General features: G+C 63.8%; 45 protein-coding genes and 2 pseudogenes (2 of these 47 cut by a window edge). 21 read left to right on the forward strand and 26 right to left on the reverse strand.

The genetic code is table 11. The features are described from left to right. The 3 genes from A3AC_RS0110960 to A3AC_RS0110970 form a co-directional block, all read right to left on the reverse strand. Positions 1 to 293 carry the 5' portion of a glycosyltransferase family 2 protein gene (locus tag A3AC_RS0110960; RefSeq protein WP_025598868.1) on the reverse strand. It extends 553 nt beyond the left edge of the window, so only the first 293 of its 846 coding nucleotides appear in the window; its start codon is at positions 291 to 293; the stop codon falls past the left edge of the window. Positions 294 to 355: 62 nt separating this feature from the next. Beyond that, positions 356 to 1,291, reverse strand: coding sequence for a glycosyltransferase family 2 protein (locus A3AC_RS0110965; protein WP_025598869.1), 936 nt, complete (start codon positions 1,289 to 1,291; stop codon positions 356 to 358). A 16-nt stretch (positions 1,292 to 1,307) separates the two neighbouring features. Continuing rightward, positions 1,308 to 2,567, reverse strand: coding sequence for an O-antigen ligase family protein (locus A3AC_RS0110970; RefSeq protein ID WP_232231927.1), 1,260 nt, complete (start codon positions 2,565 to 2,567; stop codon positions 1,308 to 1,310). Between the two features lie 336 nt (positions 2,568 to 2,903). Here A3AC_RS0110970 and A3AC_RS0110975 point away from each other — a divergent pair, with 336 nt between their 5' ends. Beyond that, a complete protein-coding gene (locus A3AC_RS0110975; protein WP_232231928.1) occupies positions 2,904 to 4,109 on the forward strand; it encodes a glycosyltransferase family 9 protein in 1,206 nt (401 codons plus the stop codon). Between the two features lie 69 nt (positions 4,110 to 4,178). Here the strand turns inward: A3AC_RS0110975 and msbA are convergent, their stop codons facing one another. Beyond that, positions 4,179 to 5,972 carry a lipid A export permease/ATP-binding protein MsbA gene (msbA, locus tag A3AC_RS0110980; protein ID WP_025598872.1) on the reverse strand — a complete coding sequence of 598 codons (1,794 nt, stop codon included), beginning with the start codon at positions 5,970 to 5,972 and terminating at the stop codon, positions 4,179 to 4,181. A 305-nt stretch (positions 5,973 to 6,277) separates the two neighbouring features. On the opposite strand from msbA, the gene A3AC_RS0110985 reads away from it, so the two are divergent. After that, positions 6,278 to 7,048 carry a glycosyltransferase family 2 protein gene (locus A3AC_RS0110985; RefSeq protein WP_025598874.1) on the forward strand — a complete coding sequence of 257 codons (771 nt, stop codon included), beginning with the start codon at positions 6,278 to 6,280 and terminating at the stop codon, positions 7,046 to 7,048. A 15-nt stretch (positions 7,049 to 7,063) separates the two neighbouring features. On the opposite strand, the gene dnaE is transcribed toward A3AC_RS0110985, so the two are convergent. Then, positions 7,064 to 10,663, reverse strand: coding sequence for a DNA polymerase III subunit alpha (dnaE, locus tag A3AC_RS0110990; protein WP_025598876.1), 3,600 nt, complete (start codon positions 10,661 to 10,663; stop codon positions 7,064 to 7,066). A 489-nt stretch (positions 10,664 to 11,152) separates the two neighbouring features. On the opposite strand from dnaE, the gene A3AC_RS0110995 reads away from it, so the two are divergent. Both A3AC_RS0110995 and gluQRS read left to right on the forward strand, forming a co-directional pair. After that, entirely contained in the window at positions 11,153 to 12,016 is an 864-nt protein-coding gene (locus A3AC_RS0110995) for a sulfurtransferase (RefSeq protein ID WP_025598877.1), read from the forward strand. Between the two features lie 70 nt (positions 12,017 to 12,086). Continuing rightward, positions 12,087 to 12,986: a tRNA glutamyl-Q(34) synthetase GluQRS gene (gluQRS, locus tag A3AC_RS0111000; RefSeq protein ID WP_025598878.1), complete on the forward strand. Its 900-nt coding sequence runs from the start codon at positions 12,087 to 12,089 to the stop codon at positions 12,984 to 12,986. A gap of 151 nt (positions 12,987 to 13,137) precedes the next feature. Here the strand turns inward: gluQRS and A3AC_RS0111005 are convergent, their stop codons facing one another. From A3AC_RS0111005 to purT, 6 genes and pseudogenes are all read right to left on the reverse strand, one after another. Continuing rightward, on the reverse strand, positions 13,138 to 14,601 hold the full coding sequence (locus A3AC_RS0111005; RefSeq protein WP_025598879.1) for a DEAD/DEAH box helicase: 1,464 nt from the start codon (positions 14,599 to 14,601) through the stop codon (positions 13,138 to 13,140). Between the two features lie 384 nt (positions 14,602 to 14,985). After that, positions 14,986 to 16,421, reverse strand: a pseudogene (locus A3AC_RS29150) (aldehyde dehydrogenase family protein). Between the two features lie 62 nt (positions 16,422 to 16,483). Then, positions 16,484 to 18,133: an acetolactate synthase large subunit gene (locus tag A3AC_RS0111015; RefSeq protein WP_025598880.1), complete on the reverse strand. Its 1,650-nt coding sequence runs from the start codon at positions 18,131 to 18,133 to the stop codon at positions 16,484 to 16,486. A 238-nt stretch (positions 18,134 to 18,371) separates the two neighbouring features. Then, complete coding sequence (locus A3AC_RS0111020) at positions 18,372 to 18,728, reverse strand: MliC family protein (protein WP_025598881.1); 357 nt, start codon at positions 18,726 to 18,728, stop codon at positions 18,372 to 18,374. Between the two features lie 22 nt (positions 18,729 to 18,750). Continuing rightward, positions 18,751 to 18,948: a DUF6726 family protein gene (locus A3AC_RS0111025; protein WP_198017987.1), complete on the reverse strand. Its 198-nt coding sequence runs from the start codon at positions 18,946 to 18,948 to the stop codon at positions 18,751 to 18,753. A 196-nt stretch (positions 18,949 to 19,144) separates the two neighbouring features. Beyond that, on the reverse strand, positions 19,145 to 20,368 hold the full coding sequence (gene purT, locus A3AC_RS0111030) for a formate-dependent phosphoribosylglycinamide formyltransferase (RefSeq protein ID WP_025598883.1): 1,224 nt from the start codon (positions 20,366 to 20,368) through the stop codon (positions 19,145 to 19,147). Positions 20,369 to 20,510: 142 nt separating this feature from the next. Here purT and A3AC_RS0111035 point away from each other — a divergent pair, with 142 nt between their 5' ends. Further along, positions 20,511 to 21,059 (forward strand): META domain-containing protein, encoded by a 549-nt coding sequence (locus A3AC_RS0111035; protein WP_025598884.1) that lies wholly within the window; start codon positions 20,511 to 20,513, stop codon positions 21,057 to 21,059. A gap of 200 nt (positions 21,060 to 21,259) precedes the next feature. Then, entirely contained in the window at positions 21,260 to 24,916 is a 3,657-nt protein-coding gene (locus A3AC_RS0111040; protein ID WP_025598885.1) for a DNA translocase FtsK, read from the forward strand. 59 nt (positions 24,917 to 24,975) lie between these two features. On the opposite strand, the gene A3AC_RS0111045 is transcribed toward A3AC_RS0111040, so the two are convergent. Next, complete coding sequence (locus A3AC_RS0111045; protein WP_025598886.1) at positions 24,976 to 26,286, reverse strand: lactonase family protein; 1,311 nt, start codon at positions 26,284 to 26,286, stop codon at positions 24,976 to 24,978. Between the two features lie 268 nt (positions 26,287 to 26,554). Between A3AC_RS0111045 and A3AC_RS29915 the strand changes: the two genes are divergently transcribed. Beyond that, positions 26,555 to 26,707, forward strand: a complete 153-nt coding sequence (locus A3AC_RS29915) for a DUF3096 domain-containing protein (RefSeq protein WP_084515434.1) — start codon at positions 26,555 to 26,557, stop codon at positions 26,705 to 26,707. A gap of 262 nt (positions 26,708 to 26,969) precedes the next feature. Here the strand turns inward: A3AC_RS29915 and A3AC_RS0111055 are convergent, their stop codons facing one another. Then, entirely contained in the window at positions 26,970 to 27,215 is a 246-nt protein-coding gene (locus tag A3AC_RS0111055; RefSeq protein WP_025598887.1) for a hypothetical protein, read from the reverse strand. A 249-nt stretch (positions 27,216 to 27,464) separates the two neighbouring features. On the opposite strand from A3AC_RS0111055, the gene A3AC_RS0111060 reads away from it, so the two are divergent. Next, positions 27,465 to 29,345: a glycoside hydrolase family 15 protein gene (locus tag A3AC_RS0111060; protein WP_025598888.1), complete on the forward strand. Its 1,881-nt coding sequence runs from the start codon at positions 27,465 to 27,467 to the stop codon at positions 29,343 to 29,345. A 179-nt stretch (positions 29,346 to 29,524) separates the two neighbouring features. Beyond that, positions 29,525 to 30,802: a polyhydroxyalkanoate depolymerase gene (locus tag A3AC_RS0111065; RefSeq protein ID WP_025598889.1), complete on the forward strand. Its 1,278-nt coding sequence runs from the start codon at positions 29,525 to 29,527 to the stop codon at positions 30,800 to 30,802. Positions 30,803 to 30,944: 142 nt separating this feature from the next. Here the strand turns inward: A3AC_RS0111065 and A3AC_RS0111070 are convergent, their stop codons facing one another. Then, entirely contained in the window at positions 30,945 to 31,577 is a 633-nt protein-coding gene (locus A3AC_RS0111070) for a TetR/AcrR family transcriptional regulator (RefSeq protein WP_025598890.1), read from the reverse strand. Positions 31,578 to 31,811: 234 nt separating this feature from the next. Here A3AC_RS0111070 and rsxB point away from each other — a divergent pair, with 234 nt between their 5' ends. From rsxB to A3AC_RS0111085, 3 genes are all read left to right on the forward strand, one after another. Next, entirely contained in the window at positions 31,812 to 32,759 is a 948-nt protein-coding gene (gene rsxB, locus A3AC_RS0111075; protein WP_025598892.1) for an electron transport complex subunit RsxB, read from the forward strand. A gap of 25 nt (positions 32,760 to 32,784) precedes the next feature. Next, a complete protein-coding gene (nth, locus tag A3AC_RS0111080) occupies positions 32,785 to 33,429 on the forward strand; it encodes an endonuclease III (RefSeq protein WP_025598893.1) in 645 nt (214 codons plus the stop codon). 198 nt (positions 33,430 to 33,627) lie between these two features. Next, positions 33,628 to 34,062: a DUF1841 family protein gene (locus tag A3AC_RS0111085; protein ID WP_025598894.1), complete on the forward strand. Its 435-nt coding sequence runs from the start codon at positions 33,628 to 33,630 to the stop codon at positions 34,060 to 34,062. A gap of 138 nt (positions 34,063 to 34,200) precedes the next feature. On the opposite strand, the gene A3AC_RS0111090 is transcribed toward A3AC_RS0111085, so the two are convergent. Further along, positions 34,201 to 34,584, reverse strand: coding sequence for a c-type cytochrome (locus A3AC_RS0111090; RefSeq protein ID WP_025598895.1), 384 nt, complete (start codon positions 34,582 to 34,584; stop codon positions 34,201 to 34,203). 65 nt (positions 34,585 to 34,649) lie between these two features. Then, positions 34,650 to 35,018 (reverse strand): c-type cytochrome, encoded by a 369-nt coding sequence (locus A3AC_RS0111095; protein ID WP_013338619.1) that lies wholly within the window; start codon positions 35,016 to 35,018, stop codon positions 34,650 to 34,652. Positions 35,019 to 35,331: 313 nt separating this feature from the next. On the opposite strand from A3AC_RS0111095, the gene A3AC_RS0111100 reads away from it, so the two are divergent. The 5 genes from A3AC_RS0111100 (at position 35,332) to A3AC_RS0111125 (ending at position 40,776) form a co-directional block, all read left to right on the forward strand. Then, positions 35,332 to 36,174: an AAA family ATPase gene (locus A3AC_RS0111100; RefSeq protein ID WP_025598896.1), complete on the forward strand. Its 843-nt coding sequence runs from the start codon at positions 35,332 to 35,334 to the stop codon at positions 36,172 to 36,174. Between the two features lie 36 nt (positions 36,175 to 36,210). Beyond that, on the forward strand, positions 36,211 to 37,386 hold the full coding sequence (locus A3AC_RS0111105; protein ID WP_025598897.1) for a vWA domain-containing protein: 1,176 nt from the start codon (positions 36,211 to 36,213) through the stop codon (positions 37,384 to 37,386). Between the two features lie 40 nt (positions 37,387 to 37,426). Further along, positions 37,427 to 38,656 (forward strand): benzoate/H(+) symporter BenE family transporter, encoded by a 1,230-nt coding sequence (locus A3AC_RS0111110; RefSeq protein ID WP_025598898.1) that lies wholly within the window; start codon positions 37,427 to 37,429, stop codon positions 38,654 to 38,656. A gap of 198 nt (positions 38,657 to 38,854) precedes the next feature. Beyond that, the gene (gene tal / locus A3AC_RS0111115) at positions 38,855 to 39,808 is read left to right on the forward strand and encodes a transaldolase (protein ID WP_025598900.1); all 954 of its coding nucleotides are present in this window, start codon (positions 38,855 to 38,857) and stop codon (positions 39,806 to 39,808) included. Between the two features lie 551 nt (positions 39,809 to 40,359). After that, positions 40,360 to 40,776 carry a VOC family protein gene (locus tag A3AC_RS0111125; protein ID WP_025598901.1) on the forward strand — a complete coding sequence of 139 codons (417 nt, stop codon included), beginning with the start codon at positions 40,360 to 40,362 and terminating at the stop codon, positions 40,774 to 40,776. Between the two features lie 22 nt (positions 40,777 to 40,798). Here A3AC_RS0111125 and A3AC_RS0111130 read toward each other — a convergent pair whose 3' ends face one another. From A3AC_RS0111130 to A3AC_RS29155, 6 genes and pseudogenes are all read right to left on the reverse strand, one after another. After that, positions 40,799 to 41,998, reverse strand: coding sequence for an FUSC family protein (locus A3AC_RS0111130; RefSeq protein ID WP_025598902.1), 1,200 nt, complete (start codon positions 41,996 to 41,998; stop codon positions 40,799 to 40,801). Positions 41,999 to 42,123: 125 nt separating this feature from the next. Next, the gene (gene mctP / locus A3AC_RS0111135) at positions 42,124 to 43,674 is read right to left on the reverse strand and encodes a monocarboxylate uptake permease MctP (RefSeq protein ID WP_025598903.1); all 1,551 of its coding nucleotides are present in this window, start codon (positions 43,672 to 43,674) and stop codon (positions 42,124 to 42,126) included. Beyond that, a complete protein-coding gene (locus A3AC_RS0111140; protein ID WP_025598905.1) occupies positions 43,674 to 43,913 on the reverse strand; it encodes a DUF3311 domain-containing protein in 240 nt (79 codons plus the stop codon). Before A3AC_RS0111140 ends, mctP begins: the two co-directional genes overlap by 1 nt. 553 nt (positions 43,914 to 44,466) lie before the next feature. Continuing rightward, complete coding sequence (locus tag A3AC_RS0111145; protein ID WP_025598906.1) at positions 44,467 to 45,378, reverse strand: spermidine synthase; 912 nt, start codon at positions 45,376 to 45,378, stop codon at positions 44,467 to 44,469. After that, positions 45,375 to 45,848: a DNA-deoxyinosine glycosylase gene (locus A3AC_RS0111150; RefSeq protein ID WP_025598907.1), complete on the reverse strand. Its 474-nt coding sequence runs from the start codon at positions 45,846 to 45,848 to the stop codon at positions 45,375 to 45,377. Before A3AC_RS0111150 ends, A3AC_RS0111145 begins: the two co-directional genes overlap by 4 nt. 329 nt (positions 45,849 to 46,177) lie before the next feature. Further along, a pseudogene (locus tag A3AC_RS29155) lies at positions 46,178 to 46,858 on the reverse strand (chorismate--pyruvate lyase family protein); the annotation flags it as partial. 238 nt (positions 46,859 to 47,096) lie between these two features. Between A3AC_RS29155 and A3AC_RS0111160 the strand changes: the two are divergent. Beyond that, positions 47,097 to 47,603, forward strand: coding sequence for an OmpA family protein (locus A3AC_RS0111160; protein WP_025598910.1), 507 nt, complete (start codon positions 47,097 to 47,099; stop codon positions 47,601 to 47,603). A gap of 72 nt (positions 47,604 to 47,675) precedes the next feature. On the opposite strand, the gene A3AC_RS0111165 is transcribed toward A3AC_RS0111160, so the two are convergent. Next, the gene (locus tag A3AC_RS0111165) at positions 47,676 to 49,409 is read right to left on the reverse strand and encodes a hypothetical protein (protein WP_025598911.1); all 1,734 of its coding nucleotides are present in this window, start codon (positions 49,407 to 49,409) and stop codon (positions 47,676 to 47,678) included. A gap of 13 nt (positions 49,410 to 49,422) precedes the next feature. Next, a complete protein-coding gene (locus A3AC_RS0111170) occupies positions 49,423 to 51,297 on the reverse strand; it encodes a hypothetical protein (RefSeq protein ID WP_025598912.1) in 1,875 nt (624 codons plus the stop codon). A 285-nt stretch (positions 51,298 to 51,582) separates the two neighbouring features. Here A3AC_RS0111170 and A3AC_RS0111175 point away from each other — a divergent pair, with 285 nt between their 5' ends. Then, entirely contained in the window at positions 51,583 to 51,852 is a 270-nt protein-coding gene (locus A3AC_RS0111175) for a hypothetical protein (protein ID WP_025598913.1), read from the forward strand. Positions 51,853 to 52,044: 192 nt separating this feature from the next. Here A3AC_RS0111175 and htpG read toward each other — a convergent pair whose 3' ends face one another. Beyond that, positions 52,045 to 53,943: a molecular chaperone HtpG gene (htpG, locus tag A3AC_RS0111180; RefSeq protein ID WP_025598914.1), complete on the reverse strand. Its 1,899-nt coding sequence runs from the start codon at positions 53,941 to 53,943 to the stop codon at positions 52,045 to 52,047. 161 nt (positions 53,944 to 54,104) lie between these two features. Then, positions 54,105 to 55,565 carry an aminotransferase-like domain-containing protein gene (locus A3AC_RS0111185; RefSeq protein WP_025598915.1) on the reverse strand — a complete coding sequence of 487 codons (1,461 nt, stop codon included), beginning with the start codon at positions 55,563 to 55,565 and terminating at the stop codon, positions 54,105 to 54,107. Between the two features lie 364 nt (positions 55,566 to 55,929). Here A3AC_RS0111185 and A3AC_RS0111190 point away from each other — a divergent pair, with 364 nt between their 5' ends. Beyond that, positions 55,930 to 56,628 (forward strand): VOC family protein, encoded by a 699-nt coding sequence (locus A3AC_RS0111190; RefSeq protein WP_025598916.1) that lies wholly within the window; start codon positions 55,930 to 55,932, stop codon positions 56,626 to 56,628. A 75-nt stretch (positions 56,629 to 56,703) separates the two neighbouring features. After that, a protein-coding gene (locus A3AC_RS0111195; RefSeq protein ID WP_025598917.1) for an aminotransferase-like domain-containing protein crosses the window boundary here: on the forward strand, positions 56,704 to 57,671 show its 5' portion. The gene runs 229 nt beyond the window's last position; the window shows 968 of its 1,197 coding nt (coding positions 1–968); it begins with the start codon at positions 56,704 to 56,706; the stop codon falls past the right edge of the window.

Genomic DNA, 57,671 nt, shown 5'->3' on the forward strand with positions numbered 1-57,671 from the left:
TTCACCAGCGCGTCGTCCCAGCCGGGGCAGCAGTACATGTCGTCGTTCATATAGACGATGTAGTCGCGCGTGGCGCGCGCCGCCGCAATGTTCACCGCGTGGCAGATGCCGATGTTGCCCGGCGACGCCGTGTGCTCGATCCCCTCCTCGCGCACCCACGCCAAAGTGCCGTCCGAGCCGTCGTTGACGTGCACGATGATCTGATGCTCGTGCGTCGAATGACGCCGCAGGCTCTCGATCACGAGGCGCAGGTAAGGCAGGTTGTTCCAGGTCGGGATGATGATTGAAAACATCGAAAAGGAATTCCGTAATGATGGGCGCGCCCTGGGATCGGTTACGTCAGGCGTTTTACCGCTCAGTTGCGACCGGCCGTGTCTTCATGTGTTGCGTCGAACGGCTTCTGAAGCGTGAGCTTGGTCGGAAGATCGGGCTCCCAACTGCCGAGATCCTCCAATGGGTAGCGGCCAAGCGCGTAGAGCACGCGTTTTAAGCGGCTCTTGAGCGGCGCACGCGGGACATTCGGGAGCCCCGCGGAGGCCGCGCCGGCCGTCTGCCGAATATAGGCACGCGTAAAATCGCGCTGCGAAATACCCCATTTCATCAAAAATTCCCGGCTGCCGGCATTGCGCCGGATACGGCCAGTGGATTTGCAGCCGAAGTGATAGATACGGCTTGCGCCGACTGAGCGGAACACGCGGCAACCGACGAGCCACAGCTTCATCAGGAAGTCGTCGTCGCTGCTCATGCCCGGCCCGAACTCGATGCTGTAGCCGCCTACCGTGTGCCACAACTGACGACTGATGAGCATGGGCTGCAAGGCGACGCCGTCGCGATCGCCCGACTTCATGCCGGCGGCGTATTCGAGCAGACCCGCTTCATTGAAGTTCTCGGGCCCCGTGCCAAAGTCTGCCGCTGTCACGTTCGCGTTGCCGGTATCGGTCGGCTCGATCAGCGTAGAAGACAGATACGCCGACGAATGGCCGAGCGAGCGCAGGCTCGCCGCCAGAGCAATGTCCCAGCCTGGCGTGCAGAACATGTCGTCGTTGAGAAACAATATCCAGTCGCGGGTGGCAAGCCGCGCCACGTCATTCAGTGCGAGACAGACGCCGACGTTGCCCTTGCTCCACGTGTGGCGAATGCCTTGGGAGCGAACCCATTCAAGGGTGCCGTCGCTGCCCTCATTAACGTGCACGATGATTTCGTGGTCGAACGCGGAATGACGGCACAGGCTGTCGATACACAACTTCAGATACGGCAGGTTGTTCCAGCTCGGAATCAGAATACTGAACATGAGGTAATCGGGAATCTCATTGGATGGAATCGCGCGCTGAGCGAGCCGCACCGCCGTCGCAACTGCCGTACTTCCTGTCCGCATAAACGCAGCACGCGGCAAGGATGCCAACGACCGTGGCGTAAAACGATACTGTCATTTTCAGATCGAAGGTTTCGACGCTCAATCCGAAGATCAGGAAACACACGATAAACGTCAGCCCCATCAGCGCCGCACGCCTGGCAGGTTCGACCGGCGTGGTCAAGCGCCGCCACAAAATCGCGCCGGGCACAATGTAGATTGCCAGCACCGCGAGACCGCCGACAATCCCGTAGTCGGTCATGTAAGCGAACAACTGGTTGTGAACCTCACCTCGCCCCAACTGCGCGGCCGCTGGCGTGAGCAGGCCTGCATCCGCAAACGACTGCATGCTGTTGCGAAAGCCATCGCCACCCAGACCAAGTAACGGATGACTCCTGACAATGCGTATTGACGCCTCGTAAAGCTGCAGCCGGATGCCAAGCGGCGTGTCCTTGTTTCCGTGCGTGTACTTCACGAGATCTGAAGAGACATCGTCGACACGGTCCCGCACCATAGGCGAAACGCCATATACGCTTGCCAGCAGCACCGCGATTGCAAACGGAAACAGCACTTTCCACTTGCGCGATTTGGCGCGGCTGCGCAAATAAACCACCATGATCGCCACTATAGGAATTGCGACCCAGCCACCCCGCGAGCCGGTAATCATCGAAGCGGCCAGCCCCGCGAGAAAGCCGGCGACCTTGACCGCGCGCACGGGAAGCCCGTCTTTGCGCCACCAGTTCAGAGACAGTACAGATAGCGCGCCCATGGCGAGCGCGATGTCCCCGAAGTGGATCGGATTCAGGAAACTGCTGCTGAGCCGTCCAAAGCCCCAATCCCGCGGAACGATCAGCAGAATACCGAGTGACACCAGCGCGGCCAGCGCAAACGACAGGTCGCTCCATGCCAGCGTGCTCGGCGAGGTTCGGCGCAACACGAGGAACAGAGGCGCTGCGAAAAAGAAGCGAGAAGGTGAATCCAGCGTGCTGGTTACCAACGCGCCATGCCAGACACCTCCGATCAGCACCGCGGCAACCGGGCAGGCCGTGCTGATACAAAACACGGTATCGAAACGGTCCCACTGTAGCGGTCGCAGACCGGTCCAGGCTTCCGGCGCAATGAGCAAGCCCAGACAAATGACCGCTGCTGCAATCGATAATGCACTGCCTGCGCCGTGGATAAGCAGAGTGGCCGACGGGTATGTGAGCAGGAACAATGCGGGCAGCAAGTTCCTTGGATTGACGCTCAAGAAAGCGATTTTGGTGGGCGTCGACATATCTTATGAATTGAGCCGGCCGTCGCGGTAGTTGGCGCGCGACCCCGTATGATGGCCCGCCTATTGTACCGGCTTTGCGCCTCTATCCGATCAAACCGACGGCCCGGCGGCTCGCGCGCGATAACAATCGGCAACAATCGGCAACAATCGAACGTCATTGCCCCAGATGCAATGACCGCGGCGAGGTAGGTCAACCGGTGCCCTCGGCAGAGTGCTGTACCATACAGGCCCATATTCGGTCGCCGGCGCGGTCGCCGTGGTCACACGGTACTGGTTGTGCCTGCAACCGGCTCTCAGAACACTGCCTACAGCCGAGTAATGAATCGATTTATGTGCGGTCTCTACCGCATCGCACCTGCCAGCGTAAAAAGGGCCGTGCAGATTGCAGTCAATCGTTCCACGCAGATCCCTTACCCTGGCGTCGCACACGAACCCGAAGCGTTTCTGCGCAAGAATTCACGGGCAAAGATCGTCAAGAAATACCTGCACAAGCATCTGCTACTCAAATGGCGAGGGCAGAAGCGGATTGAACTTGGCAGTCTTCCTGCCGGGAAACGGTTGCTATGGATTTATACCGGCAAGCGCAACTTCGGCGATGCGACGATGGATATGTCAGGCCGCGCTCTTCTCAAAGGCCGCGGCTTCGAAGTCGACTTGTTCACGCTGCCAAATCTTCACAAGCTGTTCGAAGAAGACGATATTTTCCAGAATGTCTACTCCGACCTGCAGCAACTTCGCGGACGCGCTTACGATGCAATCGTCATGTCAGAGTTCAATCTGCCGTCCATCAAGCTTAAGGTGCAGCGTTTCCGGCACTTGCCGTACATTTGCCTGTTCCAGTATTTCTATGGACCGGACCGCAATCAGACCACGTTTAGCTATGCCGCGGTCAATCACGCGTTTTCGCTGGGCTATCCGGCTGCCAGCATCGTCGCGATGAGCAAGCCGTACCTGGCGACGAACGCTCAAACCCGCGAATCGGTGCGCGCGTTTCTGCCGGAAAGCCGGTTTCTGGCTCTCGCGGTCGGCGGGCTCGATGCAAACCGTACGTATGGGCGCTGGCGCGAGTTACTGCAGCTTATCGATCAGTCGGACGACCCGACAATGCCCAAGCATATCGTGCTGCTAGGCTCGGATAACGGCTTGGCCATGGCCGGGAATCTGTTGAAATCGGCCTTCGGCACGCTGAAAATCTATTCGTGCGTTGGTCGACTGACGCTGCTGCAGTCGCGCCAGATGGTGGCGAATGCAAGCCTCTTCGTGGGCGCGGACGGCGGCTTGATGCACGTTGCCCATTCGACACCAACGCCGAGCGTGTCGCTGTTTTCTGATCGCGAACCGCCCTACTTGCGCCTGACCCCGCAATGCAAGTCGATCGGCATTCAAAGCACCGGCGACGTCGATGAAATCGCGCCAGCGGCCATCATGAGCGCAATCAGAACGCAATTGTCAAACGCGCATGAAATGGTGGCGATCGCCTAGACGGCAATTCAGGAATGGACCTTCCGTCGTTCCTTTCCTTTGTCGTCTCGTCCGGTCAGGACCGCCCGTTCAGGCCGCGTTCTGCTGAAACTGAATCCGGTGCAGATGCGCATAAAGCCCGTTCTGCGCCAGCAGCTCGCGGTGGCTGCCGCTCTCGACGATATGTCCCGCCTCCATGACCAGGATGCGGTTCGCGCGCTCGATGGTGGACAGCCGGTGAGCGATGACTAGCGTCGTGCGGCCCTTCATCAGCGTTTCTAGCGCGGCTTGCACGTGGCGCTCGGATTCGGAATCCAGCGCGGACGTGGCTTCGTCGAGAATCAGGATGGGCGCGTCCTTGTAGATGGCCCGCGCAATGGCAAGGCGCTGGCGCTGGCCGCCGGACAGCATCATGCCGTTGTCGCCCACGAGCGTGTCGATGCCGTTGGGCATGGCGTCCACCGTGTCCCACAGGTTGGCCGCGCGCAGCGCCGCCTTGACCTTGTCGCGGTCGGCGGTCTGGCCGTAGGCGACGTTGTTGGCCACGGTGTCGTTGAAGAGCACGACGTCCTGGCTCACCATCGCGATCTGGCTGCGCAACGCATGCAGATCGTATTCAGGAAGCGCGACGCCGTCGACGAGGATCTCGCCGCCCGTCGGGTCGAAAAAGCGCGGCAGCAGGTTGACCAGAGTGGTCTTGCCGCTGCCCGACGGACCCGCGAGGGCCACCATTTCACCGGGCGCCACCTTGAACGACACCTGATCCAACGTGTGGCGGTTGTGCGTGGCATTGGTGCTGTACGTGAACGAGACGTTACGGAACTCGACTTCCCCGCGCGCGCGCTCGAGCGGCTTGCCGCCGCCCGCCGGCTCCGCCGGCTCGTCGATCAGGCCGAAGATCAGTTCGGCCGCCGTCATGCCCCGCTGCAGCGGCTGGTTGACGTCCATCAGATGCTTGAGCGGCGAAATGATGAGCAGCATCGACGTGACAAATGCGACAAAGCCGCCCACCGTGGTCTGATCCGACGACGACTGCACCACCGCAATCGTGATCACGACCGCGAGCGCGATCGACGCAAGGAACTGCGTCAACGGTTGAGCAAGACCGCCGGAGACGGTCATGCGCATTGCGTAGCCGCGCAGGCGCTTGCTCATCGACGAAAAACGGTCCATCTCGTACTTCTCGCCGTTATGGACCTTGACGACCTTGTAGCCGCCCACCGTCTCCTCGACGATATAGGACAGCTCGTTGGTCAGCAGCTGATGCTCGCGGTTCAGCCGCCGCAGCCGGCGATTGATCTTGCCGACCAGCCAGCCGATACCCGGCAGCAGCACCGCGACGATCAAGGTCAGCCGCCAGTTCAGATAGAACAGATAGCCGAGCAGAAAGATCACGGTGAGCGAGTCGCGCACCAGCGTGACCATCACGCTCAGCAGCACGTTGAGAATCTGGTTGACCTCGAAGACGATCGCGTTGATCACCGTGCTCGCGGTTTCGCGCTGGAAAAACGCGACGCTCGTGTGAATCATGCGGTCGAACATGCGCAGCCGCAGTTCGAGCAGAATCTTGTTGGAGACGTACGCGAGCAGATAGCCGGACGCGTATTGCGACACGCCGCGAATCAGCGCAAGGCCGATCACGGCGACCGGCACGAACCATTTGGCGTTGTCGCTTGCATGGGCGCCGAAACCCTTGTCCAGCAGCGGCTTGAGCAGCGCGGGGATTGCCGCGTCGGTGGCCGCGCTTGCAGCCATCGCGATAATGGCCCCGACGATCACCCACAGCAGCGGCTTGATGAACGGCCACAAGCGCCGGAAAACGACGGCGGGCGACGACCCCTCACCTGCACCGATGGGTTTGCTTAACGTTGGCTTCGCGCTCAAGGAATCCTCTGGGAATGCGGAACGATCTTCGCGGCGCCGACCGGCTGCCCGGGCGCGAAGATCGAAAACAAGCATTGTAAACGGTTGAGGTTGACGGTCGGCTGACGTTTTGGCTGCCGGGTACGGCATCCGCTGCGGCTACGGGGCGTGCGTGCGCTGTGGATCGTGCCGCATGGGCCGCCTGTGTATCCACGTGTGTATACTTGCGCGACCCGTCGCGCTTTAGCGCGATCCATTGCGGCGCCTCATCGCGCGATCCATTGCATTGTTCCACCTTTAGGCCATTCGCGATCAGCATTTCAGGTATGCAAGAAACCACCCTCGGCGTCGCCATCATCACTAAAAATGCGGCGGCGCGACTGGCCGAATGCCTGCAGTCCGTGGCCTTTGCCGACCAGATTGTTGTGATCGACGGCGGCAGCACCGACGGCACCGCCGACATAGCGCGCGCGCACGGCGCCCAGGTGATCCAGCAGACCGACTGGCCAGGCTTCGGCCCGCAAAAGAACCGCGCCGTGGACGCCCTCACCACCACGTGGGTCCTGTCGCTCGACGCCGATGAAATCGTCTCGCCCGAGCTTGCCGCCGCAATTCGCGCGGCGCTCGCGTCTCCGACTGCTGACGTCTATGCGGTGGACCGTCTGTCGAGTTTTTGTGGGCACTGGATCCATCACAGCGGCTGGTATCCCGACTGGATTCCGCGCCTGTTCAAACGTGGCGCCGCGCGTTTTTCCGACGACCTCGTTCACGAACGGCTCGTATTTGACACGCCCGCGCAACGCTTGACCGGCAAGCTGATGCACTACTCGTACGAGAACTTTGAGGCGGTGCTGCGCAAGCTCGACGCGTATTCGAGCGCCGGCGCGCTGCAGCGTCACGCGGCGGGCCAACGCGGCAGCTTCGGCAAGGCGCTTCTTCGCGGCGCCTGGGCGTTCGTGCGGACCTACCTGTTGCGGCGAGGTTTCCTGGACGGTCGCGCCGGCTTCATGATCGCGGTGTTCAATGCGGAAACGGTGTACTACCGGTTTCTGAAACTCGCGCGGCTCGCACAAGAGTCACGCTCGCAGCCGCGCTAAGCGCGACGGCCGCCCTCAATAGACAATTTCGATGGCGCTGCCGGCGAATTGGCCGCGCAGGTCGGCGAGCAGTTCGTCGGTCGGCTTCACGCGCCACGCGTCGCCAAGACGCATTTCGCCCTCGGCATTCTCGCTGCGGTACACGACCTGAACGGCGAGTCCGTTCGGAATCTGCATGGGTTGACGCTGACGGCCATTGTCGCCACCGTAGCCGCTCTGGCCACCGTTGCGGCCGTTGCCGTTGCTGCCATTGCCACCGCTGCCGCCGCGGGCCGAAGCCACAGGCGCCGGCGCTGATTGCGGCTCGTCCTTACCCGCGCTGTGAGCCTCGAGGACGCGCCGTAAAGCCAGCGCGTCCGCGTTGCCGTTCATCTTCACCTTCACGGCCTCGGCATAACGGCAGCGCGCGCGGCCGAGATCCATGACCGTATCCACGGTGAAGCGAATGCCGCCAGTGAACGCGTCGTTGCGCGCCTGGCCTTGCACGACTAGCAACTCGTCTTCCTTGAACAACTGCTTGTTCGCTTCGAACGTCTCGTTGAACACTGTCACTTCGCACTGGCCAGTGCCGTCGTCGAGTAGCGCGATCATCATCTTGCCGCGCTGGGTCATCTGCGTGCGCAGCGATGCCACGATGCCCGCGACCAGCTTGTCGCGCCCTTCTTTCAGCTCGCCGATCTTCTGGCGCACGAAGCGGCGCACTTCGTCCCTGTATGCGTCGAACAGGTGTCCCGACAGATAGAAGCCGAGCGCTGCCTTTTCTTCCTGCAGCTTCTTTTTTTCGGGCCACTCCGGCTCGTCGACCAGTTCGTGCCCTTGCGAGGGCGCGTCGCCCATGTCGAAGAGGCCCGCCTGCAATGCATTCGCGCTTGCCTGCTCGGCAGCTTCCATGGCAAGCGACACCGACGCGATGAGTTGCGCGCGGTTCTTATGCAGGCTGTCGAACGCGCCCGCGCGGATCAAGGCTTCGACCGTGCGGCGATTGACGACGCGGCGGTCGATCCGGTTGCAGAAGTCGAAGATGTCGATGAACGGGCCGTCTTCGCGCGCCCGCAGGATTTCTTCGATCGCATTCTGGCCGCTGCCCTTGATCGCACCGAGGCCGTAGCGGATGGTTTTCGAGCGCTTGCCGTCCGGCTCGGCGACCGGCTCAAAGCGATACGCCGACAGATTGATGTCCGGCGGCAGCACCGTCATCTTGTTGGCGATGCAGTCTTCGAACAGGATCTTGACCTTCTCGGTGTCGTCCATGGCGAGCGACATATTCGCCGCCATGAATTCCGCCGGATGGTGCGCCTTCAGCCACGCGGTGTAGTACGCGAGCAGCGCGTAGGCGGCCGCATGCGACTTGTTGAAGCCGTAGCCCGCGAACTTCTCCATCAGGTCGAAGATTTCGTCGGACTTCTCGCGCGTCAGACCGTTCTTCGCCGCACCTTCCGCGAAAAGCTCGCGATGCTGCGCCATTTCCTCGGGCTTTTTCTTGCCCATCGCCCGGCGCAGCAAGTCGGCGCCGCCCAGCGAATAGCCGCCGATGATCTGCGCCATCTGCATCACCTGCTCCTGGTAGACCATGATGCCGTAGGTCTCTTTCAGAACAGGTTCGACGCGCGGATCCGGATACTCGACCACCTCGCGGCCGTGCTTACGCGCGCAGAAGCTCGGAATCAGGTCCATCGGGCCAGGACGATACAACGCGACGAGCGCGATGATGTCCTCGAAGCGGTCGGGCTGCGCGTCCTTCAGCATGCCCTGCATGCCGCGGCTTTCCAGCTGGAACACCGCGACCGTATTCGCTTTCTTGAGGATTGAGAACGATGCCGGATCGTCGAGCGGCACTTGCGCGAGCGACCAGTCTTTCTTCGACGGATCGAGACGGCGGATATAGCGCTCGGCCCAGTCAAGAATGGTGAGCGTAGTGAGACCGAGAAAGTCGAACTTGACGAGGCCGACGGCTTCCACATCGTCCTTATCGTACTGGCTCACGACGCCGCTTTCGTCGCCCTGCGTGTACAGCGGGCAGAAATCGGTCAGCTTGCCGGGCGCGATCAGCACACCGCCCGCGTGCATGCCGACGTTACGCGTGATGCCCTCCACGCGCTGCGCGAGCTCGAGCAACTGGTGCACTTCGTCTTCGTTGTCGAAGCGCTCCTGCAGAAGCGGTTCTTCCTTCATCGCGTCGGCAATCGTGACGTGCTTGCCGGGCTTGAACGGAATCAGCTTTGCGATGCCGTCCGTGAACATGTAGCCAAGATCGAGCACGCGGCCAATATCACGCACCGCCGCCTTGGCCGCCATGGTGCCGAACGTTGCGATCTGCGAGACGGCGTCCGCGCCGTACTTCTCCTTCACGTACTGGATCACGCGGTCGCGGCCGTGCTGGCAGAAGTCGATGTCGAAGTCGGGCATCGACACCCGTTCCGGATTCAGAAAACGTTCGAACAGCAGGTTGTAGCGCAGCGGATCGAGGTCCGTCACGCCGAGCGCATACGCGACGAGCGAGCCCGCGCCCGAGCCCCGGCCGGGACCCACCGGCACGCCGTTGTTCTTCGCCCAGTTGATGAAGTCCGCAACGATCAGGAAGTAGCCCGGAAAGCCCATCTTGATGATGGTGCCGCACTCGAATTCGAGCCGCTGGTAATAGGTTTCCCGCTGAGCGGCGCGCTCCGCTTCGTCGGGATACAACTGCGCGAGACGGGTTTCCAGGCCCTCTTTCGACAGATGCACGAGGTAATCGTCGAGCGACATGCCGTCGGGCGTCGGAAAGAGCGGCAGTTTCGGCTTGCCGAGTTCCAGCGTGAGATTGCAGCGCTTGGCGATTTCCACCGAATTGGCGAGCGCCGACGGAATGTCCGCGAACAGCGCGACCATCTCGTCTTGCGTGCGGAAATACTGCTCAGGCGTAAAACGCTTCTGGCGCCGCGGATTCGCCAGAATGTCGCCTTCGGAAATACACACACGCGCTTCGTGCGCGGTGAAGTCGTCGGGCGTCATGAACTGCATGGGGTGCGTGGCGACCACCGGCAGTTTCAGCGACGCCGCGAGCGCGACCGCCTGCTGCACGTACTGCTCGCCGCCGGGCTGGCCGCAACGCTGCAACTCGATGTAAAAGCCGCCCGGAAACACCTTCGCCCAGTGCAGCGCGTTGCGCTTCGCCGCTTCCTGATTACCCGCGGCAAGCGCGAGGCCGACGTCGCCTTGCTGCGCGCCCGACAATGCAAGCAGGCCTTCACCGAGCCCGGACTCGAGCCAGCCGGCCTCGACTTCCGCGCGGCCGCGATACTGGTTCGTGAGCGAGGCCTTGCTCAGCAACTCGCACAGGTTCAAGTAACCGCGCCGGTCTTTCACCAGCAGCAACAGCCGCGAAGGTTTGTCGCGGTCGTCCGGATTGGTGATCCACACGTCACAGCCGGCAATGGGTTTGACCCCTTTGCCGCGGGCTTCCTTGTAGAAACGGACGAGGCCGAACGCGTTGCCGAGATCGGTAAGGGCGAGCGCACCTTGACCGTCTTTGGCGGCCGCCTTGACGACGTCGTCAAGACGCACGATGCCGTCGGCGATCGAAAATTCGGAGTGAAGGCGGAGATGGACGAAGCGGGGATCTGACATGGGCGACATTGTAACTCCACCCTTCAGCAGATTTCAGCGCAAAACCACCGGCTGGCCATCCGGGTTAGGACGCTGTAGCGCCTGGCCGCGTCGAGAGCGTTTTTTGCTGATTTCCTGGCCGCGTACGGAACCAATGCGCGCAAGTTCGCCCGACGTTTGCGCTAACGCAACTCATCAGCCATTTGGCTAGCTCAAGGAAATCGCCGGCTTGAGGGATAATAGGGGTTTCGCCCATTTCGACGTGGCTGCCGCACAGGGCAGTGAAGGCCATCGAGGGCATTCAGGGCAAAAGGCTCGGGCGTACCGGCGCTTTCTGGCTGCTTTGCGGCTGGTCCTCGCCGCTTTGCACCCGGTTGCCGCCTTCTTGCCGCCCGCTTGCCGCCCCGCTTGCCGCGCAGTTGCCGCCGAGTTGCCGCCTGCTTGCCGCCTCACTCCCCGGCCGCATTCGCGCCGCAACCGGGCCTGCCGCAGCCCGCCACTTATCACCGCTGGACACTCATGAGTATCGTCAATCTCGCCGCGTATCATTTCGTAACCATCGAAGACACCGCCGCCTGGCGGCCGCAGGTCACGGAGCGCTGCAATGCGCTCGGCCTGCGCGGCACCGTTCTGCTCGCGCCGGAAGGCATCAACCTGTTCGTCGCGGGCACGCGCGAGAACACGGACTCGTTTATCGACTACATCCGACACGACCCGCTGTTCGAAGGCAAATTCGCGAACCTGCAATTCAAGGAGAGCCTGTCGGAGAAGCAGCCGTTCACGCGCATGCTGGTCAAGCTCAAGCGTGAAATCATCACGATGAAAAAGCCGGCCATTCGTCCCGAACTGGGCCGCGCGCCGTTCGTCGACGCCCCCACGCTGAAAACTTGGCTCGACCGCGGTCACGACGACGAAGGCCGCCCGGTCGTCATGCTCGACACGCGCAACGCGTTCGAAGTGGACGTCGGCACGTTCGACAACGCGCTCGACTATCGCATCACGAAATTCAGCGAGTTTCCGGAAGTGATCGAAGAGAATCGCGCCGACCTCGAAGGCAAGACGGTCGTATCGTTCTGCACGGGCGGCATTCGCTGCGAGAAGGCCGCGATTCATATGAAAGACGTCGGCATCGAGCACGTGTATCAGCTCGAAGGCGGCATCCTCAAGTATTTCGAGGAAGTGGGCGGCGCGCATTATCACGGCGACTGCTTCGTGTTCGATTACCGCACCGCGCTCAATCCGCAGCTTCAGCCGACCTCGACCGTGCAGTGCTTCGGCTGCCGCGCGGTAGTAACGCCTGAAGAGCAGAAGTCGCCGATGTACGTGGCCGGCAAGACGTGCCCGCAATGCCATCCCGACAGCAAGGCAGCCTGCGCGGCCTGAGAGCAGCGGCGCTTTCGGGCCGGGCGCTGGTCGCGGCTCAACCGGAACTGAACCTCCAACGCATCGACTCATGAACTATCGCGGACGCTTCGCGCCTTCGCCTACCGGCCCGCTGCATTTCGGCTCGCTGGTGAGCGCGCTCGCAAGCTGGCTCGACGCGCGCGCGCATCGCGGCACATGGCTCGTTCGCGTCGAAGATATCGACGGCCCGCGCACGGTGCCGGGCGCCGCACAAGACATACTCGCCACGCTGGAGCGCTTCGGCATGCGCGCCGACGAGCCGCCTGTCTGGCAAGGCACGCGCACCGCGCGTTACCAGGAAGCGCTGGAACAGTTGAAGGCGGCCGGCTTCGTCTATCCGTGCGGCTGCACGCGCAAGGAAATTGCCGACTCGCTGCTGAATGCGCATGCGCGCAACACCACGCTCGCCTATCCGGGCACGTGCCGCAACGGCCTGCACGGCAAGCCCGCGCGCGCGTGGCGGCTACGCGTGCCGGACGGCGACGCGGCTGTCGTTACATTCGAAGATCGTTGGCAAGGCAGACAGACGCAGAATCTCGCCACGGAAGTAGGTGATTTCGTGCTCAGGCGCGCGGACGATCAGTGGGCGTATCAACTCGCGGTCGTGGTCGACGACGCGGATGCGGGCATCACGCACGTTGTGCGGGGCGCGGATCTGATGGATTCGACTGCGAGGCAGATCTACCTGCAGCAGTGTCTCGGCGTGCCGACGCCGCGTTACCTGCATGTGCCGGTGGTGACAAACGGGCACGGTGAAAAGCTCAGCAAGCAGACGGGCGCAGCGGCGCTCGATTGTCACGAGCCGCTGCAAGCGCTGAACGCGGCGGCACGGCACCTGGGATTGAACCTCGAGAATGTCGCCACAAGCGGCTCAGTGCCGAGCACGCTGGACGATTTTTATGCCGCAGCCATTGCGGCGTGGTCGAAGAAAATGCGCTTGAGCGTTTGATTCTTGTCTGGCGCTGCTTCAAGGCCCAAGCGCCTGAACGAGCATGCAGCGCTCAAAACTGCTTCACGCGCAATTCTGCCCACTCGGACAAACAGCGCCCGTCGACGAGCAAGCCAGAAGCAAGCCCGCAGCGACCCCGCAATAACCAGCTTTACGACGACGACTTCCGCGGCATGCCAAACCCGCCGAGCAACGCCGCGAGCGGCTGTTTCGACGACGGCTTCTGCGGCGCGGACCGTGCGGCCTCGGCCTCTTCCACCTTGCGAACCGAAGCAGGCGACGGCTCGTATGGCTTCAGGAAAAAATCGTCCACCGGCTGCGCGCGGTGATGATGCGGCCGGTCGTACGAACCCGACGGCGCGCCCGCACGACGGCGGGCGCCGCGCTCGTCGCGGCCCTCACCACGCTCGCGCCGCGGCGGGCGGTCTTCGTGATGATGACGCACGGGCGCGTCCACGGTCAGACGCTGCACTTCAAGCGGACGCTTGATCAGCTTCTCGATATCCGCCAGTTGCTTGCGCTCGTTCGGGCTGCACAGCGACAACGCGTCGCCGGAAGCGCCGGCACGACCGGTCCGGCCAATGCGGTGCACGTAGTCTTCGGCATTGAACGGCAGATCGAAGTTGATCACGGCCGGCAACTCGGCAATGTCGAGACCGCGCGCCGCGACGTCGGTGGCGACCAGCGCCTCGATCTCGCCGCGCTTGAACGCGTCGAGCGCCTGCATGCGCTCGTTTTGCGAGCGGTCGCCGTGAATCGCGGTCGCGACCACGCCGTCGCGCTCCAGACTGCGCGCGAGACGGCTTGCGCCGATCTTGCTGTTACAGAACACGATCACCTGCTTCAGGCTGCGCTCGCGGATCAACTGGACGACGGCGCCGGTCTTGTCGCCCTCGGCCACTTCATAGACGATCTGCGTGACATTGGTTGCCGTCGAGTTGCTGCGCGCCACTTCGATGGTTTGCGGATTGCGCAGGTATGTGGCGGCGAGCTTCTTGATTTCGCCAGAGAACGTGGCCGAAAACAGCAGCGTTTGACGCTCTTTCGGCAGCAGATTCAGAATGCGCTGCAAGTCCGGCAGGAAGCCCATGTCGAGCATCCGGTCCGCTTCGTCGAGCACGAGAATCTGCACCTGGCCCAGGTTGGCGGTTTTCTGTTGCACGTGATCGAGCAGGCGGCCCGGCGTGGCGATCAGAATCTCGACGCCGCGGCGCAACTGCTCCGACTGCGGGTTCATGTCCACGCCGCCGAACACCACGGCGCTGCGAAGCGCGGTGTGCTTCGCATACGACTGAACGTTCGCGGCGACCTGATCGGCCAGTTCGCGGGTCGGCGTAAGAATCAGCGCGCGCACCGGGTGGCGCGCGGGCGAAGCGCTCGTACTGGCCTGCGGCAACAGCCGCTGGATGATCGGCAGCGAAAAGCTCGCTGTCTTGCCGGTGCCGGTTTGCGCGGCGCCCATGACGTCGCGGCCTGCCAGCACGACAGGAATCGCCTGCGCCTGGATCGGCGTGGGCGTGGTGTAGCCCGATTCCTTGACGGCTTTCAGGATGTCGGGCGCGAGACCAAATTGATCAAAAGTCGCAGTACTGGGCGTGACGGCTGTGTCGGACATGGTGGCTTTCGCTAAAAATGCGTCGGCGCGTTGCGCTTGGCGCGTGCGCGCGGCAGCGGTCGGAACCGCAGAAGGCATCAGGATGAAGGCGGAGCCACGGCGTTCCGCACGGGACCCGTCACTATTGCGGGAAAAGATGCGGCCGGCTCCGGCCGGCGGAAAGTCCCGCCGGAAAGGCCGGTATTGTAGCACTTCAGCAAAAACACTCATGGCGCATGCGCCGGCTTTCTGCTTGCGCGGCAAAGCGCAGCAGGCGCTGTGCGCGCGCCGACAGTCCAGGCGGCCTGCATGCGCCAGCGCGACTTGCTGCGAGCGTAGTGAGCGCAAACGACAGGCGCGTGACAATCCGCTCGCCCCAATCGCCCCCAACGCCCCCATCGCGCGTCACCACGTCTCGCGCATCACCATCAGCCGCAGCTCGGTCATGTCCTCGATCGCGTAGCGCACGCCCTCGCGCCCAAGCCCCGAATCCTTTACGCCGCCGTACGGCATATTGTCGACGCGAAACGACGGCACGTCGTTGATCACCACGCCGCCGACTTCCAGCTCGTCCCACGCGCGATGCGCGTGCGCGAGCGAATCGGTGAACACGCCCGCCTGCAAGCCGAAGTCGCTATCGTTGACGGCCGCGAGCGCCGCGTCGAAATCGTCGAAACGCTCGAGAATGGCGACGGCCCGAACGCCTCCTTGCGATACAGGTCCGTGTCGCGCTGCACGCCTTCGAGCAGCGTGGCCTCGAACATCGCGCCCTCGACCTTGCCGCCCGCGACGATCTTCGCGCCTGCCTGCACCGCGCTCTCCATCCAGCCGGCGAGGCGTTTCGATTCCGACTCCGAGATCATCGGCCCGACGAAGGTCTTTTCGTCTTTCGGATCGCCCATCACCAGCGACTGGGTTTTGGCGATCAGCTTCTCGCGCAGCTCATCGTAAATGCCTGCATGCACCAGAATGCGCTGCACGCCGATACAGCTTTGCCCCGACTGATAGAACGCGCCGAACGCGAGCCGCTCGACCACATAGTCGAGCTTGCCGCCCTGATCGCCGTCGACGATCGCAGCCGCGTTGCCGCCCAGTTCCAGAATCACTTTCTTCTTGCCCGCTTTCTTCTTCAGATCCCAGCCCACGGCTGGGGAACCTGTAAACGAGAGCAGCCTGAAGCGCTCGTCGGTGGTGAAGAGATCCGCGCCGTCGCGATGCGCGGGGAGAATCGAGAACGCACCCTTCGGCAAATCCGTTTCCGCAAGAATCTCGCCCATGATCAGCGCGCCGACCGGCGTGCGGCTCGCCGGCTTGAGCACGAAGGGCACGCCCGCTGCGATCGCCGGCGCCACTTTGTGCGCGGTCAGGTTCAACGGAAAATTGAACGGCGAGATGAACGAGCACGGCCCGATCGGCACGCGCTTCACGTAGCCGTGGTAGCCCTTCGCGCGCGGCGAAATTTGCAGATTGACGATCTCGCCGTCGATACGCACGGCTTCCTCCGCGGCGACCTTGAACGTGTCGATCAGACGCGTGACTTCGCCTTTCGAGTCGTTGATCGGCTTGCCCGCCTCGATGCACAGCGCGAGCGCCAGTTCGTCGTAACGCTCGCGAAAGCGCTTCACGCAGTGTTCGAGCACCGCCTGACGCTTGAACGGGGGAAACGCACGCAGCGCGGGCAGCGCGTCCACCGCGAAGCCAATGGCCTTGTCGATGGCGGCGGCGTCGGCCATTGCGACGCGCGTCGCGACCTCGCCGCTGAACTTGTCGGTGACTTCGAGATCCGTGTTCGCCGCCACCGCTTCGTTCGCCAGGTAGTACGGGTAAGTCTTGTTCAGCATGACGCGTTCTCCTTCCGATAGATGACAGCGGCAGCGCGGGCTCTCAGGCGAGCCCGCGCCGTTCACAGTTGCGCGGAGAGCCGCTTGATCTCGCGGTTCAGCACGCGCTCGTTATCCGAATAGTCGATAGGCACGTCGATCACATGCACGCCCGGCGTGGCGAAACATTCGCGCAACAGGGGCGCGAATTCCGCCGCGGATCCGATGCGATGCCCCTTGGCCCCATAGCTTTGCGCATACGCGACGAAATCGGGGTTCGCGAGCGTCATGCCGTAGTCGGGGAAGTTCATGTTCTCCTGCTTCCAGCGAATCATGCCGAACGCGTCATCGCGCAAGATCAGGATCACGAGATCGAGCTTCAGACGCACCGCCGTTTCGAGCTCCTGCGAATTCATCATGAAGCCGCCGTCGCCGCACACGGCCATGACCTTGCGGTCCGGGTGCACGACTTTGGTCGCGATCGCCGACGGCAAGCCGGCGCCCATCGAAGCCAGCGCGTTGTCGAGCAGCAGCGAATTCGGCTCGTGCGCGCGGTAGTAGCGGGCGAACCAGATCTTGTACATGCCGTTGTCCAGACACACGATGCCGTCCACCGGCGTGGTCTCGTACACGTCGTTGACAACGCGCACGGGGTACATCGGAAAGCGGTCGTCGTGCTGGCCCTTCACCAGATGCGCCTCGAAATGCTCCTTGATTTCCTTGAAGCGCGTGAAGTCCCAGTGCTCCTGGCGCTCCTTGAGACTTTCCTTCAGTTGCCACACGGCGTTGGCGATGTCGCCGACCACCTCGATCTGCGGAAAATAAACCGTGTCGACTTCCGCGCCGAGGAAGTTGACGTGAATGACCGTTTTCTCGGCGTCGCCGCTGCGCATGAAAAACGGCGGCTTCTCGATCACGTCGTGCCCGACGTTGATAATGCAGTCGGCGTGATCGATCGCGCGGTGCACAAAGTCGCCGTCGGACAAGGTCGCGTTGCCGAGCCACATGGGATGCGATTCGTCGATCACGCCCTTACCCATCTGCGTCGTGAAAAAGGGAATGCCGATCTGGTCGACGAACTCGCGCAGCATCTTCGTCGTCGTCTTACGATTGCCGCCCGCGCCGATCATCAGCAACGGATGCTTCGCCTTTGTAATCGCCTCGACCGCGCGCGCGACCGCTTTCTCCTCCGCGACAGGGCGGCGGCTGTAGCTTTTGGGAATCGGCTTGCCGTCGCCTTCTTCGTGCGCGACGTCTTCGGGCAGTTCGAGGTGCGTGGCGCCGGGGCGTTCCTCTTCGGCTTGACGAACCGCCTCGCGCACGGCCGCCGGAATATTGGCGATCGAAACGATCTGGCGCGTGTATTTGGTAAGCGGCTCCATCATCCGCACTACGTCGACAATCTGGAAATGGCCCTGCTTGCTCGACTTGATCGGCTTCTGTCCGGTCACCATCAGCATCGGCATGCCGCCCAGTTGCGCGTAGGCGGCGGCCGTCACGAAGTTGGTGGCGCCCGGGCCGAGCGTCGCGAGGCATACGCCGGTGCGGCCCGTCAGGCGTCCGTAGGTGGCGGCCATGAAGCCGGCCGCCTGTTCGTGGCGCGTCAGGATCAGACGGATTCTGGAGCGGCGCAGCGATTCGAGAAGATCGAGATTTTCTTCGCCGGGGATGCCAAACACGTACTCGACACCTTCGGCTTCCAGCGATTTGACGAACAGGTCCGATGCTTTCATGGAGGATCTCGTGTGAAGGGACGGACGCGGGCGCAAAGCCTCGCAGTGGGTGAGCGGAAACAGACGATCTAAACACGCAGGGAGACTGCAAAGACGGCAGCAGCGGCGCTCACGGCGGCACGCCGTAAGCCACTGCCGACAGCTTACTACTCGGCAGGAAATGATGCGCGCAGACTGACCATGCCGCGCGGCGGGAGGAGAAAACGCGCGGCAGCTTCACGAAGCTGCCGCGTGTCGCTCAGCGATTGAGCGTAATACAGTCGGACAGGAGAGGCGGCGCGTTCTCGCCAGCCATGGCGTCGTACAGATCGGCGCGCGGACCCTTGGTCCACCACGTATAGCTGCCGGCCTGATATTTCGCGCCCGACGCCGCAATCGTATTGACGAACAGCAGTTGCTTGCCCTTTACCGGAACGAGCGCGAAGCTCTGGCCATTAGCCGTGTTCCAGTAAGTGACATGCAGAATCCTGCCGGTCGCGCAGGTGTACTTGCGCGTTTGACGGTTTTTGGTCTGAACGTCTTCGAGATGCAAAGGCGTGGCGAACGCACAGCCACAGATTGCCGCGAGGCCGGCTGCAAGCAGCGTTTTCTTCATTAGATGCCCCGGTCGTTGCTGATCAAGGGTCGATGACTTCGGCGCAGGCATCGGTCGGCGCAGCGGCCACGTGTCCGACCACCGGCACGATCTTCAGGCCCGCCGACGCAATGCGGCACGGCGCGGCCGCGAGGCCGCAGCCCGTCAATCCCGCACAAAGCGCGAACAACACGCTTATAGCGCCAAGCGTGCGCAGACGGCCGGCGGTGGCGCGCCGCATTGCAGCGCGCGACGCTTCGTTACGGGATGGCTGCGACATACTTACCTCGACTTCAATGAGCCCGCGATTCATTCGATGGGCTCGGATCTTTCAGGCTGCGCGCTTAACGGACAACGCGGACCGGGCGGACCAGGCGGGCTCGCCGCGCTTGCCGCCTGGCGGACTTGCCAGTCCGTCGGCACGCGCGCGGCACGCATCACCGCGCCGACTTTCCCGACACAGGGCGCACCGCCGCCGCAGCCTCTTTCGCGCGCGAGCGCGCTTCATCGATATTCTCGCCGGTGTTGAGCGCCACGCCCATGCGCCGCTTGACGAAGCTCTCCGGCTTGCCGAACAGACGCAGATCCGCATTCGGCACGGCGAGCGCCGCGGCGACGCCTTCAAACGCAATGCCGGCCTCTTCGAGCCCGCCGTAGATCACCGCCGACGCACCCGGCGCGCGCAACGACGTATCCACCGGCAAACCGAGGATCGCACGCGCGTGCAGTTCGAACTCCGAAAAACGTTGAGAGCACAGCGTGACGAGACCCGTGTCGTGCGGACGCGGACTGACTTCCGAGAACCATACGTCATCGCCGCGCACGAAAAGTTCCACGCCGAAGAGCCCGCGCCCGCCGAGCGCGGCCGTCACCTTATGGGCGACTTCGCGCGAACGTTCGAGTGCGAGCGGGCTCATTGGTTGTGGCTGCCACGATTCAACGTAATCGCCCGCCACCTGCACGTGGCCGATCGGATCGCAGAAGTAGGTGGCGACTTCGCCGTTCGATGGATCGACGGCGCGCACCGTCAACTGCGTGATCTCGTATTCGAAGTCGATAAACCCCTCGACGATCACGCGGCCATGATTCACGCGTCCGCCCGCCATTGCATACTGCCAGGCCGGTTCGACGTCGGCCTCGCTGCGCAGCACCGACTGGCCCTTGCCCGAGGACGACATGACGGGCTTGACCACGCACGGGTAGCCCACCTTGGCGATGCCGGCGCGCAGTTCTTCAAGCGAATCGGCGAATGCATACGGCGAGGTCGGCAAGCCCAGCTCTTCTGCGGCGAGGCGCCGGATGCCCTCGCGGTTCATCGTGAGCTGCGTGGCGCGCGCGGTCGGGATGACTTCGGCGATGCCGTCGCTTTCGATGGCCGCCAGCGCGTCCGTGGCAATCGCCTCGATTTCGGGGACGATCAGATGCGGACGCTCCTCTTCGACGAGTGCGCGCAGCGCCGCGCGGTCGGTCATGTCGATCACATGCGAGCGATGCGCGACCTGGTGCCCCGGCGCATTCGGATAACGGTCGACGGCGATCACCTCGACGCCCAGCCGCTGCAGCGCGATGATCACTTCCTTGCCGAGTTCGCCGGCGCCGAGCAGCATGACGCGCGTTGCGGATTCAGAAAGGGGCGTGCCGATCCGTTGGCCGATCTGCATGGGGTCTCCAGATAAAAGTCGGATGAGGGTGTGCTTGGACAGAACACGATGTTAACATGCGGGCCCCTCGCCGCGCCTTGCCCGCGCGGCGCGCCGAGTGCGTTACCCTTACGCCTTTGCCAGTTTGAAGAGGAACGACGCCATGCAACCACGCCTGTCCACGCGACGTCTCACGCGCATCGCTCCATACGCGCGCACGGCTCTGGCCGCGCTGAGCGTCGCGGCGCTGCTCGGCGCCTGCGCGATTCCGAAACATCCGGATTCGGAAGCACCCGCGCCCGACCCGTTCAACCCCGCCGCCACTCAATTGCTCGACGACACCAGTTGGACCCTGACCGCATGGAAAGAGGCGGACGGCAAACCGCGCACGGTTTCGTTCGCGAATCTCGGCGCGCCGATCACGCTCACGCTTTCGACCGCCGGAGGCCAGCGGCACGCGAGCGGCTTCTCAGGCTGCAACCGCTATATGGGCTCCTACACGCTGAAGGACGGCAAGCTCTCGTTCGGCACGCTGGGCGGCACGCGCATGGCCTGCGCGACGCCGGGCGGACAGATCGAAAGCGCGTATCTGAATGCGCTCACGCATATCGAGCGGACCGGCGTGCAGATGCGCGCGCCGCAGCAGATGCAGCTCGTGCTCGACAACGGCGAGACGCTGGTGTTCGATCGCAGCGGCAATAGTGGCAAATGAGCGGCAAATGAGGTCGCAAGTGAGCGGCAACTGAGTGGTCAACAAGCGGCAGAGCGGACCGAGCGGAAATTGTCCGACGCGCCGGGCCGCGCTGCACGAGGACGCAGGCATACTTGCGTCCGCCATCGAAGCCTTCGGCTTCGCCGGTTTAAACTCGACGGATTGCGTTTTCGCCAATCCGTCATTCGTCGATGTCTAGTATGCACACGGTAGTTTTCGGCTGGTTCGGCGGGTCGGCCGTCTGGTTCATTCCTCTCATCTGGCGGCTCATCAAGTCGATGCTGCCGGGCGGCGCGGGCCTGCGCGGTCCGGGCACGATCCGGCTATGGCTCGGCTTCGTCTGCACGATGCTGGCGAGCTGCGCGCTCGAGGCGTCGCTCATCGGCGCGGGCGGCATGAATGCGATCGGCCACGCGCTGGCGAGCGCGTTCGGTCATCTGCTCGGGCATATCGGCACGCCGCTCGCGGCGCTCGGGGTTTTCATCGTCAGCCTGCCGTGGCTGATCGGTTTTCACTGGCGCGAGTTTTTGCTGTGGGCCGACGGTGCGTTCGGCCTCGGGCTCACTTCGCGTGGTCTCGCCAGACGCGACGACGAGGCGCGCCGCCGTCGTAGCGTTGACGACGGCGCGTCGCCGCACATCTCCAGTTCGATCAACACGATGGCGCCCAAGGGCAAGGGGCGCTATGCGCGACCGACCGTTTGGCGGCCGCCTGCCAACGGGCGTGCTTCGGGTGGCGCGGCTGCCGGCGCGGCGCATTCCGGCGTGGCGGGCTCGGCGGCTGGTCGGGAAACGGCAACCCGAGCGGCTGCGGAAGGCTGGCGCGCCGGGCGAGGCACCGCACGCGGTCAGGTTTCGCCAGTCGAGCCGGTTTTGCGCACAGGTAGCGCGACATCGGCACGGCAGACAGCGGCGCAGCCCCCGATGCATGCGTCCGGCGGCGGCAGACTGACATCGGCGCCGGCTGAACCTGTCGCACCGGCTGGGTGGTTGCGTGACAGCGGTCCGCGGGCGGGTGCGTCTGCCGGGAGCGGTGTTGGCGGTGTTGGCGGTGTTGCGTCGCCGGCCGCCGGCGCTCTCGCCACCGGCGCGAAAGCTGCCCACGCCGCGTCGGGCATCGCCGCGAGCGCGGGTGCAGCGACGGGCGCGCTGTCGGCAAACGCGTCCGTCCATGGCCGCACCACAGCCAAACCTGCTGCCGCCCCTTTCAGTCCCGCGGCATCGCCCGCACAGGCGGTGCCGTCGGCTCTGCGCGCCAACGACGCCGCCAGCGTTTCGAGCGCGGGTCATCCGTCCTCGCGGGCGCCCAGCTACACGCGGCCCATGGCCGCCGCCGGGAAAGTCACGCCGCCTGCCAGCGTTCAGGAAACGCTGCGGAGCATCGCGGAAAACGCCGCGCGTTGGACGGATATCGCCGGTGTCAGTCTTGCGCGCAGTACCGGCGCGGAAGCCGCCAGGATCGCGGGCGTGAACGTTGTGCCACCGCCTGCCGGTGGCGCGGTCAACGCGGCGCGTCCGGAAAGCGGCGGCCCTGAGGCGCCTTCGTCGCGCATCCATGCGGTGTCTGGCGAGGTCGCGGATTCGGCAACTGGCGATGCGTCGAGGCAGCACGTCGGCAATGACCGTGATGCTCCAGTTCGGCCGACCGTGGAATCCTCGCCTTCAGCGTCGGTTGACGCGTCGCTGCAAACGACAGCCCCAACGCCAACTCACGCGCCGTGGACGGAACCGCAAGAGTCGGCTGTGACGGGCGCCGAGCCAGTCGTGCAATGGCCGATCGACCCGCCCGTCATTCAAACTCGTACGCCGTTCGGAATCTTCGCGAGCAGGTTTGAGCAAACGGACGCGCCGTCGCAGACACCGCCATGGGAAGAAGAGGGGTCATCGTCGGCGGAAGAGTCGCAAGAACATATGGACAGCGTCGCAAGCGCGTCCACCGAAGCCAGCCGTGACGCTGATGCGCAACGCGAGGCCCCCGCCGTGCCACCTGCGGATATCGCGGACGCCGGGCCGACGCCCAATGATGCGCACACCTCACAGGCAGCCGATCCCGCCGCCGCTCCCGAGCAAACCATCGCGCCGCCGGCATCGTCGAACGTGGTGCGATTCCCCGGCCCCGCGAACCAGGCGCAGGCTCAGGTGCCCGCACATACCGGCCCAGACCCGCACGAGCCGCCCCATTTCAATTCACCGCCGACGGCCTTTTCGCATCAGCCGACGCCCACCACAAACGTCGGTCTCCCGGCAGCGCCCGCTCAACCGCCGGCTCAATCGAACGCCGAGCCCGATCCCGCACCGGAAACCGTCGTGCAGCGCCCGCCGCTGCGCGGCCACGGCGCGACCAACGGCTTCGAGTTTCACGCCCCGGCTGCGTCGACGGTGGAATTGCCCACGCACGATCTGCTCGCTCCCGCGGACACTCACATAGAACCGGTCTCCGAGGAAAAACTCACAGAAACCGCCCTGCTGATCGAGCAACGGCTGCAGGAGTTCAAGGTGCCTGTCACGGTGGTCGGCGCGTCGGCTGGTCCGGTCATCACACGCTTCGAGGTGGAACCGGCGCTCGGCGTGCGCGGCAGCCAGATCGTCGGTCTCATGAAGGACCTGTCGCGTGGCCTCGGACTCACGTCGATCCGCGTCGTCGAAACGATTCCCGGCAAGACCTGCATGGGCCTCGAATTGCCGAACGCGAAGCGCCAGACCATCCGCCTGTCCGAGATTCTCGAAGCGAGCGTCTACCAGAATTCGCATTCGCAACTGACGCTCGCAATGGGCAAGGACATCACCGGCCATCCGGTGGTCGCCGATCTCGCGAAAGCGCCGCACATGCTGGTCGCGGGCACGACCGGCTCGGGCAAGTCGGTGGCGATCAACGCGATGATCTGCTCGCTGCTCTTCAAGGCGACGCCCGAGGAAGTGCGCCTCATCATGATCGACCCGAAGATGCTGGAACTGTCGGTCTACGAAGGCATCCCGCATCTGCTCGCACCGGTAGTCACCGACATGAAGCTCGCCGCCAATGCGCTCAACTGGTGTGTCGGCGAAATGGAGAAGCGCTATCGGCTGATGTCCGCAGTCGGCGTGCGAAATCTGGCGGGCTTCAATCAGAAAATTCGCGACACGGAAGCGAAAGGAAAGAAGCTTGGCAATCCGTTTTCACTGACACCCGAAGCGCCGGAGCCGCTCGCGCCGCTGCCGCTGATCGTCGTCGTGATCGACGAGTTGGCCGACCTGATGATGGTGGCCGGCAAGAAAATCGAAGAACTGATCGCGCGGCTCGCGCAGAAGGCGCGCGCGGCCGGCATCCATCTGATTCTGGCGACGCAGCGGCCCTCGGTGGACGTGATTACGGGGCTTATCAAGGCGAACATTCCGACGCGGGTCGCGTTCCAGGTGTCGTCGAAAATCGACTCGCGCACGATCCTGGATCAGATGGGCGCGGAGTCGCTGCTCGGCCAGGGCGACATGCTGTTCCTGCCGCCGGGCACGGGCTACCCGCAGCGCGTGCACGGCGCGTTCGTCGCGGACGAGGAAGTGCATGCGATCGTCGAATATCTGAAGCAGTTCGGCGAGCCGCAATACGAGGAAGGCATACTCGACGGTCCGGCCACCGAGGGCGGCGCGGCGCAGGATCTGTTCGGCGACTCGCCCGATGCGGAGGCCGATCCGCTTTACGACGAAGCCGTCGCGTTTGTCGTGCGCACGCGGCGCGCGTCGATCTCGTCGGTGCAGCGGCAGTTGCGCATCGGCTATAACCGCGCGGCACGTCTCGTCGAGCAGATGGAGACAGCGGGCCTCGTGTCGGCAATGGGAATTAACGGCAGCCGCGAAGTGCTGGCGCCTGGGCCGGCCGAGTAACCACACGAAACGGGCCGCCAAAAAGCGGCCCGTTGCCATTCGGATTCAGCGCCCCTCGCCTAAGACGGCGACACCAGCTTGAAATCCACCGGAGAGCCGATCTCGATACGCTTCGGATTCGCTTCGAGCAGCCCGCTTTCCTGATCGCGCCGGAAGACATAGACAGTGTCGCTGTTCTGATTGCCGACGATCAGCCACTTGCCGGTCGGATCGATCGCAAATTCGCGCGGCGCCTTGCCGAGGCTCGATTGATGACCGATCTTCTTCAGATGCCCATTCGCGGCGTCGACTGAAAAGATCACGATCTCGTTCGCATCGCCGCGATTGGTTGCGTAAAGAAAGCGCCCGTCCGGCGACAGATGGATCGCCGCCGCACCTACCGCGCCCTTGAAGCCGGGCTCGGTCAGCGGAACGGTCTGCACCTGCGTCAGCTTGCCGTCCTGGTAATCGAACGTGCTGACGGTCGCGGTGAGTTCGCTCGTCAAATACGCGTGCTTGCCGTCCGCGCCGAATACAAGATGCCGCGGGCCGCTGCCCGGTTTTTGCGGGGTGTAGCGCCAGTCGGTCGGACCGAACAGGCCGCGGCTGCCGTCAGGCGTATAGCGGTACGAGTACAGCTTGTCTGCACCGAGATCCTGCGCAAAGAGATAGTGCCCGTCCGGCGAAAACACGGTGGAATGCACGTGCGAGTTGTCCTGGCGCCCCTTTACCGGACCGCCACCTTCATGATGCACAGTGAGCAGCGACGCACCGAGCTGGCCGTCGGCCTGCACCGGAAACACCGCGAAGCTGCCGCCAGGGTCGGCCGCCACCGAATAGTTCGCGGCAAGCAGATACTTGCCGTCCGGCGAAAGGCTCAGATAGCAGGGGTCGTTGCCATCGGCGGATACCTTGTTCAGAAAGCTCAACTGGCCGCTCGCGGCATCGAAGCGAAACGCGCTGATGCCGCCGCGCTGGGTGGCCGGTCCGTTGTCGCCGGGCAACTCGTTGACCGCGTACACGAAGCGGCGGTCGCGGCTCACCACGAGGTACGACGGGTTCACCGTCTGCGCGACCGATACGCGTGTCGCGTCGCCGGTCTTCGTGTCGAAGCGATAGACGTATAAGCCTTCGCTCTTGCCTCCGGTGTAGGTGCCGACCAGCAGGTCGTACACGCCGTCGGCGGCAACCGCACCGGAGCCGGCATCTTGCGCAAACGCGGACGAAGCGACAATCGAGACCATGAGCGCGAAACCTTTTATGATCGAGCGGGCGGAGCGCATTGCAGTCCAACTGCGTGCCCGCCGTGAAGTAAAGTCAGCCTCGGAATACCAGGAAGACCCATCAAGACCTTGCGCAGCATCCACAGCGGCCCGGTGACGACCAAGCATACGACCTCCTTTACATGGGTTGTTTGCGTAAAGCGGTTGTAATCGTGTCTCTGGTCTGCCGCGCGGCGCTCGAGCGTGGTTGTTGTCGGGCAAGTATAAAAGCGTTGCAACGGATCATGCAGTGAAGCGTCCGGCGTCTTGCGTCGGCGCTCCGGGCGGCGCTGTGTCGGGCGGTGCTCCGTTGCGCGGCATGGCGGCTGCATCGGTAGCAATTGTCCCGCCTGAACGGGACGTTTTTAATCGCGAGTCACCACACTACGGAGTCTTCATGAACATAACCCTCAGCCTCGGCCCGCTGGTTTCCCTGATTGCCGGCATTCTGATTCTCGTGATGCCGCGACTCTTGAACTACATCGTCGCGCTTTATCTGATCATCATCGGGATCATCGGTATTTTTGGCGTGAGTTCGTCGCATTTCTGACGAGGGGGGCCGGGCGCAGGCAGGCCCGGCTTCCGTCGTTAGCAAGGAGGCGTGGATGAAGCGGATCGGGATGCCGCAGATGCGCTATGGCGTGCGGGCGCACCCGGTCAGCGAAGAAGGCGTAGCAAATGCTCGTGCGGCCGCACGCCGCCACACCGGTGCGGGTAGTTCGCGCGCATTTGCAATAGATGTGCTGCGTTCACACGGCGCACCGCATCCGGCGCGGCCCGGATCTCGAGCGCCGGTGCGTCGAACGCCGGAGTCAGCCGTTCGCGAGCTGTTCCAGGCGCAAGCGTCCCTGCAACGATAGCGCGCCGACGGCATAATGACCGTCACCGTCCTGATAGCGCCGGAAGCAGGCCCGTTCGATCAGAAAGCTCGCGGCGGCCCGCATGCCGTTGCGGCTCAGGCCCAGGCGGCCATGATCGAGTGGGAGCATTGAATCGTCCGCGAGCTGGCTCGCGGCGGAGAGAATCGTGATGCAGTCGGATTTTGACGGATTCAGCATGGCTTTCGTCCTCCAAACGGCGTGTGCATACGCGATGGGTAAGCCGGCTTCGCAAACCCGGAAGTTTTAGGTGTTGGCTGGATTACTGATTGTAGGCAGCAGTTTGACAATTGCAACCCGCGTTTTGCCGCATTGTGCGGTGGTGAACCAAACGGCAACGCGCGAGTCCGGAACGAACAACGAACGGGGCGCGGCCGAACTCGCTGCGCCAGCTACTGAAACGCACTGAAGGCATTGATACACACGCCCATGCCCGCACTCATCGAAGACTATGCGCTCATTGGCGACGGCCACACGGCCGCGCTGGTTTCCCGCGAAGGTTCCGTCGACTGGCTCTGCTGGCCGCGCTTCGACTCCGGCGCCTGCTTTGCTGCGCTGCTCGGCACGCCGGACCACGGCCGCTGGCTGATCTGCCCGGACTCGGACACGCCCCCGACCATCACCCGCCGTTATCGCGGCGAAACGCTGATCCTCGAAACGGACTTCGAAACGCCGGACGGCGCGGTCACGCTCGTGGACTTCATGCCGCCGGGCAACGGCTGGTCGGAAATGGTGCGCATCGTCGTGGGCAAGCGCGGCACCGTGCGCATGAAGATGGAACTGGTGCTGCGCTTCGACTATGGCTTCTCCATTCCGTGGGTCGACCGTCTGAAGCACGAGAGCGGAATTCGCGCGCTTGTCGGTCCGGACAACGCCGTGCTGCGCACGCCTGTCGATCTGCGCGGCGAGAATATGAAAACGGTGGCGGAATTCACCGTCAGCGAAGGCGAGCGCGTGCCCTTCTCGCTCGCCTACTCGGCCTCGCATCTGCGGCTTCCGCCCGCGCGCGATCCGCACACGGCGCTCGCGCGTACCGAGAATCACTGGCTCGAGTGGGCGGCGCGCGGCACCATCGAAGGAAGATGGGCCGAGCCGATCCGCCGCTCGCTGGTCACGCTGCGGGCGCTCGCGTACGAACCGACCGGCGGCATCGTCGCCGCGCCCACGACGTCCCTGCCGGAACAGCTGGGCGGCACGCGCAACTGGGACTACCGCTACTGCTGGCTGCGCGATGCCACCATCACGCTGCTCGCGCTGATGCGCGGCGGCTATTACGACGAGGCGCGCGCCTGGCGCAGCTGGCTCGGCCGGGTGATGGCGGGCGCGCCCGACCAGTTGCAGATCATGTACGGGCTCGCCGGCGAGCGGCGCCTGCCCGAGTTCGAGGTCGACTGGCTGCCCGGCTACCAGGGCGCGAAGCCGGTGCGCATCGGCAACAACGCGGTCGGCCAACTGCAGCTCGACGTGTATGGCGAAGTGATGAACGCGCTGCATCTCGCGCGGGTGGGCGGCCTGCAGGCGGACGACACGGCGTGGAACGTGCAATGCGCGCTGCTGCGCCACCTCGGCAGCATCTGGCAGCAGCCGGACGAAGGCATCTGGGAAACGCGCGGCGGGCGCCAGCATTTCACCTTCTCGAAGGTGATGGCGTGGGTCGCGTTCGACCGCGCGCTGGCCTCCGCGGAAATGTTCGATCTGAAAGGCCCGCTCGACGAATGGCGCGCCACCCGCGCGCAGATTCATGCGGAAGTCTGCGAGAAGGCCTGGAATCCTTCGCTCAACGCGTTTTCGCAGACTTACGGCAGCGATCGGCTGGACGGGAGCCTGCTGTTGCTGCCGCTGGTCGGTTTTTTGTCGCCGCACGATCCGCGCGTGAAGGGCACCGTGGAGGCGATCGAACGCGACCTGATGCACGACGGCTTCGTGATGCGCTACCGCACCACTGAATTCGACGACGGCCTGCCTCCCGGCGAAGGCACGTTTCTGGCTTGTTCGTTCTGGATGGTGGACAACCTGGCGTTGCTAGGGCGCCTCGACGAAGCCATTGCGATGTACGAACGGCTGCTCGGCTTATGCAACGACGTGGGGCTGCTCGCGGAAGAATACGACCCGGCGCAAAAGCGCCTCGTCGGCAATTTCCCGCAGGCGTTCTCGCACGTGGCGCTCGTCAACACCGGTCTGAACCTGATGAAGCATGAACAGGCAATGGCGCGGGCGACGGGCCAGCCGTCTCATAACGGCACGGAGCATGCGGATCTTGAGGCTGCTGCAAGCCCCGATAGCGACACGGCAGCATCGCCAGTAGCATGATTCAATGACACTTTTGCGGATCGACAACAGTGGATTGCTGCATTGCACAAGTACGCTGGTTTCTATATGATCGAACCGTCTGTCGGCCAATAACAATGTGCCAACAACCAATATGGCCCGCCGCAACGCCACACGCGTGTTTGCGAAGCCCCATGCGAACCGCTTAAAACGGAGCACCCATGCTCTATCAACTCCACGAATTCCAGCGGGCTATGCTGAGCCCGCTTACCGCCTGGGCTCAGGCCGCGTCGAAATCGTTCGCGAACCCTGCGAGCCCGCTGGCCTATGTGCCTGGCGCCACGCGTCTTTCCGCCGGTTACGAACTGCTCTACCGGCTCGGTAAAGACTACGAGAAGCCGGAATTCAACCTCCATCAGATCGTCAAGGACGGCCACAACATCCCGATCATCGAACAAACGATCATCGAGAAGCCGTTCTGCCGCCTCATGCGCTTCAAGCGTTTCGCGGACGACAGCGAGGCCGTAACCCAACTGAAAGACGAACCGGTCGTGCTGGTGTGCGCGCCGTTGTCGGGGCACCATGCCACGCTGCTGCGTGACACAGTGCGCACGTTGCTGCAAGACCACAAGGTCTATCTGACCGACTGGATCGACGCGCGCATGGTGCCGCTCGAAGACGGCGAGTTCCATCTTGAAGACTACATCGCGTACATCCAGGAATTCATCCGCCACATCGGCGCGAAGAACCTGCATGTGATTTCCGTCTGCCAGCCGACCGTGCCGGTGCTGGCCGCCATTTCGCTGATGGCGAGCCGCGGCGAAGACACGCCGCGCACCATGACGATGATGGGCGGCCCCATCGACGCGCGCAAGAGTCCAACTTCGGTGAATTCGCTCGCCACGCAGCACTCGTACGAGTGGTTCGAGAACAACGTGATCTTCACGGTACCGCCGAACTATCCGGGCGTCGGCCGCAAGGTGTACCCAGGCTTTCTGCAGCACACGGGTTTCGTCGCGATGAATCCGGAACGTCACGCGGCGTCGCATTGGGACTTCTACCAGAGCCTCTTGCGCGGCGACGAAGACGACGCCGAAGCGCATCGCCGCTTCTATGACGAGTACAACGCGGTACTCGACATGGACGCCGATTACTACCTCGACACGATCCGCGTCGTGTTCCAGGAATTCCGCCTCGCCGAGGGCACGTGGGACGTGGCCGGCGAACGCGTGCGGCCGCAGGACATCACGAAAACGGCGCTCTTCACGATAGAAGGCGAACTGGACGATATTTCCGGCGACGGCCAAACCTTTGCCGCACACGAGTTGTGCACCGGCATTCCGGAGAAAAACAGGCGCCACTTCACGGCGGAAAAGTGCGGCCACTACGGCATCTTTTCGGGCCGCCGCTGGCGCACGATCATCTATCCGCAGTTGCGCGACTTTATCCTCGAGCACAACAAGGCGCCGAAGGTCGTGAAGGAAAAAGCCGAGGTGTGAGCGGCCTGCCCACACACGAGCAGCTTTGTGAAAACGGCCTCCTGACGGGAGGCCGTTTTTTTTCCTATTTCGTGACGCGTGACCGCACACGCACCGCATACCGCCGCGCGGCCACTTTGCATGGCCAGCACGAGGCGCCCTACTACTTTCGCAACAGATAAGCGAGCAGTAGTTCGGTGTTCATCTGGATCACTTCGCTGCGTTCGCTCGGACTGCTGAAATCGCGGCCGAGCGTGGCTTCGAGCGTGAAGCGGTTCGACACGATGTAGTAGCCCATGCCCGAGAGCGTCACGTAAAAACGCAGCGGATCGACATTGGTACGAAACAGGCCCGCGCGCTGGCCACGCTCGAGAATGCTGCCGAGCGTGGCGACAATCGGCGAAATCATTTCGCGGATACGCGTGGACTTCTGCATATAACGCGCCTCATGCAGATTTTCGTTATTGACGAGGCGCAGCAGTTCGGGATGATCCCGATAGTAGTCCCACACAAAATGCGCGAGACGCGTGACGGCCTCCACCGGTGCAATGCCGTTCAACTCCAGCGTGCGTTCCGCTTCGTTGAGCGCGCTGAACGCGTGCTCGAGTACTGCCGTGAAAAGCTGCTCCTTGCTACCGAAGTAGTAGTAAAGCATGCGTTCATTCGTCTCAGCGCGGCGGGCGATCTGATCGACGCGCGCGCCGAATAGCCCACCATTTGCAAACTCTTCGGCTGCCGCAAGCAGAATGCGGCGCCGGGTGCCTTCAGGATCTCTTTTGATTTTCGGCTGATTCATGGTGGCATTGTCTTCGTGAGCCGCGTTATCCGGATCGCACCGCCGGCCTCTCCTCGGGCCTTGCACCGACAGCACTGGACGGGCTGGTTGGGGGAAAACCCTTCTGCGGTCTTTCGAAATAAGCGCTTCGATTATGGCACATGGATTGCGGATGGCAATTGGGGAAATCGGCGATAATGTGCTATTTAGTTCAAGCTGTGCGGCCGCCCGCCGAGTCCCGCTTGGCAACACATCGTGACCGTGACAGAGATCAAGACACTCGCAGATCGCATTGAAGATCTGCTTCCCCAGACGCAATGCACGAAGTGCGGTTACCCCGCCTGTCGTCCATACGCGGAGGCCGTCGCACGCGGCGAAGCCGGCTACAACCAGTGCCCGCCCGGCGGTGCTGAAGGCGTCGCACGGCTTGCTGCCCTGCTCGGCAAGCCAGTCATTCCGCTCAATCCCGCCAATGGCGTCGAACGGCCGCGTCCGCTGGCGCTGATCGACGAACAGATCTGCATCGGCTGCACGTTGTGCATGCAGGCGTGCCCCGTCGACGCAATAGTTGGGGCACCGAAACACATGCACACGGTTGTCGCCGAGTTGTGTACGGGTTGCGACCTTTGCGTGCCGCCCTGCCCGGTCGATTGCATTTCGATGCCGACGGTTACCGGCGAGGCAACCGGCTGGGACGCATGGAGCCAGCCGCAGGCCGACGCGGCACGCGAGCGGCACAACCGGCGCGAGGCGCGTCTCGCGCGCGAGCGCGAAGCCGCGGAGGCACGTGTTGCGGCGCGGCGAAGCAGCGCTGGGAGTGCAGGCAGTGGTACAAGCTCCGCTCGCGGCACCGCGGCCGGCGCGGCTGCTGGTATGGCTGCCGGCGCGCCGCCGGGCGTTGCGCCAGCGTCGGCGACATCGCCCGCATCCGCCACCGACGACGCCGAAGCAAAGAAACGCGCGATCATCCAGGCCGCGCTCGAACGCGCGCGCAAGAAGAAGGAAGAGCTCGCGGCCAAAGGCCAGGGGCCGTTGAACACGGAACATGTCAGCGCGGACGTGCAGGCACAGATCGACGCCGCGGAAGCACGCCGGCGCCGTCTCGGACTTGCCGACAACCCCACGGCCAATGCTGCCAACGCCGCCGACGCCACCAACCAGGACGCGCCGCCAGCACCGGCCAGCACGCGCAACCCGCGCTAACAGCAACCGCCTCTGCCCGCTTAGTATGAATGCGAACAAACGCCGCGCCATCTACGAAACGCTTCAGAGCATCAATCCGCATCCCACCACCGAACTGGAGTACACGACACCGTTCGAACTGCTGATCGCCGTGCTGCTGTCGGCGCAAGCGACGGACGTGTCGGTCAACAAGGCGATGCGCAAGATGTTTCCGGTCGCGAACACACCGCAGAAAGTGCTTGAACTCGGCGAGGAAGGCGTCGCGAACTACATCAAGACGATTGGCCTGTACCGCAACAAGGCAAAGAACGTGATCGCGACTTGCCGCATTCTGCTCGACCAGTACGGCGGCGAGGTGCCCGAGAATCGCGAGGCGCTGGAAAGCCTGCCGGGCGTCGGACGCAAGACGGCCAACGTGATTCTGAACACTGCGTTCGGTCATCCGACTATCGCCGTCGACACGCATATCTTTCGGGTTGCCAATCGAACCGGGCTTGCGCCCGGCAAAGACGTGCGCGCAGTCGAAACGGCGCTCGAAAAATTCACGCCTGCAGAGTTCAAGAAGGACGCGCATCACTGGCTGATCCTGCACGGCCGCTATGTATGCAAGGCCCGCCGGCCGGAGTGCTGGCATTGTGCGATCGAGCCGCTGTGCGAATTCCGGCCGAAGACGCCGCCGCCCGACCTCTGAGGCGGGGCATGCTCAGCGGGCTGTTGCGCCGGCGCGTAAAATGATGCGTTGCACCCGCAGACGCACCACGGCGTTACGCCGGCTGCGGTACACGCCGCGGCAAAAGGCGACCGCCAACCGCGCGTCGTTGCAGCACCTCGTAGCTGTGTGCGTGCGCCGCATTCTTGTCACACTCCCACTCGAGCCACCGGTCCCACGATGTTCAATCCCAGCCGCGACGAAGTCCGTCAATTCTTCACCGAGACCTGGCGCAAGCAGCGCCATGGCGAGATCCTGACGCCGCTCGAAGCGATTGCCGCCGACTGGATCAGCGAGCACCCCGAGTATCACGCGGACCTGGCCGATGCCGAGGCCGCCCAGGCGCAGGACTACTCACCCGAGCGCGGGCAGACCAATCCGTTTTTGCATCTGTCGATGCATCTGGCCATCAGCGAGCAGTTGTCGATCGACCAGCCGCCAGGCATTCGCGCCGCGCATGAGCGCCTCGCCGCCCGGCTCGGTTCGACACACGACGCGCAGCACGCAATCATGGAGTGCCTCGGCGAAACCATCTGGGAAGCGCAGCGCAGCGGCATGCCGCCCGACACGGACGCGTATTTGCAGCGGATCGAACGCCGCGCGACACGCGACTAGCCAACCCGCGCAAGCCCGAAAGTCACGCCTCAAAAGCAAAACACCCCGCAAGAGCGGGGTGTTGAAGCGGTGCATTGCAACGTTGTGTTTTTCTGCAATCGCCGGAGCGGCGGCGCCGTCAGTTGCGGCGCGGTGCGCTTACTTCTTCTGCACGAGATCGCCCTTCAGCGATTCGATATAAGCCGCGATGTCTTTCATGTCGCTCTGCGACAGGCTCTGCACCTGCGCCTGCATGATCGCGTTGTTGCGGCCCATGTGCGGGTTGCCGTTACCCATTTGATACTGACGCAGCGCCCAGTAGACGTAGTCTGAGTGCTGACCGGCGAGCTTCGGATATTCCGGGCTCACCGGCTTGTTCAGGTTCGGGCCGTGACATGCCGCGCAGTTGTGGCTCTCGGACAGCACCTTGCCGTTGCCGGCGTCGGCCGCGTGGGCGACGCTCGCTGCAAACAGACCGAATACTGCCGCCGACGCGCATGCAGCCTTGAACACCGTGTGGAGTGCCTGTTGGGGCTTATTCATGAATTCTCCTATCCCGCGAATTTAATAGCCGTGTGACTGATTGGATAACCGCAGCCAGTCAGTTGTCACTTGTCGGGATTGCTCTTCGATGAGGAATTTTGCGCTGCATAGTAAGCAGCGATGTCGGCGATGTCCTGATCCGATAGCGATGCGGTGATCGCATGCATCGTTTCGAAGTGGCGGTCGCCCTTCTTGTAGCCGCGCAGCGCGTTTTCGAGGTACGCCTGATTCTGGCCGCCCAACATGGGCACGCGGTACACCTCAGGGTAAGCCGTGCGATATTCAGGGATGCCGTGGCAGCCAATACACATCGCGACCTTGCCTTGGCCCGCTTTCGCGTTGCCGACGACATCCGCTGCCTGCGCACTGGCCGCATAGCCCGCGAGCACCGACAGCGCTGCGATCACGACGTGTTTGCCGACGAATTTGTTCATAGCATGTAACCTGGCTTGAGGGGAAACGGGCGCCCAAAAAGGCAACGGCCCGCGCTGTTTTTCTCGCCGTTTTCTTATAGGGAGCCACGCAGGCCAAAAAAATCGGGCTAATTGTACCGCGTCGCCGCGCCGAACGTCCACCGCGCGGGGCGTACGCGCCGGTGCGCCAGTGCCGGCACCCGCGTCGCGCCACGCGCGCGCCGCCCGCAAGGCACGGCAGGCAGCGCGGCTGCAACCTTACGCGAGCCGGGTGCAAGCCAACAGGGCTTCTGACTTATACTGGGTTTTTTCTCACGCCAGAGAGCACCTCGCCATGCGTTTCGAAGGCTCATCGCAGTACGTCGCCACCGACGACCTCAAGCTCGCGGTCAACGCCGCGATGACGCTCAAGCGCCCGCTGCTAATCAAAGGCGAGCCCGGCACCGGGAAAACCATGCTGGCCGAAGAGGTCGCCGCGGCGCTCGGCATGCCGCTCCTGCAGTGGCATATCAAGTCGACCACCAAGGCTCAGCAGGGTCTGTACGAATACGACGCGGTGTCGCGCCTGCGCGATTCGCAGCTCGGCGACGAACGCGTCAAGGACATTCGCAACTACATCGTGAAGGGCGTGCTGTGGCAGGCGTTCGAGTCGGAACAGCAAACGGTGCTGCTGATCGACGAGATCGACAAGGCCGACATCGAGTTTCCGAACGACCTGCTGCGCGAACTCGACCGCATGGAGTTCTACGTGTACGAGACGCACGAACTCGTGCGCGCAAAGCAGCGGCCGCTCGTCATCATCACGTCGAACAACGAGAAGGAACTGCCCGACGCTTTCCTGCGCCGCTGCTTTTTCCATTACATCAAGTTTCCCGATCCGGCCACGATGCAGCAGATCGTCGAGGTGCATTACCCCGGCATCAAGAAGGAACTGCTGGCTGCCGCCATGCAGAGCTTCTTCGAATTGCGCAACGTGGCGGGGCTGAAAAAGAAACCGTCGACGTCGGAACTGCTCGACTGGCTCAAGCTGCTGCTCGCCGAAGACATCCCGCCCGAAGCGCTGCGCTCCGCGGATCAGAAGCAGATCATTCCGCCGCTCGCCGGCGCGCTGCTGAAGAACGAGCAGGACGTGAGCCTGTTCGAGCGGCTCATCTTCATGAATCGCAATAACCGTTGAACTTCTATTGAGTGCTCGCGCCGCAGAGGACCCAGCATGCTGATCGACTTCTTCTACTCGCTGCGCGCCGCGAAGCTGCCCGTGTCGGTGAAGGAATACCTGACGCTGCTCGAGGCGCTCAAAGCCAATGTCATCGCGCCGTCGCTCGACGACTTCTATTACCTTGCGCGCATGACGCTCGTGAAGGACGAGCAGTATTTCGACAAGTTCGACCAGGCATTCGGCGCCTATTTCAACGGAGTCGCTAAGACCTCGGAACTTGCGTTCGACGTGCCGCTCGACTGGTTGAAGAAGAAGCTGCAACGCGACTTGTCGCCGGAAGAAAAAGCGCAGATCGAGGCCATGGGCGGCATCGACAAGCTCATGGAGCGCCTGAAGCAACTGTTCGACGAACAGAAAGAGCGGCACGAAGGCGGCAATAAGTGGATCGGCACCGGCGGCACCTCGCCGTTCGGCAACGGCGGCTATAACCCGGAAGGCGTGCGCATCGGCGGCGACTCGGCGGGTAACCGCACGGCCGTGAAGGTGTGGGAAGCGCGCGCCTACCGCGATTACGACGACCAGGTGGAAATCGGCACGCGCAATATCAAGGTCGCGCTGCGTCGCTTGCGCCGCTTCGCGCGCGAGGGCGCGGCCGAAGAGCTGGATCTGCCCGACACGATCCGCAGCACCGCCGCGAACGCCGGCTGGCTCGACCTGAAGATGGTGCCCGAACGCCACAACAAGGTGAAGGTGTTGATGCTGCTCGACGTGGGCGGCTCGATGGACGATCACATCAAACGTACCGAGGAGCTCTTTTCCGCCGCCAAGGCCGAGTTCAAGCACCTCGAGTTCTACTATTTCCACAACTGCGTGTACGACTTCCTGTGGAAGAACAACCGGCGCCGCCACGCCGAGCGCACGCCGACGTGGGACGTGCTGCACAAGTTCACGTCCGACTACAAACTGATCTTTGTCGGCGACGCGACCATGAGCCCGTATGAAGTGCTGCAGCCAGGCGGCTCGGTCGAATACAACAACGCCGAGGCGGGCGCCGTATGGCTGCGCCGGCTCGCGGATCACTTTCCGCATCATGCATGGCTCAACCCCGAACCGGAAGGCTTGTGGCCGTATCGCCAGTCTGTCAGCGCGATTCGCGAAGTGCTCGGCCACCGCATGTACCCGCTCACTCTGGCCGGCCTGGAAGCGGCCATGCGCATTCTGAGTAAATAACCGCGCTCTGCGCCACCCTCAACCACAAGAAAGTATCTGCATGCGCCGCTCATCATCGCCTGAACTGGCCGCCGCCGGCATTTCGCCCGGCCGTTTCAATCCTCTCGCCGACACCTCGCTGTCCGCTGTCGTCGCGGGCTTCGTTGCGATGATGACCGGCTACACGAGTTCTCTCGTCCTGATGTTCCAGGCCGGCCAGGCCGCGCATCTCACCAACGCGCAGATTTCGTCGTGGATCTGGGCGTTGTCGATCGGCATGGCGGTCTGCACCATCGGTCTGTCGCTGCGTTTTCGCGCGCCGATCGTGATCGCGTGGTCGACGCCCGGTGCGGCGCTGCTTGTCTCGTCGCTGCCGCACGTGCCTTACGCGCAGGCAATCGGCGCATTTATCGTCTGTGCGCTGTTGCTCACCGTCGTCGGTTTGACGGGCTGGTTCGACACGCTGATGAAGAAAATTCCGGCAGGTATCGCCGCCGCCCTGCTGGCGGGCATCCTCTTCGAAATCGGCATTGAGATTTTTCGCGCCGCGCAGTTCCAGACCGCGCTCGTGCTGACGATGTTTCTGACTTACCTGGTCGTCAAACGCAGTGCGCCGCGTTATGCGATTCCGCTGACGCTGATCGCCGGTACGATTGCGGCGGGCGTGCTCGGGCTGCTCGATTTCAGCCACTTCAAGGTCACGCTCGCGCAGCCGGTGTTCACCATGCCGGCGTTTTCGCTCGCCGCCAGCATCAGCATCGGCATTCCGCTTTTCGTTGTGGCGATGGCGTCGCAGAACGTGCCCGGCATTGCGGTGTTGCGCGCCGACGGCTACGCCACACCGTCCGCGCCGCTGATTTCGACGACCGGCATCGTGTCGCTGCTGCTCGCGCCGTTCGGCTCGCACGGCATCAATCTTGCCGCGATCACGGCGGCGATCTGCACCGGGCCCGAAGCGCACGAGAACCGCGACAAGCGCTACACGGCCGCCGTGTGGTGCGGTATTTTCTATCTGATCGCCGGCGTGTTCGGCGCGACAATTGCGGCGCTGTTCGCGGCGTTCCCGCGCGAGCTCGTCGTCTCCGTGGCGGCGCTGGCGCTGTTCGGCTCGATCATGAGCGGCCTGACCAACGCGATGCAGGATGCAAGGCAGCGCGAAGCGGCGCTCGTCACCTTCATGGTGACGGCGTCCGGGCTCACGCTGTTGTCCATCGGCTCCGCGTTCTGGGGTCTGGTCGCGGGGGTGGTGACACAAGTCGTGCTGAATGCGCGGCGCCCTGGCCCGAAATAGCGTGAACGGATCGGCGGCGCACGCTGTCAATACTGCATCAGGCGATCCGCCATAAAATAGAAGCATCCGGCAGCGTTTCCCTGCAACATCGGGTGAGCGCTGCAGCGTGACCCGCGGCCGCCGGACCTGAAGCGGTCTTTCAATCCGGCGGCAACTCATTCTCCTGAACCGTGGCGCATGCGCCCTAAAGGCACGAATATGACAACCGCACTCGATCAACTCAAGCAGTACACCACGGTGGTGGCCGATACCGGCGACTTCCAGCAACTCGCGCAATACAAGCCGCGGGACGCCACCACCAACCCGTCGCTGATTCTGAAGGCCGTGCAGAAAGACGACTACCGTCCGCTGCTCGAAAAGACGGTGAAAGATCATGCGTCCAAGCCGATGGGCGCGATCATCGACCAGTTGCTGATCGCGTTCGGCACCGAAATCCTGAAGATCATCCCGGGCCGCGTGTCGACCGAAGTGGATGCGCGTCTCTCGTTCGACGTGCAGGCTTCCATCGCCAAAGGCCGCGAACTGATCGCGCTCTACAAGGACCACGGCATCGACCGCGAACGCGTGCTGATCAAGCTGGCCTCCACATGGGAAGGCGTGCGCGCCGCCGAAGTGCTGCAAAAGGAAGGCATCAACTGCAACATGACGCTGCTGTTCTCGCTCGCCCAGGCCGCGGCGTGCGCGGAGGCGGGCGCGAAGCTGATCTCGCCGTTCGTCGGCCGTATTTACGACTGGTATAAGAAAAATGCCGGCAGCGCGTGGGACGAAGCGAAAGACGGCGGTGCGAACGACCCGGGCGTTCAGTCGGTGCGCCGCATCTACGCGTACTACAAGAAGTTCGGCTACAAGACCGAGGTGATGGGCGCGAGCTTTCGCACCCCCGGTCAGATTCTGGAACTGGCCGGCTGCGATTTGCTGACCATAAGCCCGGAACTGCTGCAAAAGCTGCATGAAAGCACCGACAAGGTCGAACGCAAGCTCTCGCCAGAAAGCTCGAAGGACGCGAACATCGAGCGCGTGCCGGTCGACGAGCCGTCGTTCCGCTTCCTCGTCAACGACGAGGCCATGGCGACCGAAAAGCTTGCCGAAGGCATTCGTGCGTTTGCTGCGGACGCGGTCAAGCTGGAAAAGCTGATCGAAGCGCTGCGTTAAGCCTCGGGCGCACGGTCGCGCCGTTGCGCTGTTGCGCTGTTGCGCTGTTGCGCTGTTGCGCCGTTGCGCTGTTGCGCCGCTGCACCGTTGCACCGCTGCGCCAGGCAACCATGGCCGCCGATGCGGGCGTCCATGGCGTAGCGAGATCTGCGGGTCCCGGAGCTGGCGGTTCCGGGCCGGACAGTGCTTTACCGGGCGCGTACCGCTGGTCAACCGCCCGCTGACCGTCGCCTACCGCCCGTCCAGCGCCGGGTGACTACCGGTCCGCCATCCGGCGCCCAACTGCCTACCGGCTGCTCGCCCATCGTCGTGCGCGCGTCCAGCCCCCGCTCACCGTCCGTCCGCCGCCCGCTGGCCACCCGCTCATCACCAGTTAACACCGCCTGTTCCCTCGACCGCTGCCTCCCGCCAGCGCGCGCCGCACGCTGTCTTCTCCTCGCGACACAAAGTCACAATTGCTCGAACGCCGTTGCCTACAATGATCTGCACGCCTGCCATTTGTTTGCCGTTCGGCATCAGGGCGTTTCACATCCGTATTCCGGGAGACGACGATGGAAGTTCAACCGTATGTGTTCTTCAACGGGCGTTGCGAAGAAGCGCTCGATTATTACCGCCAGCACCTGGGCGCCGAGGTCACGTTCATGATGCGTTTCAAGGACGCGCCGCCTGATCCGCAGAACGCGCCGCGTCCCGGCGTCGAGGACAAGATTATGCACGCGAATGTGCAGATGGGCTCGACCCAGTGGATGGCGTCCGACGGCAATTGCGATCAGGACGCGAAACCGATGAGCGGCTTCAGTCTGTCGCTGACCGCGGACGATACCGCATCGGCGCAAAAGTACTTCAACGCGCTTGCCGACGGCGGCCAGATCGTCATGCCCTGGGGCGAAACCTTCTGGAGCAAGGGATTCGGCATGGTGGTGGACCGCTTTGGTCTGATGTGGATGGTGACCCTGCCCCACGAGTGAGCAGGCGCCTGCGGCAGCTCACCTAGGCCTTCGGCAGGATCCGCGAATGCCGCTCGATGTTCCAGTTGGGCTCAGTGTCGGAGAGCGCCGCGCGTAAGCGCTCCACCTGTTCCGCGAGCCGCTGCCCGAGCCAATAGGGTCCTTGCAGATCGGGCGGCAGCGCAGGCGCCGCGTGGCCGGGCGCCCGCGGAAGCGGCGGCGCAGTGAAACTGCCGGCCCTGGGAGCAGTAGTTGGCCGGGCGTCGACCGCGGGAGCGTCGGCTCCCGGCACGCCACCCGCCACAACCCCAAAACGATGAGTCCGGCCAAAGCGCAGGCTGCGTGCAGTCGCCAGCAAGATCGCACGCACGGCCTGCACCTCGGTGCCGCAACGTCGCGCATAGGCGGCACGCGCGGCGGCGCCGGCCTGCATCAACGGACCGGTCGCCAGCAGTTCCAGCGAGCTAAGCACCGAACGATGCAAGCGCTGAATCTCCTCGAGCTTCGCCTGCGGCACGTCGATCTCCTTCGCCACCGAAGGCATCAGCGAGCGCAACTGCACGAGCCGCCGGTTGATCTCGACAAAGCGCCTGACCTGCTCCTCTTCGCCGATCGATTCGCCGTCCAGCAAACGCGTGTAAATGCGCGCACATTCACGCAGATTGGCCGCGAGCCCGTAGCGCCACGAATAAGTGGCGTGCAACGGCAGCGCGAATGAAAACGCGAGCGCGATCACAATGCCGATCAGCACGTTCAACGTACGCCACAGGCCGACGTCGATCAGATTGTCGCCATGCCCGGCGACGATGCACATCGTGATGGCCGTCAGGAGCCCGATATAGCCGGACGAGCCGATCGCAAACCACGCGCAGACCGCGGCGACGATCGACATCAACACGTAGGTGAGCGGCAGCGAGCCGATCAGATTCTGCTGCACGATCAACAGCAACCCGATGGACGCGCCCAGCAGCGTGCCCGCGGCCCGCTCCGCCGCTTTCTTGCGGATATTGCCATGATGCTGCAGGCCGCCGATCACCACCAGCAACGTCACCGACGACCAGATACCGTGCGGAATGTCGATACCGGTGGTCGCGAGAATCGAGAACAGCATCGCCAGCCCCACCCGCAGACTGTGCAGGACTTTTGCGTGCCGGTAGCGGTAATACGGCGACGTGATCGCGCGGACCATGCGGCTCACCGCCGGGCGACGCGGAACGACAGGGCGGGAATCGGCAGAGGCCATGGCGGCGGCAGCGGGCAGCGCTTTCGAAGGAAGTCCCGCTATCGTGCCCTGGAGTGCGGCGGAAGTACAAACACAAACGCCCGCGGATGTCGGTCCGCGGGCGCCTGGTTTGCTGGCGTCGAGGCTTAGCTTTCGACCACGTCCAGATAGTCTTCCGGACGCGTACGGTCTTCGGCGCGCTGCATGCCGAACGCGCGCACCAGCAGGCTCACGACGACCGCCACCACCAGATTCACGATCAGCGACCACACCGCCGCATAGCCCGGAATCGCCATGCCGAACAGGTGAACCGTGAAGATCGAGCCGGCGAGCTTCAGCGAAATCGCCATCCACGTACCCGTCGCGATGCCCGCTGCCCAGCCGAGCAGGAGGCCGCGATAGTCGAGCACGCGCGTGTACAGTCCGAGGACGATAGCGGGCAGCGTCTGGATGATCCAGATACCGCCGAGCAACTGCAACTGGATTGCATACGTGAGCGGCAAGCCGAGAATGAACGCCACCGCGCCTACCTTGACGATCAGCGAGACCAGCTTGGCGACGTTGGTCTCCTGGTCGTGCGTCATGTTGCGGTTGACGAACTCCTTATGGATGTTGCGCGTGTACAGGTTCGCTGCCGCAATCGACATGATCGCCGCCGGCACCAGCGCGCCGATGCCGATGGCCGCGAACGCCACGCCGACGAACCACGACGGGAAGAAGTGCAGGAACAGCGCCGGCACCGCGAAGTTCGGACCGAACGCCTTGAAGTACGGCGCGAATTCCGGCATGTCCTTCACGCCCGAAGCGAGCGCCATGAAGCCGAGCAGCGCGAGCAGACCGAGCACCAGCGAGTAAGCCGGCAACATCGCCATATTGCGGCGGATCGTGTTGCCCGATTTCGACGACAGCACCGCCGTGATCGAGTGCGGGTAAAGGAACAACGCGAGCGCCGAACCGACCGCGAGCGTCGCATACGCGCTATAGCCGTTCAGACTGGATACGTCCGGCGCCTTCAGCAGCAGCTTGGCCGGCGGCACAGCACCGAAGATGTGGCCGAAGCCGCCCAGTTGCGGCGGAATCACGATGATCGCGGCGAAGATCGTGATGTAGATCAGGACGTCCTTGACCACCGCGATCATGGCCGGCGCGCGCAGGCCCGACGTGTACGTGTACGCGGCGAGAATCGCGAACGCAATGATCAGCGGCAGGTCGCCGACAAAGCCCTTCGTGTCGAAGCCGAGCGCGCCGATCACCACTTCGATGCCGACCAGTTGCAGCGCGATGTAGGGCATCGTCGCGACGATGCCGGTCACGGCGATGGCGAGCGCGAGCATGCGGCTGCCGTAGCGGGCCGACACGAAGTCCGCCGACGTCACGTAGCCTTGACGTTTCGCAATGCTCCACAGCTTCGGGAACACGACGAACGCAAACGGATAGATCAGGATCGTATACGGCAGTGCGAAGAAACCCGTTGCGCCCGCACCGAACACCAGCGCCGGCACCGCGATGAACGTGTACGCCGTGTACAGGTCGCCGCCCAGCAGGAACCACGTAACGATGGTGCCGAAGCGCCGGCCGCCCAGGCCCCACTCTTCCAGATGGGCGAGATCGCCGCGCCGCCAGTGCGCCGCGATGAACCCGAGAATCGTGACGCCGATGAAAAACAGAACGAAGACGAAAGTTGCAATGGCGTTCATTATCGTGCGTCTCCTTGCGGACGGCCCGACGGGCGCGTCTTGGTCTTGAAGTACACGATTGCGGTGATGATCGCGCTGATCAGCACCCAGAGGAGCTGATACCAGTAGAAGAACGGAAACTCGAACAGAACCGGTTCGACCTTGTTATACGACGGCACCCAGACCATGGCGATCCAGGGCAACAGCAACAGCCAGAGCCAGTGCTTGCTGGCTTTGTTCGCGTCGGCGTCGTGAGCCATGACGTCTCCTCTTCCCTATTATTGAAATGTTGGCCCGTGTTCGACGGGTGGTGGACCCCAAAGCGGAGAGCCGCCTCGCGGTAGCACGCCCGCGGAGGATCGCCCCGCACGGGACACGAGTGCCCCGAAAGCCTCGAAAGAGTATAGGAGCCGCGAACGTGCGGTCAAGCAGGGCGGACCCGAGGCGAATCAGGCGGGCGTTGCAGCGCGTTGAATGACGGTTCAGCGGACGCGAGGCCGTAAAGAGGTGGCGCGGTGGATGCTGGCAAGCGGCGCGCTGGTCGAATGATGAGGCTGTCGCAGCCGCTTGAATGACGCTTCGACGGGCGCCAGGTCGTGAAGAGGTGGTGCGGCGAATGCCGGCGTGCGGCGCGCTGGTGCCGGCCACGGCGGGCTGGCGAGCTTTGCTTGCCTTCGCGCGCGCCGCGAAAAAGGCCGGACGCCGCGTCGATGCGCGATGGATAGCAGCCTCGGTTGCCGTCGCGTGGATGCGACGGTATTTTGCATATGTAGCCGGGCACTGCCGGCCCGGCCGCTTCAGGGCGTGCCCCGCTCAGATCACGAACGACGCCCCCGTCTGCCCGGTCGATTCCTGCAGACCCTTGATCCACTTGCGCGCCGGCAAGCCTAGCTGTGCCTCGATCAGCTTTGCGCGCGCGTGCAGCGCCGTGAACGGCACCTCGAGTGCGGGACCCGAGAACGCGATCGCGATGCGGTTGCCGTCATGCACTTCTGGCAAGGCGACCACGCGACCGTCGAACGCTTCGTTCAGGCGCTTCATGTTGCGCACGAAGCTCGGGTGATCGCCGAACAGGTTGACCGTCACCACGCCCGCCTCTGTCAGACACGCGCGCGCCGCACGGTAAAAGCCGACGCTATCGAGTACGGGACCGCGCGCCGTCGCATCGTAAATATCGATCTGCAATGCGCCGATCGTGCCGTGGTTCGCGCGGTCGTTGACGAAGTCCCACGCGTCGGTTTCGTGCACGGTGAGGCGCGCGTCGTCTGGCGGCAACCCGAACATCGTGCGCGCGGCCACCACGACCGCCGGGTTCACTTCGACCGCCTCGACCTTTGCGCGCTTCAGGAAGCGGTGCGAGAACCTGGTCAGCGCAGCGGCGCCGAGACCGAGCTGCACAATGCGCCTGGGCGTTTCGATGAAGAGCAGCCAGGCCATCATCTGCTGCGCGTATTCGAGTTCGATGTGATCCGGCTTGCGCAGACGCATCGCCCCTTGCACCCATTCCGTGCCGAAATGCAGATAGCGCACGCCGCCCTCTTCCGAGAACGTGACGGGCGCAAAGCGCGGCTTGCGCGGCGTTTCGATTTGCGGCGCGTCGTGCAGGTCGTCCTCGTGCGATGCGCGTTTGCTGTTGCGCACCGTTGCGCGTTTGCCCGCGTCGTGGGCTTTGCGATTGCGGAATGCACGCGCCTCGGCCGAAGCGCGCTTGATGAGTTTCGTCATGTAAGGATGTCGCGCCACAGGCGCAATTTTTGATCGAACGAGAGCATAGCATTGGCCGGACTCGACGAAGGCAACACGAGCGTCGTGTATCCCGCTGCGCCGATCACGGGCGCGAAGCGGCCCGCCGTCTTGCCGTTGAAGGCGACTTTGCGCAGCTTCGGCGAGTGCTCGCGCAGCGACGCAAAGTCGTTCGGCTGCGCATTGCGGATTGCCGCATCGAGACTGCCCTCGCGATGGCACGCAGCAAGCACGTCCCACACGCCAATGCCGCGCGACAACAGCCGCCGCAGGCGCTCTTCGTAGGCGAGCTCGGCCAGCGGCTCGTCGAGCACCGCGCCAAGCAGGCGCCAGAACTGGTTACGCGGATGCGCGTAGTACTGCGTCGCGGCAAGCGACGCCTCGCCGGGGAAGCTGCCGAGAATCAGCGTATGGGTATCCGCGGCCACGACCGGAGGAAAGCCGCGCAGCATTAGTGGCTCCGTTTGGCGGTGGAGTTTGCTGGGGTGGTGGCCGTGGTGGTGGCCGCGGTACTGGCCGCGGTGTTGGCCGCGGTGTTGGCCGGGGTGTTGGCCGGGGTGGTGGCCGTGGTGGTGGCCGCGGTACTGGCCGCGGTGTTGGCCGCGGTGTTGGCCGGGGTGTTGGCCGGGGTGTTGGCCGTGGTGCTGGCCGTGGTGCTGGCCGTGGTGCTGGCCGTCGTGCTGGCCGTGGTGCTGGCCGTGGTGCTGGCTGCGGCGCGCGCCACGGTGTTTGCCGTGGCATGCGCCAGGTCAGTTGCCGTGGCGCGCGCCCCAGTCATTTCCGCGGCATGCGCGCGCGAAGCCGTGTGCTCGAGCGATCGTCCGTGTTCGCGCAGACGCGCATGCGCCCCGTAACTCGCATCTGCGGCATCGCCGCCCGAGCGCCCTTCCCCCGCCGCCTTCGACAACGACGCCAGATGCGCCCACAGTGCCGGCAAGAAACACTCAGTGACGAGAAGCGGCGCACCATGCCGCTCGAACACCGAACGGCGCGCCACCAATGCATGCGGCGGCATTGCGCCGATTTCCCGCGCGGCGAGGCGGTACAGCGGATGCCGCCCGGTCACGCGGCGGCTGACCAGCGCCGATCGCGCGACGCTGCTGTCGCTATACAGCAGTTCGGCAAGCGGCCGCGTGCGCAAACGCCGCGTGGCCTGCCACACGCCGACGCTCGCGGCGAGAGGCGCAACGCTGTGCGCGGCGACGAACGGCACGCCATCGACCGACAGCACGACCTCGCGCACCCACACCGGCGCGCGCGCGCAAAGGCCCAGAGCAGCATGCTCGTCGGCCCAGGGCAACGCCACGCGTTCACGCGTGACGCGCACGGCGACCGCGCCGAGCACGCGCAGATGCGCGGTCAACGAACCGCCGCGGGTCAACCAGTCTTTTTGCGCGGCGCTGAAACCAGGCAGGGGAACGGCGCGCCAGTGCGCGTCGGCGGCATCGAAACAGATAGGCATGGAATCGGATTATAACGGCGCCCTGTCGGACCATTGCCAGGCCCACGCGCGGTTTTTCCGGCAAGTCGCGATATCCGCCGCATCCGCATCAAACCGCTCGAGCAGAGCGCCGATTTCGGAAAGGTCCGATTCTCCGCCCACCGCAACGCACGATACAACCTCCGTGCTTTACGAACCGGCGATTGGCCCGCTGCTGGCGGGCTCGCCATCCGATCCGCAAACGAACGAGAGGATAAACATGAAGAAACTTCTGAGTGTCAGCGCCTGCGCACTGTCTGTGCTGTTGATGGCGGGCTGCACAACGCCGCTGAACCGCGACACGGAGACGTCGTTGAACAAGGCCGCGGGTATTGAGGTCGCGCCCGTCGCGGACGGCGTCGCCGTCAAGCTGCCCGAGAAAGCGCTGTTCGATTTCAACAAGTCGGAAGTGCGCAGCGATGCGAGCGGGGTCATCGACCGTTCCGCCGTGCTGCTCAAGCGCAGCAAGAAGCCGATCATCGTTGAAGGTTATACGGACAACGTCGGCACGCTCGAATACAACCAGCAGCTTTCCGAAGCGCGCGCGGTCGCGGTGGGCTACGCGCTCGTGGCGCGCGGCGTATCGGTGGACCGTATCCGCACGAAGGGCAATGCGTACAACAATCCGGTTGCGAGCAACGACACGCCGGAAGGTCGCGCGCTCAATCGTCGCACGGAAATCGTCGTGCGCGGCGAGACGATGGAAACCTTGATGGGCAAGAAGTAAGGACCAGCAGGACGGCGGGCCGAATCTCGCCCGCATCAACACCTGAAGCCGGACGCGCAGAGTGCGTCCGGCTCATTCCTCGACATATTCCCCTAGCGCTCGTGCGACATCAGCGAGCACTGCGTCCCACTGGTTCAACTCGCGCTGTCTGAAAAGGCGCATTGACGGATACCACGGACTATCGTCGCGCGCGACCATCCAGCGCCAATCCGTGAATGTGGGCACCAGCACCCAGACCGGCGTGCCGCACGCGCCCGCCAGATGCGCAACCGCGGTATCCACTGTGATCACGAGATCGAGCGATTGGATGATCGCTAGCGTATCTGTGAAGTCATGAATCTCCGGGCCTAGCAAATGCATCTCGATACCGTCGGACGAAGCTGCGGCATCGTGCTGCGCATCGCCCTTCTGCAGCGAAAACCAGCGCACGCCAGGCTGTTCGAACAACGGCCGCCATTGCCGCAACGGAATGGACCGATAGCGATCGAGCCCGTACGCCGGGTTGCCCGCCCACACGATGCCGACGCGCTTTCTGAACGGGCGCGGCACCGGCTGCGCAGCGAGCGCCGCGAGGCGGTTGCCCCAGCGTTGCAGCCTGGACGGCTCAGCCTGCAGATACGCCGTGGCGAGCGGCAGCATGGATAACTCGAGGTTCATGTGCGCGGGCATGCGCAGCATGCGGCACCAGTAGTCGTACGGGCCGGGCGGCACCGTGGTCCACGCCGCATGCACGCCGGCCGCGTGACGCGCCACATCGGCCAGCGGCTCCTCGACCCACACGTCCACCAGCGCGCCACGCTGATGCAGCCAGTCGGCCATGCGCAAAAACTGGATCTGATCGCCAAGCCCCTGTTCTCCGACAAGCAGGAACCGGCAGCCGAACACCCGCTCGCCTTGCCATTCGGGATAAGCTGGGCGAACCAGGTCATGGTTCTCGGGCAGCGCGTCATGCCACCGGTACTGTTTCCAGCCGCGTCCGAAATCGCCCGCGCGAAGCTGTGCCGCGGCCAAGTTGAACTGCATGAGTGCGTTGCCGGGCATGAGACGCGCGGCCTCGGTGGCGTGCCTATGCATCTGTTCGAATTCGCCCAGCATGTTCAGCGCGAACGACGCATTGTGATGCAACGAGGCATGGTACGGATCAAGTGCAATTCCCTGCCGCGCGACGCTGACCGCCTCGGCAAAACGCTGCGCGCTGTTCAGAGCGAAGGCGAGTTGCTGGAGCGCGTCGGCATCTTCGGCGCAGCGTGCGCGCAGGGTGGGCCACATGGCATCAAGCTCTGCATCGCGCCCCGCCTTTGATAGTGCCGCGGTCAGCATGAACGCGTCCGCGATGTTCGACGAGTCGAGCGCCCACGCGCGCTGCCAGAAATCCGCCGCATCGGCATGCTGACCCTGCTCCGCGCAGATTTGCGCGAGCGCGCGAACGGCGTGGTGCAACGTAGGCTCGAAACCGAGTGCGTTCAGATAGTGCCGCCGCGCCTCGTCAAGCCGGCCGGACAGCTTCAGGCAATCCGCCAGATTCCGATGCAGGCTGGCGCTGCCGCCGCCGATGTTCAGCGCCCGATAGTAAAACGCCTCAGCCGCGATCCGTTCGCCGCGCAGCGCGGCAAGCAGCCCGCGGTGCTCCCAGATGTCCGGGCGCTCAGGCGCGACATTCAATGCGAGGTCGAGCTGCTTGCAGGCATGATCGAGCGCTCCCTCGCGGAAATAGGCAAGACCAAGCTGATGCAGTGCATGCGCATCGTTCGGCAACGCACGATTGGCTGAGGAATCTGACGCACCTGATGAACTTTGGTGATGCATGGCCGTGTCGCCGCTAGCCGTTTGCAAGAGGGAGGGCAACTGGACCCGCATTGGCGCTGCTTGTGCCGGCAGCCATGAGCGCTTTCAGACGCGCGGTCACTCGCTCGACCACCGGAGCCCATTGCCCGGGCTGCGGCTGCCTGAACAGTTCCACCGAGTCGTACCAGGCTTGCGTCTCCTCGTTGCCCCACGCCCAATGCGACACGTGATCGAGCATGGCGAACACCGGGCGCCCGAGCGCGCCGCCCAGATGCAGCGGCGCGCTGTCGATCGTGACGAGTGCATCCAGCGCAGCCATATGAGCGGCGACATCGTCGAAGCCTGACGGGTAGTCCGCTGTCATGTCGCACACTGAATAACCCCGCGCGGTCATGACAGCGATCTCGGCCATGCGTCCTGGCGTGAGCGAGTAGAACGCGACATCGGCAAGCGACAGCAACGGCTCAAGCGCAGCGGGCGCAATCGAACGCCTGTGGTCGCGGCGGTGCGTCGGACTGCCGGCCCACACGAGCCCGACGTGCAGCCTCGCCTGCGGCGCGTGCGCGCGCAGGCGCTTGCGCCAGGCGGCCACCTTGCCAGCATCCGCATGAAGATAGGCGTCGCCTCGCACCTGCTGCGGCTGCAGATCCAGCACGAGCGGCAAGCTCATGAGCGGCAAGCTGTAGTTCGGGGCGCCCAGGGGGCCCTCCTCGATCGATACGCAGTCGTCGTAGAAGCGCGCAAGCAGCGCTTGCAACGACTTTCGCACACAGAGCACCAGCCTGCCGCCCTGCTCGCGCACGCGCGCGGCGAGTTGCGGCACATAGCGCACCATGTGGATGTCGTCGCCATTGCCCAGTTCGCTGTGCACCACCAGCGTTTTGCCCGCGAGCGTCTCGCCATGCCAGCGCGGACACAAGCGCGCCATGACTGAAACGATGTTGTTCGGCTCGCGGTCCTCGCGTGAAAGACGTGCCTCGAAACGCTGCCAGCCGCTTGTCCAGGCGCCGCGCCGCAGTTCGAGATCGGCTAGATCGACCGCCGGCGTAACAGCGTTCGAATTCGCCATGAGCGCTTCATGCAGCATGGTCTCGCTTTCCTCATAGCGCGCCTGCTCGCCCAGATAGAAACCGATGGCGGCGAGCACGTCCGCATTGCCCGGCGACGCGGCGTCGACACCACGCATGGTCGCCTCGGCCGCGGCGGCGTCGTTGCATTGCCATTGCGCGTGACTGAGCTGCCAGGCCATTTCGGCGTCTGCGGGATTGCGTGCCAATGCTTCGCGGCAGACCTGTTCGACGGCGGACCAGTCGCGCGCCTCGCGCAACGCCAGCGCCAATTGCAGAGGCAATGCGGGATCGACGGCGGGATCGAGTGCATAGGCGTACGCGAGCGCCGAGCGCCGCTCATCGCGCACGCCTGGACCGCCGAGCGCGCCAAGCGAAATGGCGAGCCACCACGGCCCGCGCGCGTCGCGCGGCTCGCGCCGCTGATAGGCGCGCAACATGTGCGCCGCCGCCGAATGCGCGCCGCAGTGGTTGATCAGCCAGACGGTCCATTCGAGCGTCTCGGCAAGCGGCTGCGCGGCGACCGCCATTTCGCTGTAATGCCGCGCGACTTCGCCGCGGCCAAGCGCGTCTGCGAATAGCGCCACGCGTGCATGGCGCGCCCCATTGGGCCCCGCTTGCCCCTGCGATGCGCTCTGATACGCCTGCTCGAAGTGCCCCGCGCTTGCATGCAGGTCGGCGTGCAATTGAGGCGTCACACCTGCGGCCGCCAGTTCGGCGGCGCGCGATACGGCAGCCTCCCAACCCTCCTCACGCAAGATTGACCATAGCAGATGCACTGTCTCGAGACGGGTTGTCACATTGACCATAACGGCCGGGTCGGCCAGAGCGGAGTCGGACATAAACATTCGGAAGATGCCGCGGCACGCATGCGTGTGCCCGGATCACAAAGCACACCTTGATGCGCCCAGCTTGTACAGAAAATGACTTGCGGAACCTGTGCGGTTCTTCAAGCCTCCAGTTCAAAAGCGCGATTACCCAAGATAATGCCGCGCGCCGCATCTCATAAACCAATCTCAATTTATGGTCGTTGATAAGTTTTAGTTAGTTAACCATAATGAATTGCGCCCGGTTTCAAAAACGCCCGCGGCGTCAAGCAAATCAACAACTAGCAGCAGGGAGTCAGGTTGAATACTACTAACGTGAAGGAAACGTCCGACCGCATCGCGCATCTTGCGTCGGGCTTATTGCATCGTCAGGGCGCCACGCATATCGAGAAAGAGCTAGCCGGCTCGGCGCTCGCGCAACATCACACTTTGAAGCAAACCAGCGCCGCGATCGGCAGCCTCGCGGCGAAAGTGCTCGGCGATCACCACTCCAGTTTCGAGGCAAAAGAGTTGGCCGGCAGTGTGCTTGCACAAGTGCGGCACTTGCACGGGCTGACATTCGAGCGTTGAAGCAGGTGCTGCGAGAAATCCGTTCTTTGTCCGTCCCGCCGTAACACGCAGACGAAAGGCACAAGGCAAAAAAAATGCGCTGCCTAAGCAGCGCATTCCATTTGCTACATTGCGCGAGGGCCGGCTGCGTCCGCCGGCCCAGTCTGCGGACTGGGTCTGCCGGCCAGGTCCCCCAACACTACACAATCACGCTCAATTCGCGCGTGCGAGCAACAACGCGTTGGTACGCTTCACGAAGCTCGCCGGATCTTCCAGCGCGCCGCCTTCGGCCAGCAACGCCTGATCGAACAGCAGGTGACACCAGTCGTCGAAGTTGGCGCTGTCGGCGTGCAAGCCCTTCACCAGCGCGTGTTCCGGATTCACCTCGAGAATCGGATGGAACGACGGCGCCTGCTGACCCGCCGCCTTCAGCATGCGCTGCAGGTAGCCGCTCATCTCGCCGTCGTCGGCAACGAGACAGGAAGGCGAATCGGTCAGGCGGAACGTGAGGCGCACGTCCTTTGCCTTGTCCTTCAACGCTTCCTTCATCTTCTCGACGAGCGGCTTCAGTTCTTCGCTGACCTTTTCCTGCGCCTGCTTTTCCTCGTCGTTCAGCGCGCCGAGGTCGAGATCGCCGCGGGCCACGCTTTGCAACGGCTTGCCGTCGAATTCGTTCAGGAACGACAGCATCCACTCATCCACGCGATCGGTCAGCAGCAGCACTTCCACGCCCTTCTTGCGGAACACCTCGAGATGCGGGCTGTGCGTTGCGGCCTGCCAGGTGTCGGCGGTCACATAGTAGATTTTCGTCTGCTCGGGTTTCATGCGTGCGACGTAGTCGGCGAGCGACACCGTCTGCTCCGGCGTCTCGGTATGTGTGGACGCAAAGCGCACGAGTTTGGCAATCCGCTCGCGATTCGCAAAGTCTTCGCCAATGCCTTCCTTCAGCACCTGGCCGAACTCCTTCCAGAAGCCGGCGTACTTCTCGCGGTCGGCTTCGTTCTCCGAGTTGGCCAACTCTTCCAGCATGGACAGCGCGCGCTTGGTCACGCCCTCGCGGATCGCCTTGACATCGCGGCTTTCCTGCAGGATTTCGCGGGACACGTTAAGCGGCAGATCGCTCGAATCGACCACGCCCTTCACGAAGCGCAGATACGACGGCAGCAGCTGCTCGGCGTCGTCCATGATGAACACGCGCTTCACGTAGAGCTTCAGCCCGCCGCGATGATCGCGGTTCCACAGGTCGAACGGCGCGTGACTCGGCACGTACAGCAACTGCGTGTACTCGCTGCGGCCTTCCACGCGGTTGTGCGTCCACGTGAGCGGGTCCTGGTGGTCGTGCGACAGGTGCTGATAGAACTGCTTGTACTGCTCTTCGGTAATGTCGTTCTTCGCGCGGGTCCACAGCGCGCTAGCCTGGTTGACGGTTTCGTCCTCGTCTTTCGTGACCATCGCGCTCTTTTCGGCGTCCCATTCTTCCTTTTTCATCAGGATGGGCAGCGCGACGTGATCCGAATACCGCTGAATGATCGACTTCAGGCGATGCGACGACAGCAGTTCGTCCTCGTCCGCACGCAGATGCAGCGTGATGGTCGTGCCGCGCGCGGCGCGCTCGATCGTCTCGACCGCGAAGTCGCCCTCGCCGGAGCTGACCCAGCGCACGCCTTCGGACGCCGGCAAACCGGCGCGGCGCGTCTCGACCGTGATCTTGTCCGCGACAATGAAGCCCGAATAGAAGCCCACGCCGAACTGGCCGATCAGCGCGGCGTCTTTCTGCTGGTCGCCCGACAGCTTGCCGAAGAATTCCTTGGTGCCCGAGCGCGCGATCGTGCCAAGGTTCGCGATGGCCTCGTCGCGGCTCATGCCGATGCCGTTGTCGTCGATCGTGACCGTGCGCGCGTCCTTGTCGTACGACACGCGGATACGCAGATTCGGGTCGTTCTCATACAACCCGCTGTTTTCAATGGCTTCGAAGCGCAGCTTGTCGGCCGCGTCGGACGCATTGGAAATCAGCTCGCGCAAAAAGATTTCCTTGTTGCTGTACAGCGAATGGATCATCAGGTGCAGAAGCTGTTTGACTTCTGCCTGAAAGCTCATGGTTTCTTGTGCCATGGTCGGACTTCCTCTCTGTTGCGAATCGGGTTGTGCGAATCGGATTGTGCGAATGTGGCTGCGGCGCCGTGTGAGGCGCCGCGGCCAATGGCACGCGGCGTCGCGTGCATCGGCCCCAAACCGCAGATTGTCGGCCTAAATAAGGGCGACCCCACAAAGTTTCAAGAGGCGCGGCGCGCAACGCCGTCGAGGTAACGACACAAAAACGTCGCCAGTTCCGGATCGCCGCAATTGGCCACATTAAAGCGCATCCACGTGGTGGGCGATTGCTGCGGCGAAAAAAGGCTGCCGGGCGTCAGCAGGAAGCCGGCCTCATGACCGGCCGCGGCGAGCCCGTCGGCGTCGACTCCGGTGTCGGCCCACACGAACATGCCCGCAGTCGGCGTCAAAAAGAGCTTGAGGCCCGTCTTTTCCAGCATCCGCATGGATTTTTCGCGCACCCCGTCGAGCCGCGCGCGCAGCCGCTCGACATGGCGCCGATAGTGGCCTTCGGTGAGGATCTTGTACAGCACGCGCTCGTTGAGTTCCGGGCTCGTCATGCCGACCAGCATCTTCTGGTCGCTGACCGCTTTGGCCACCTCCGGCGCGCACGCGATAAACCCGACCCGCAAATTCGGCGCGAGCGTCTTCGAAAAACTGCCCAGGTAGATCACGCGCTTTAACTGGTCGAGGCTCGCGAGCCGCGTGCCCGCATAGCCTGGCGGACACAGATCGCCGTAAATGTCGTCTTCCACGACGATGAAGTCGTAGGCCTCCGCGAGCCGCAGAATCCGGAATGCCTGCGCCGCCGTGAGCGAGGTGCCGGTCGGGTTCTGCAGCACGGAGTTGATCACCAGCATCTTCGGCCGCCAGGTTTGCACGAGCGACTCGAGCGCGTCCAGGTCGGGGCCCTCGGGCGTGTACGGCATGCCGACGAGCCGCGCGCCCTGCGACGCGAACCGCCCGAACATCTGGAACCACGCCGGATCGCCGACGATCACCGAATCGCCCGGCTTGACGTAAATGCGCGAGATCAGGTCGATGGCCTGCGTGATGCCCGATACCATCACGATCTGATCGGGCGAGGCGCCGATCTCCAGCTCCTCAAGACGAGTCTGCAATTGCTGGCGCAGTGGCAGAAAACCGAGTGGCGTGCCGATGCCGAGCATCTGCGCGCCGCTTTGCCGCCCAAGCGTGCGCAGCGCGTTGGTGATCAGCTCGCCGTCGAGCCAGCGTGCCGGCAGATAGCCGAGCCCCGGACTGCGCTCCGGCCGCGCGCCGGTGTGCAGCATGTTGCGCAGCAGCCAGACCACGTCGATGGTGGCCGGCGCCGACGCCTGCGCGGCAGGGCGAATTTCCGCGACTGCGGCGCCCGCCGCGCCCGCCAGTCGCTCGCGCACGAAGAAACCCGAGCCGCGCCGCGACTCCAGGTAACCCTGGGCGACGAGCCGCTCGTATGCCTCGACCACGGTGAAACGCGACACGCCTTTGTCCAACGCGAGCTTGCGGATGGACGGCATGCGCATGCCGGGGCGGAACACGCGCTCCTCGATCCGGCGGCGCGCCCACTGCACGAGCTGCTCGACCAGCGTCAGCGACGCCGTGTCGTGCGGGGCGGGAATCTGCGTAAGCGGGACGGACATGACGGGCTCCAACTGTACCGAACGGTATCGAGTCGATTGTACCGTTACTGTGCCGGTCGCCGCCGCTACATTTGATACAGATCATGGCGCCGCGCGCAAGGGCCATCAGCCTGACGGGGATTCTGCGTTACCGCAAAACCACGGCCAGCTCCAGTCGGGACCGGCATCCGAAGCGGCAAATACCGCGGGGCGCCAGGCCGAGTGCGAAGCATGCAGCGTTATATTCCCCAGCTCGACCTGCACAGCGGCCCGTCCGCCGCTAAAGCCCGCGCGCGAACGGTTATGCTTACGACCCCGGCGCCCACCGCAAGCGGCACGCGGCGCGGGCCCGGCCTACCGTAGCAACCTGTTTCCCCGATTCGCAATGACCGCACATCCGCTTCGTCTCGATCATCTGGTCGTTTCCGCCCGCACCCTCGACGAGGGCGCGCAGTACGTCGCCGACATGCTCGGCGCGGAGCCGGCCGGCGGCGGCGCGCATCCGTCGATGCGCACGCACAACCGGCTGCTGAACCTGTGGGGCGGCGCCTACCTGGAAGTGATCGCCATCGATCCGCACGCCGACGCTACCCACGACGCGTCCCAAGGCGCCGCGCCCCGCCCGCGTCTTTTCGCGCTCGACGACGCGGCCACCCGCGCGCGCCTCGAAAACGGCCCGTATCTGTCGCACTGGGTGGTCCGGGTCGACCGGCCGAAGCATTTGCCGACGTGGCAAGCGCAATATCCGCAGCGCATCCCGCCGATCGTGCCGCTCACGCGCGGCGACTTCGCGTGGGGCTTATCGGTGCCGGACGACGGCGCCTTCCCGGCCTGGCAGGGTGTCGGCGACGGCGTGCTGCCGTCCCTGATTCAGTGGGACACGGCGCGGCATCCGTCGACGCTATTGCCGGACAGCGGCATCGCGCTCAAGGCGTTGAAAGGCCTGCATCCGCAAGCCAGCACGGTCGCGGCGCAGTTGCAGTGGCTAGGAGCCGCGCATCTGATCGAATTGCAAACGACGAACGGCCCGGCTGCGCTCGTCGCCGAGTTCGAAACGCCGGGCGGTCTACGGACCCTTAAATAAGCAGCGCGCGCGGGTCGCCGACTCGCGCGATAATCGAAGTTTTGACCGGTTCCAGAGACACCAGCAGAGGAGACCATGGACCAAAGCGACTTGAACGCCCCCACGTGGCAATTGTCCGAACGCGCACGCAAGCTTACCAGCTCGGCGATCCGCGAGATTCTGAAGGTCACGGAACGGCCCGAAGTCATTTCGTTCGCGGGCGGCCTGCCCTCGCCGGCCACCTTCCCTGCTGAGCGCATGCGCGAAGCGTCCGACCGCATTCTGCGCGACACGCCCGCCGCCGCGCTCCAGTACAGCGCGACCGAAGGCTATGCGCCGCTGCGCGAGTGGGTTGCGCAACGCTATTCGGTAAACGGCGCGCAGATCCGCGCAACGCAGGTGCTGATTACGACCGGCTCGCAGCAGGCGCTCGATCTGCTCGGCAAAGTGCTGGTGTGTCCGCAAAGCCCCGTGCTGGTCGAGACCCCAACTTACCTCGGCGCGCTGCAATCGTTCTCGATGTACGAACCGCGCTACGTCCAGGTGCCGACCGACGACAACGGGCTGATCCCGGCAGGACTCACGCCTGAACTCACCGCCGGCGCGCGCCTGTTGTACGCACAACCGAATTTCCAGAACCCGACCGGGCGCCGTCTGCCGGTCGAGCGCCGCCGCGCGCTCGCCGAGTTCGCGAAAACCGCGCCTTTCCCGGTGATCGAAGACGACCCTTACGGCGCGCTCGATTACGCCGGCGAACCGCTGCCCACCATGCTTTCGATGGCGCCCGATCACATCGTCCATCTGGGTTCGTTCTCGAAGGTGCTGGCGCCGGGCCTGCGGGTCGGCTACATCATCGCGCCCGAAGAACTGATCTTCAAACTCGTGCAGGCCAAGCAGGCCACCGATCTGCATACGCCGAGCTTTACGCAGCGCATCGTCCATGAAGTGGTGAAGGACGGCTTTCTGGACACGCACGTGCCGACCATTCGCGAGCTGTATCGCGACCAGTGCGCGGCGATGCTGGCCGCGCTCGAGCGCTACATGCCCGAAGGCGTGAAATGGAA

Origin of the sequence: Burkholderia sp. WSM2230 (assembly GCF_000472445.1) — a bacterium.
Taxonomy (GTDB): domain Bacteria; phylum Pseudomonadota; class Gammaproteobacteria; order Burkholderiales; family Burkholderiaceae; genus Paraburkholderia.

Excerpts from the sequence above, each read along its gene's own strand:
- A3AC_RS0111145 (WP_025598906.1), bottom strand. The coding sequence starts at position 45,378 with ATGACGAAACTCATCAAGCGCGCTTCGGCCGAGGCGCGTGCATTCCGC.
- A3AC_RS0111060 (WP_025598888.1), top strand. The coding sequence starts at position 27,465 with ATGCCCGCACTCATCGAAGACTATGCGCTCATTGGCGACGGCCACACG.
- purT (WP_025598883.1), bottom strand. The coding sequence starts at position 20,368 with ATGCAGATCGGCCAACGGATCGGCACGCCCCTTTCTGAATCCGCAACG.
- A3AC_RS0111090 (WP_025598895.1), bottom strand. The coding sequence starts at position 34,584 with ATGAATAAGCCCCAACAGGCACTCCACACGGTGTTCAAGGCTGCATGC.
- A3AC_RS0111125 (WP_025598901.1), top strand. The coding sequence starts at position 40,360 with ATGGAAGTTCAACCGTATGTGTTCTTCAACGGGCGTTGCGAAGAAGCG.
- A3AC_RS0110965 (WP_025598869.1), bottom strand. The coding sequence starts at position 1,291 with ATGTTCAGTATTCTGATTCCGAGCTGGAACAACCTGCCGTATCTGAAG.
- tal (WP_025598900.1), top strand. The coding sequence starts at position 38,855 with ATGACAACCGCACTCGATCAACTCAAGCAGTACACCACGGTGGTGGCC.
- A3AC_RS0111055 (WP_025598887.1), bottom strand. The coding sequence starts at position 27,215 with ATGCTGAATCCGTCAAAATCCGACTGCATCACGATTCTCTCCGCCGCG.
- A3AC_RS0111070 (WP_025598890.1), bottom strand. The coding sequence starts at position 31,577 with ATGAATCAGCCGAAAATCAAAAGAGATCCTGAAGGCACCCGGCGCCGC.
- A3AC_RS0111085 (WP_025598894.1), top strand. The coding sequence starts at position 33,628 with ATGTTCAATCCCAGCCGCGACGAAGTCCGTCAATTCTTCACCGAGACC.
- A3AC_RS0111095 (WP_013338619.1), bottom strand. The coding sequence starts at position 35,018 with ATGAACAAATTCGTCGGCAAACACGTCGTGATCGCAGCGCTGTCGGTG.
- htpG (WP_025598914.1), bottom strand. The coding sequence starts at position 53,943 with ATGGCACAAGAAACCATGAGCTTTCAGGCAGAAGTCAAACAGCTTCTG.
- A3AC_RS0111140 (WP_025598905.1), bottom strand. The coding sequence starts at position 43,913 with ATGGCTCACGACGCCGACGCGAACAAAGCCAGCAAGCACTGGCTCTGG.
- A3AC_RS0111130 (WP_025598902.1), bottom strand. The coding sequence starts at position 41,998 with ATGGCCTCTGCCGATTCCCGCCCTGTCGTTCCGCGTCGCCCGGCGGTG.
- nth (WP_025598893.1), top strand. The coding sequence starts at position 32,785 with ATGAATGCGAACAAACGCCGCGCCATCTACGAAACGCTTCAGAGCATC.
- dnaE (WP_025598876.1), bottom strand. The coding sequence starts at position 10,663 with ATGTCGCCCATGTCAGATCCCCGCTTCGTCCATCTCCGCCTTCACTCC.
- A3AC_RS0110995 (WP_025598877.1), top strand. The coding sequence starts at position 11,153 with ATGAGTATCGTCAATCTCGCCGCGTATCATTTCGTAACCATCGAAGAC.
- A3AC_RS0111100 (WP_025598896.1), top strand. The coding sequence starts at position 35,332 with ATGCGTTTCGAAGGCTCATCGCAGTACGTCGCCACCGACGACCTCAAG.
- A3AC_RS0111150 (WP_025598907.1), bottom strand. The coding sequence starts at position 45,848 with ATGCTGCGCGGCTTTCCTCCGGTCGTGGCCGCGGATACCCATACGCTG.
- A3AC_RS0111160 (WP_025598910.1), top strand. The coding sequence starts at position 47,097 with ATGAAGAAACTTCTGAGTGTCAGCGCCTGCGCACTGTCTGTGCTGTTG.
- A3AC_RS0111190 (WP_025598916.1), top strand. The coding sequence starts at position 55,930 with ATGACCGCACATCCGCTTCGTCTCGATCATCTGGTCGTTTCCGCCCGC.
- A3AC_RS29915 (WP_084515434.1), top strand. The coding sequence starts at position 26,555 with ATGAACATAACCCTCAGCCTCGGCCCGCTGGTTTCCCTGATTGCCGGC.
- gluQRS (WP_025598878.1), top strand. The coding sequence starts at position 12,087 with ATGAACTATCGCGGACGCTTCGCGCCTTCGCCTACCGGCCCGCTGCAT.
- A3AC_RS0111065 (WP_025598889.1), top strand. The coding sequence starts at position 29,525 with ATGCTCTATCAACTCCACGAATTCCAGCGGGCTATGCTGAGCCCGCTT.
- A3AC_RS0111035 (WP_025598884.1), top strand. The coding sequence starts at position 20,511 with ATGCAACCACGCCTGTCCACGCGACGTCTCACGCGCATCGCTCCATAC.
- A3AC_RS0111040 (WP_025598885.1), top strand. The coding sequence starts at position 21,260 with ATGCACACGGTAGTTTTCGGCTGGTTCGGCGGGTCGGCCGTCTGGTTC.
- A3AC_RS0111045 (WP_025598886.1), bottom strand. The coding sequence starts at position 26,286 with ATGCTTGGTCGTCACCGGGCCGCTGTGGATGCTGCGCAAGGTCTTGAT.
- mctP (WP_025598903.1), bottom strand. The coding sequence starts at position 43,674 with ATGAACGCCATTGCAACTTTCGTCTTCGTTCTGTTTTTCATCGGCGTC.
- A3AC_RS0110985 (WP_025598874.1), top strand. The coding sequence starts at position 6,278 with ATGCAAGAAACCACCCTCGGCGTCGCCATCATCACTAAAAATGCGGCG.
- A3AC_RS0111015 (WP_025598880.1), bottom strand. The coding sequence starts at position 18,133 with ATGAAAGCATCGGACCTGTTCGTCAAATCGCTGGAAGCCGAAGGTGTC.
- A3AC_RS0111170 (WP_025598912.1), bottom strand. The coding sequence starts at position 51,297 with ATGTCCGACTCCGCTCTGGCCGACCCGGCCGTTATGGTCAATGTGACA.
- A3AC_RS0111020 (WP_025598881.1), bottom strand. The coding sequence starts at position 18,728 with ATGAAGAAAACGCTGCTTGCAGCCGGCCTCGCGGCAATCTGTGGCTGT.
- A3AC_RS0111110 (WP_025598898.1), top strand. The coding sequence starts at position 37,427 with ATGCGCCGCTCATCATCGCCTGAACTGGCCGCCGCCGGCATTTCGCCC.
- A3AC_RS0111025 (WP_198017987.1), bottom strand. The coding sequence starts at position 18,948 with ATGCGGCGCGCCACCGCCGGCCGTCTGCGCACGCTTGGCGCTATAAGC.
- A3AC_RS0111005 (WP_025598879.1), bottom strand. The coding sequence starts at position 14,601 with ATGTCCGACACAGCCGTCACGCCCAGTACTGCGACTTTTGATCAATTT.
- A3AC_RS0111165 (WP_025598911.1), bottom strand. The coding sequence starts at position 49,409 with ATGCATCACCAAAGTTCATCAGGTGCGTCAGATTCCTCAGCCAATCGT.
- A3AC_RS0111185 (WP_025598915.1), bottom strand. The coding sequence starts at position 55,565 with ATGTCCGTCCCGCTTACGCAGATTCCCGCCCCGCACGACACGGCGTCG.
- A3AC_RS0111105 (WP_025598897.1), top strand. The coding sequence starts at position 36,211 with ATGCTGATCGACTTCTTCTACTCGCTGCGCGCCGCGAAGCTGCCCGTG.